Raw genomic sequence first — 57,671 nt, forward strand, 5'->3', positions numbered from 1 at the left:
AACACAGTAGTTAAGCTCGTAAACGCCGAAAGTACTTGGCTGGAAACGGCCTGGGAGGATAGGAAGTCGCTGATTAAGAAAATAAAGAAGACGCCGAAAGGCGTCTTTTTTATTTTCTCATTCAATATATTATTTTGGTCTGGCCGTTTCCAGCCAGATTGATCAAGTAGCAACTAAGTTATATATGATAAGGCTTGGGATAAGCAGGGCTCATGATTTAAAGGAGCAAAGCGACGCATAAATCATAGAGCATCGCTTAGTTCCTGGCGTAAGATTTTGAAGTCCTAAAGGGGCGCACAAAATCCACAGTCAGGAACAAAAGGGTAACGCATAAAAGCATTTGCGTAAGATTTTGAAGCCCCAAAGGGGCGTATAAAACCCACAGCTAGGAACACATAGGAAGTCGTACCTAATATGACTATATCTGTAATTTTTTTATCTTAATATACCTAAACTCTATAATTGTATAACATATATATGCTATCTCATAATGAGGTAGTTTTTTTGTATTTTTTTGTCCCATTCTATACAAAAACGTCCCACTTTGTAGTATAATATAAATAATATAAATAATATAAATAATATAAATAATAGGAGGGAATGGTAATGAAGAAAAGGAATATACTTAATTTAATAAAATACCATGTAGAGAAGAATGATAGTGCATTTAGAAATGAGAGTATTTCTATTGCTAGATATTTTGATAGTATTGGGGATCAGGATTTAGCTGAATATATCTTAGGTTTACTATCTGAATTACCTCAATTTAGCCCTCAGAGTATAGAAGTTAATAGTGAATTTTTAGAACAATTAGATACGACAAAATTGGAGGCCTTACATTTACCAATAGAGATTATGAATGATATAAAAGGTATCATTAATGCAGTAGGGCATAATGTAGGGATAAATAAATTCCTTTTTGAAGGGTATCCAGGTAGTGGTAAAACTGAGGCAGCCAAACAAGTAGCAAGATTATTAAATCGAAACTTATATAGAGTAGATTTGGAAAGTCTGATTGATAGTAAATTAGGTAAAACAAATAAAAATATTATTCAAGTATTTGATGAAATACATTCTCTTCCTAATGCTAGACAAGCTGTGATACTATTTGATGAAATTGATATCATTGCACTTGACCGAGTAAACTCTAACGATGTTAGAGAAATGGGGCGAGTTACGTCAACTATATTACGAGAATTAGATAGATTATCCGAAAATAATAAGGATATTATTTTAATTGCCACAACAAATCTATTTAATAATTTTGATAAAGCTTTACTTAGACGCTTTGATGCTACTATAAACTTTAATCGATATACAAAGGAAGATTTAATTGAAATAAGTGAATTTTATTTCTCGTCTTTTATTAAAAATTTTAAAGGGATCACTAAAGATATTCGACTATTACGTAAAATTTTAAAAGTAAGTGAAACATTACCATATCCGGGTGAACTTAAAAACATTATAAAAACATCTATTGCATTTAGTGATGTATCATCAGAATATGATTATTTAAAGCGATTATATAATGCCTTAATAGGAAATCTAGATTATAAAGATGTTTCAGACTTATATCTGGAAGGATTTACTGTACGTGAAATTGAAAAACTGAAAGGAGAGTCTAAAAGCACTGTATCTAGGAAACTACAAAAGGAGGTAGTATAGTGTGAATTATGTTCTGGAGTTAAAGAATAAACGATTTATACAAGCAGATAAGAAAAATATAGGTGGCGGAATTACTATGAATAGTAAAGTAGATGTTACCGTCATACAGTTAGATACTTTGATAAAGCAATTAAGTTCTATTCAAGAATTTTGGAAGAAAGAACATAAACTATTTGCAGGTCTTTTGGTAAGTGTTCATTATAATAAAATTGCGGCAAAAAGTAATCGTATTTCTGGATTATTTAAAGGTACAGATTCTAATAATGCCGTAGTAGGAGCTAAGTTTAGTGATGATAAGTCTAAACATATCATCACGTATTTTTTAGAAGATAAGGATCTTACAAGTAGTATTGAATTACTTTTACAAGTAAAAGTAATTTTAAATGAAGTATATACTGGAAGAATGAATAAAAATATATTAGAGAATGCTGAAAAAGTACATTCAAATATTTTTAAAAATTATCCGATTAGTATGTCTGTATTTAAAAGCGTGATTGCTGATGTTTCCTATATTGAATCGTTTGAAGTCGACCAACCAAAGTTAGTCAAAAGTCAAAGTATTGTTACTTTATATGATGTAAAAAAAGATATCAAAGTATTGTTAGATGAAATAGGAATAGACCCTTTACATGTGACTATGTTAGATGATCAAACTATATATTTAACGGATACGCAAGTGCAAGTTTTATTTGAAAATGCAGCGTATTTAGTTGCAATGGCTACTGTTGATATATCTCAATTGCCACCAGATGAATTTATAGATACATATGAAAGTTATAGGGTTACTATTCCAGAACCAACAATTGAGCCAACAATAGGAGTCATCGATACATTATTTGATGAAAGGGTATATTTTTCTGAGTGGGTAGAATATCATGATATGGTTTCTAGCGATATAGAGAAATCATCACATGATTATAATCATGGAACAGCGGTATCATCTATTATTGTAGATGGGCCCAGATTAAATCCGTGGTTAGATGATGGTTGTGGTCGGTTTAGAGTTCGTCATTTTGGCGTGGCTGTAGGAAAAAGTTTTTCATCATATACTATTATTAAAAATATAAAGAAAATTATAGCTAACAATAAAGATATAAAGGTGTGGAACATATCTTTAGGGAGTAGTTATGAAATTAATGACAACTTTATATCAGTGGAAGCAGCTACATTAGATAGGATTCAATTTGAAGAAGATGTTATCTTTGTAGTAGCGGGCACAAATAAGTCTAGTGAAGATATTGTAAAAATAGGGGCACCAGCCGACTCTATTAATAGTGTTGTTGTAAATGCAGTTACCAAGGAGGGCTTATCTACACCTTATACAAGAAAAGGGCCAGTGTTATCTTTCTTTGCTAAACCTGATGTAAGTTACTATGGTGGTAGTAAAGGTGAGTATATCCAAGTATGTGAACCAAATGGAGTTCATGGGGTTGCGGGTACATCCTATGCATCGCCTTGGATAGCTAGAAAACTTTCTTATTTAATCGATATACTAGGGTTACAGAAAGAAGTAGCGAAAGCATTACTTATCGATTCTGCGCGCGGGTGGAACGAAAATCTCGATCCTAATGTATTAGCTACTTATGGACATGGGATTGTACCAATTCATATTAACGATATTATTCAAACTAAAGACGATGAGATTAAATTTTTGGTATCTGATATAAGTGAAAAGTGGAATACCTATAATTATCACTTTCCAGTCCCTCTTGAAGATGATAAATATCCGTACATTGCGAAAGCGACTATGTGCTATTTCCCACTATGTGATAGATTGCAGGGTGTTGATTATACTAATACAGAGCTTAACTTACATTTTGGAAGAATAGGCAATAATAAAAAAATTATAGATATAAAAGGTGATAAACAAAACTCAGATATTGTATTTGATGAGGGTATATCCTATCTGAATGAAAAAGAAGCTAGAAAACAGTTTAGAAAATGGGATAATGTTAAATATATTTCTGAAAGCATCACAAAACGCATGAGAGCAAAGACTTCCTATGAGTATAAAAACTGGGGCATGGAAGTTAAGACGAACAATCGATTAGACCCTAAAGATGGAATTGGAGTACGATTTGGTGTTGTAGTAACATTAAAAGAAATGAATGGAGTCAATCGTATGGATGAGTTTATTCGAAATTGTGATCTAAGCGGCTGGGATGTAAATGTAATAGATGTGAAGAATCGAGTTACGATACATCAGAAGATGAATGAAGAGATTGAGTTTGAGTGATTGAATAGTGAGGTATAGGGATGAATACGATTGAAATATTCAAAAAGCAAATACAAGATATGATGAATACTGACTACCGTTCATTTGTAGAAGCTCTTGTTAGCATCGAAATAGGAGAGACTAATAAAGATGAATTAAGGGCTTTATATGATTCATATATGGAGACTGATAATGTAATTTTGTTAAATGAGTTTTTCTATGAATAATATCAGAACATCTATAATTTCATAAATACAAATATTAAAAGCTATACTTGATGAATTGGTTTCAAGTATAGCTCTCTTATCGTAAGCCACTGGAGCCTTGAATTTTATTTATAGATATGATCTAATAGAATATATAGGATACTTAGTAGGAGATAGGATATGGCACATCAAATTACTTCTGAATTAAAACGAGTAAAAGACTTATTAGATAATAAAGATCAATTTATTATTCCTGACTTTCAAAGGGGATTTGTTTGGGCAAAAAATGAGATTGATATATTATTTAATGACTTTAGGGAAGACTCGGATAATTTTACAATTGATCTTAACAAACTACCAGGATATTTGTTAGGAAATATAGTGTTTATTAATGATGAACAAGATATGAATCTTGCTTCTCAATATGAAGTTATTGATGGTCAGCAACGATTAACGACATTAACGTTAATTTTTTGTGTATTGTACGAGAAGTTTAATGAATTATATAATGCAACAAAAGATGAGCGTTGGATGTTGCAGTCTTCTAAATTTAGCGAATACTTTAGGGTTCTAAATACATACTCTCAGTTTAATGATTATAGAATTAAGCATGAAGAGGAATCTTTAAATAAAAATATCTATCAATCGATCATTAGAAATACTGGTTCAAATTACGGTGGTAAGGATCTAGATGAAGAATCTAATATCAATAAGGTCTATCAAGCCATAGATGAGCAAATAGATACTATTATAGCCGACGATGTGAATAAGCTATTTTACCTAAAGGAATATTTAGAAGTAAAGGTATATCTTATTGTAACTAAAGCACCTGATGTTGATCGTGCGTACCAATTGTTTGAAGTACTTAATAATCGTGGACTTATGCTTGAGCCCATTGATTTATTAAAAAATCATCTATTGCGAAATTTAAAAAAATGTGACAAAAGTGATATAGATTACTTTATGCTAAATTGGAAACAGTTTAGTGATCATTTAAAAGAAAGTGAAAAGAAAGTAGATACGACAACCTTTGTGAAGCACTTTTTACTGGGAACTCTTGGTAAAAAGGTAACGGGAAAAAATATTTTTAAATATTTTAAAGAAAAAGGTACAATGGAAAGCACTGAGATTTTATCATTGGCAATGCAATTAAATGAAGTAAGTAAAATTTATAGTAGTATAGAGGCTTCAGCTGTCAAAAATAGCTTTATTAATGATAGCTCTAACATGTATATTATTTTTAACTTACTAAAAACGAAGCAAAGTCACGCATTACTTATTCCGTTCTATCATGCAACGCTAGAGCAGAAAGAACGAGTATTAGATGTGTTAGTAAAATACGTAGCATCAGTCATTTTTTCTTTTACACATCCTAATAATATAGAAAAAGACCTACCAGCTTTAATGGAAAAAATATTAGTTAAGGATACAATTGAAGAAAAGGTAGCTGTTTTTGAATCTGAGTTGCAAATGATGACTAAAAAATATATTACCACTTTAAAAGCTATTTTACCGACAAAAAATTTAGCTGGACGCAACAAGAGAAAGCCTGATAAGGGAGGAAGAATCTTAAAGTTTATTGAGCTATACTTCAATCAGAATGAAAATATTAAAACATTGAAGAAAATCGAAGTTGAACATATTATGCCTTTAGAATCGGATATAGAAGATTATGGGTTCAAAAATACTGATGACTTTGATGAGTATTTGAATCGTTTAGGAAATTTAACCTTGCTTACTAAAAAGTACAATATTTCAGCCACGAATAAACAGTTTTCAGATAAGATAGAACATTATCGAGCATCAGAATTTTTAATTACAAAAGGCATAGTAGAAAAACTTTCTACACCGATAAAGAAAGAGGAAGCACGAGTAGAATTACAAAATCAGTATTTCAATGTAGAACGGGTTAATACAATTGATATTTGGAGTAAGGCACAGATAGAAAAAAGAAGTCAGCTATTAACAGATTTATTAGTAGAGATTTTAAGTAATAGCAATGAGAAATAACAGATAATGTAGGTAGAGTGTTTGGAGTAAAATATATGAATAAATGGAATTTTCCTGGTGGCTATGGCTTAATGCCACGAGGAGCAAATGAAGCTGGTATTGAGGCATTTTTAGATGATATTCCTATGTCTTTGGCAAGGGAAGTAATACAAAATTCTATGGATGCACATGATCCAGAAAATCCTAATCCTGTACGTGTCGTTTTTAGCATTTCAGATGAAGAAACTAATAAGATTATCGGAAAAACTGACTTATTAGAACGAGTACTTCCGAAAGCAATTAACTTTTGGCATGAAAAAAATGCTAGTGATACACATAAGTATTTGAAAGCGTTTAAAGCTGTATTTCAAGAACCATATATGAAGGTATTAAAAATTAGTGATTATAATACTATCGGTTTAAGACAGGCTAACTTTGATTCTCTTATTGAAGGCAGTGGTTATTCAGAAAAAGCAGATACCTCAGCAAGTGGTAGTAAAGGAATTGGTAAGGCAGCTCCTTTCGCAGCATCGAAGTTGCGGATGGTTTTATATAATAGTTTAGCTACAGAAAAAGGAGATATGGATCCTACAGAAAAGTTTGCAGGTGCTATTAACTTTGTATCCTACGCGGATGATACCGTTGATAATCATGTGAATGATTATGGAAAAGAGTTTATCACACAATCTAGAGGTTTATTAGAGAATGCACATTATTCTGAGTGTGAATTTATTGACCAACGAACCGAACATGGAACGGATTTATATATTTTAGGTTTAAAAAATATTGAATTTTGGGAAGAACAAATAGTTCTAGCTGTATTAAATAACTTCTTAGTATCTTTATATAAGGGACTTTTAGAAGTAGGAATTGGAAAGTATATAATTAAAAGAGATACATTAGGAGAGCTATTTAATTCCATTTATGAATCTAAGAGAGTAGGTCAATTTGAATTAAAAGGAAAATATAAGCAACAATTTTTCAAAAGCTACTCTTACTATAATACGTTACAACCAGAAAACCATATTAGCATCCAACTACCAAAAACGTGGATAGAAAAGTATGCATTTATTGATGCTAGTGATGACGGGCAGCTAGTTCTGTATAAAGATGATGAAGATGCAACTCGATGTATATTACAAACTCGTCGAAGTGGCATGAAGATTTTTGAGCAAAATAGAATTAGTGGAACTATTCCTTTTACAGGTGTCTTTATGGCAACGGGGAATAAACTGAATGAATTTTTGCGTAAATTAGAGAATGCTAACCATGATAAATGGAGTTTAGATAGAGCTAGTGATTCAGAACGTGTTCTAACAGATGAATTTTTTACCGATTTAAGAAAGTGGTATAAATCTTCTGTGGAGGAGTTTTTTGGAGCTCAATCTGATGAAAGTATCAATGCTTTTGGATTAAATGATTTATTGCCAGTTGTGGGAAAAGAAGATGAGAATGAACAAGGCCGAGAAGGCGGTATTAATCGCAGAGTAAAATCGGTTAAAAACAGCCATATTAGCTCAAAATCTACGAGGGTTGATGGTGATAGTGATGAAAAAATAATAGATGAGTTAGCTAGTGAAATGGAAGTTGGTCAGGGAAATACTAGTGGCGGTGGAAGTAGTAAAACAGGTGCTCCAGGAGGAGTAAAGGAAGATGCAACCTACGGTGCGGGTAATGAGCCAGGAGATAAAGGGGAAGAACTTGGAGGAGAAAAAGTCATTGGACACACATATCGAGAAATTGATAGCCCTAAGTTCCTTAAGTTAAAACTAATGGAATTAAATTCAAGAAATGGAGAGTATCGTTTTATTGCACTATCCAGTATTCCTAAGAATAAATTAGCCTTTGAATGGCAGATTGTAGGAGAAAATGGTTCTTCATATAAAACAGATATAGAAGTCAGCACATCCTCAACACATCAAATACTTAAAGATAAACGAAAAATTGTTGTTAGTGATATTCAAAAAAATGACCGTATTCAAGTAGACTTTAAGGTGAATACAAAAGGTAGAGTAAAAATGAAAGGCGTAATCTATGAAGTTAAATGCTGATTTATTTCCTTATCCAGTGCTTACCCCAGAGTTAGATGATTATATTGATAATACAAGTTTTGAAGTTAATAATTTGGAAGCACATATAGAAGGCTCTGATCTTGTATCTATACGTTGCATGTTTGTAGTACATAATAAGCAGTTGCAAGGATTATTGGAAAATAAAGAACTTGTGTATGCCATACATTTAGAAGGAGAAGTAAGTAGTTATAGAAAGTTAATTACTACTTCTGCAGAGAACCCATTTCTCAATATAAGTATAAAAAATGATGTATTACCCAAAAAGCTATTTGTAAACTGCTTAATTCTTGCTAATACAACTGTAAAAAACTATAGAAACGAAACATTTAATTCTTTATATTACGATGATACTTACGTAGTAGATACGCTATATAAAGGTGATATAGTAGCTTTTTTGCCAACTCAAACTTTTGAATTTGAAGTATACAATACAGCATTAGGACAAGACAGTATCTTTACTGTTTCAAAGCATAATGAACCATATATGGGTTTGGAATTAACGGGTGATAAAATAGAGGTTATATTACCCAAAGATATGTTTGATATATATAATACGTGTGGAAATGAAAGAGATAATAAGTCACTATTCATATCGGCTATTATCATGCCAGCTTTGATAGAGGCTTTGGGAGAGATAAGGAATGAAACAGTAAGCAGTGACTTACAATGGGTTTCATCAATATGTGATATTTTAGAACGTGAGAATATAGATTTGGGCAATAATTCATTGTTTGTTGTTGCTCAAAAATTATTGCAGCAACCATTTGATGATGTGATTAAAAATGAATTTAATACAGGGTATAAAGATGAGTGAAACTAGACTTAAAAAGCTTACATATTTGAAAGATAGTGCTTTAGAAGATTTCAAACAGAACTTTCAAATGCGTTATTATCCATTATACAAATTAGGAAAAGCTGAAGAATTAACTAAATCTGTATGTAGTAACAATAATGTTGTAGAAACAGATATAGAGTATGAATATATTCCACTTAAATTAGAGAGTGCAGAATATGATGCAGAAATTGTTAAATATAATATGAGAGCTATTTGGAATAGCCTGCATATACTAACTAGAACACAGGCGGAATTAGAAAAGATTTGGGTTGCATTAGCACATACAGACTATGTGGAGTATTCCATTGGATGTTATAATGCATTTGTTAAAAATGACGATGTAGAAAAGGAAGTTAAGAATCTAAAGTCCAGAACATATTTTACTAATGGATCAAAACGGTCATTAGCCATTCATAATTTGGCAAGTTATTGGTGGTTAGCTTATTATTTTATTGATGAGAAGCACAGTAATCCATTTCATTTATTAGATTTTTTAGTGAGTAAACAGTATCGTGGTAATGCGGTAGTATTATTATCAAGTAATATTGTTTCCACAAAAAGTATTGCTTTAGGTGTTTTGGAAGCGATACGTGAACTGGTAGAGGAAAAAGGCGTTACTAATAACCGTGATGTATATGCAAAAGCTACGGCTCTGCTTAATAAAATAGGCGGTATTCGTATTTTAGATACATTATCTCGTGAAGAAATTAAAGAGATTGTTCTTGAAAACTATCCCTACTAGTTAGATGAGAAAGGACTTCTTATGGAAACACCTTGAACAAAACACTCCACCCAACATCATACTAAGTCAGATCAAGACGTAATTCACACTCCTCATCCTACTATTATAGGCAAAAGTGATAATATAATTTTTCCACGTCCAGAGATATATCTAGCAGAGGTTCAGTTTGGCAACTCCAGAGAAGTAGGTACGTTCATTTGTGAAAAAATGGATATATGGGATGGAGACTTGGTCTATGTAACGGGTCCTATGCAAGACAAGATTGGCACGGCACGGGATTTAGACTATTTTTGTAAGATCCGACCTTCTAAATATGAACGTGTGTAGCAAAGATTGACACATCCTTATATGGTGAATTTTCTCCTATAGAACACCTATGGGTGACTTTTCAACGTAACAGTATTGAAAAGGATAAAATGCGCCTTTGGTTTCTATCGCCTTTGTCTGATGGTCCTTGTGTAAGTAATAGTGATATGGTTCCGCTTTCATGATTCAATTTAGATGGTTTCTCTATATCTTCTATTCGAGCAGAGCGTGGAGAAGGTTATTATGAAGAAGATCGTGTGGTTTATCTCTCTATCGATAAGGGAGAGGGGTATGCCATTGTACAAGGTTCTGAGTACTATGAGGTTACTTTCATCTATGAAGATGAGGAAATCAAAGCGAGCGTATGTAATTGCTATTGTGAGGGCCATTGCAAACATGAATATGCTGTATTACTACAGTTGCAGGACTTAGTGGCTGATTGGGCAGTAAACTTTGACGAGAATTACCCTAAAAAGGAATACTTTGCAGCGATTGATAAAACGGTAGCTTGGAATATGAATGTTAGCCGTAGACAGAAAGAAATCATTAGATTAACAGAAGATTCCTATGAGGGACTTATTATATATGAAGATTAAGGAGGACCCATGCGAGAACATAAACTTTCATCGGAAATGAAATTCGATGGTAAATTGATTAAGGTAACTTATGATGTAGCAGAGGTCAATGGCAAGGAAGCTTGGCGTGAGGTGGTACATCATCCAGGGGCAAGTGCAGTGGTAGCCATTGATGAAGACAATCGCATTATTATGGAAAAACAGTTCCGCTATGCATTGAACGATTATTTATTGGAAATTCCTGCCGGTAAATTAGATGCTGGTGAAGATCCTTTGGTATGTGCGAAACGTGAGCTAGAAGAAGAAACTGGCATTATCGCATCGGAATGGATTAGTCTTGGTACTATTGCAACATCTCCTGGCTTTTGTAATGAAGTCATTCATTTGTATGTGGCAAAAGGGCTTTCCAAAGGGGAAATCCATTGGGATGAAGATGAATATGTGGAAGTTGAGCGATATAGGTTCGACGAATTGCTACAACGCATTAAGGAAGAGAAAATCAAAGATAGTAAATCTTTATCCGCGTTGTTATTAGCTATGCCGTATTTGAAATAACGAAAGAATGCCTAGGAGTCTAACTTCCTAGGCATAGATTGTTTACGAGTGTTTAACAAAGAGGAGGTCTCTATGTTTAAACGAATTATAACTATCGTTACAGATAGTGTAGGAATAGGTCACAGCCCAGATGCAGAACGTTTTGGAGATACGGATGCTAATACCTTGGGCCATATTGAAGAGGCCGTAGGGCCTTTGCAGATTCCGAATTTACGAAAATTAGGTATCGGTAGGATTGCAGATATTACACCGCAACAAGATACAGTGGTGGGTGCCTTTGGTCGCATGCATGAACAAAGTACAGGGAAAGATACCACCAGTGGTCATTGGGAAATGATGGGTCATCCTGTGAAAGTTCCTTTCCCAACGTTTTATGATGGATTTCCACAGGCGTTAATGGATACTTTCACGAAAGAAACTGGCTATGGATTCCTAGGCAATGAAGCGGCATCGGGGACGGAAATCATTGAGCGCCTAGGGGAAGAGCATATGAGAACGGGGAAACCCATTGTGTATACATCTGCCGACTCGGTGTTTCAAATCGCCGCTCATGAAAGCATCATTCCTTTAGAGGACCTATACAAGATGTGCCAAATTACACGGGAACGAGTATGTATTGGGGATTACTATGTTGGGCGCATCATTGCTCGTCCCTTTGTAGGGGAGCCAGGTCGTTTTGTGCGTACCTCAAATCGTCATGACTATAGTCGATTGCCAGAAGGACGTTTCGTGTTGCAAGCCTTACAAGATGCGAAAGTGCCGACTATCGGAGTAGGAAAGATTGGAGATATATACGCTCATATCGGTTTGGATCAATCCTTTCCAACAAAATCTAATTCTCATGGCATGAACCTAGTAGCTGCCTTGTTGGGGCATAGTGCAGATGGTATACATAGTATACATGATAGATCTGATACTACGTTAGAAGGTAGATTTACTCATGGCTATCTAATGGTGAACTTAGTGGAGTTCGATAGCTTGTATGGACATCGTCGTGATGTACAAGGCTATGGTCGTGAGCTAGAAATGTTCGATTATCAACTAGGGGGACTGCTAGAACTATTGACGAAAGATGACTTGCTACTTATTACGGCAGACCATGGTAATGATCCGACTTGGAAGGGAACGGACCATACACGGGAACTTGTGCCAATCTTAGCGTACTCACCAGCTTTCACAGGCCCTATTGATCTAGGGGATAGATGTAGCTTTGCAGATATTGGACAAACTATATTGGAAAACTTTGGAGTTAAGGAATCATTTGTGGGGGAAAGTTTTTTACAATTATTAGCAAAATAAAGGATAGGCTTACTTTTTATATAGTTAGGCCTTATACTGAGCCCTGTGTTTTACCGGTGTAAGAATAGAGTGAAATAATAAAGCTAGACATAGCAAAAGAGGCTATCAGTACTGAAGAAATTTCTTCCTGACTGATAGCCTCTTTTTTGAGTACATGTACCTTCAAAATCTTACGCGCGTGTAATTTTATCAGAACGAAGGCAGCGTGTGCAAACGTTAACTCGTTTAGTTTCGCCGTCTACAATTGCTCGTACTCTTTGGATGTTTGGTTTCCAAGTTCGTTTGGAACGGATATGGGAATGAGAAACATTCATACCCGTAGTAGTGGATTTACCACATACTTCGCAAAGGTTTGCCATTTGTTTCCACCTCCAAAGTGTTTACTACTAATATAACATATGTATTTTATCATAAAAGGGCATAACAATGCAAGTGCATTTGTTCCTTTTAGATAAGATTATACTAGCTTATTAACTATATACTAAAATAGTAAACACTGTCAAATTTTATTAAAATATGACTTGCGTTTAATTTAAACAAGATGTATAATTTAATCATAGAAGGACACTTTGTTATATAACCTAACTCACGTAACTCTTTTACAAAGTGCCCTTCTTTTTTTGCACCTATTTTTAGGCAGAGTTCATATTGTATTGTCTCTCTATGGTATAATATAAAATATCAAGTAGCTGCTACGTATGATAGTGTGTCATAGGATAGATACACACATAGATGCATACCATACATAGATACAGTGAGGCTGGTTATGACAGAGTATTAGCGAGTGTTTACAGCATGGCGATTCTTATGTATTAAGCAACCAATACAAATTAGTCATGTAGCAGGCTTTCAGAGTTGATAGAGTAGAGGGTACTTTTAGAAAAAAGGAAAGAGTACAGATAGAATATGAACGAACAATTGCAATCTATAAAGAGTGTGGGACCGCAACGAGTGAAACAATTGAATAAATTAGGAATCTATACGGTAACAGGTTTGTTGCATTATTTTCCACGTACTTTTGAAGATAGACGGCAAGTGTATACGATCTGTGAAGCTCCTATAGGAGAGATGGTAGGTGTGACAGGGCAGGTATTACGGGTCAGTGAAAAACGCCCAAGACCACGTATGCATATTTTAACGGTTACTCTATCTGATGGAATACGTCAATTAAACTTGACATTTTTTAACCAAGCCTATAAGAAAAACTTTTATAAACTAGGTCAACAAATATATGCCTATGGGAAGATAGAACATACTTATGGTGCGTACCAAATGAATACACCACAAGTGGAAATGATAGAAGAAGGACAAGTCATAGACCGTGGTATTGTACCTGTCTACGGTTTGACGGAAGGTATGAAACAGTGGGGGATTCGCGTAGCCATTAAAAATTGGTTTGACCATAATGGCACTTTAGAAGACGTGGTCCCTCAAGATGTGATGGGAGACAAGTTTACCATGAGCCGTTATGATGCCTTTCGAGAAATGCATTTTCCTACATCGTGGGAACGCTACCAAGAGGCACGTGCACAATTAGCCTATGAAGAACTATGGATTATGCAAATGGGATTGTTACTTCTAAGAGCTCACGAGCAAGGTCAAGGAGGCTTTCCTATGACAAAGAATGGATCTTTGGTGGAACGAGTTAGGCAAGGCTTACCATTTACTTTGACAGGGGATCAAGAAAAAGCATTAGGGGAAATTGCTAAGGATATGGAGCAGCCTCAAGCTATGCAGCGGTTAGTACAAGGTGATGTAGGTTCTGGTAAAACGGTAGTAGCAGCTTTGGCGTTAGCTAAAGCAGTAGAAAATGGATTTCAAGGGGCAATTATGGCGCCGACGGAAATTTTAGCCACACAACATTTTGAAAGTTTTCAGGAACTCTTTCAAGATGCTTTGATACGAATGGCATTGTTAACGGGTTCAACGAAAAAAAAGAAAGATCTCTATGAAGCTTTAGAACGAGGAGATATCGATGTCTTAGTAGGTACCCATGCATTGATTCAAGATAGGGTTATATTTCATCAATTAGGTTTGATTGTAGTGGATGAACAACATCGATTTGGTGTAGAGCAGCGTGCGAAACTACAACGAAAAGGAGACCATCCTCATGTGCTAATTATGACGGCAACCCCTATACCACGGACTATGACCTTATCCATTTATGGAGATTTAGAAGTTTCTTTGATTAAGGAAATGCCTCCTGGTCGTAAACCAGTGAAGACCTATGCTGTGGATTCTTCCTATAAAGAGCGATTGTTACATTTTTTTGAAAAAGAAATGCAAGCGGGTCGTCAGGTCTATGCCGTGTGCCCATTAGTGGAAGAGTCTGAAAAAATGGATTTGCAAGCTGCGGAACAGATTGCTTATGAATATAAAGAATACTTTGAGCCACACTATCGTGTAGGTTTGGTGCATGGTCGCATGCGTCCAAAGGAAAAAGAAGAAATTATGGATGCGTTCTATCGTCGAGAGATTCATTTGTTAGTATCGACTACGGTGATTGAAGTAGGCGTGAATGTGCCGAATGCGACGATTATGTGTATCCATAATGCGGAGCGGTTTGGTTTATCCCAGTTGCATCAATTGCGAGGTCGTGTAGGTCGTGGATCAGCACAGGCCTATTGTATTCTGATTAGTGATAGTAAAAATCCTGATAGCAAAACTCGACTTTCACTGATGGAACAAACGCAAGACGGATTTGAACTAGCAGAACAAGACTTGCTTATCCGTGGCACAGGGGAATTATTTGGCTTGGCTCAGTCAGGTCTGCCAGATTTGAAAGTTGCGAACATTATCAAAGATATACCGATTCTTGTAGAGGCACGTGAAGATGCGAAGGCTTATTTGCAAGCTCATGGCTTTGATGAAGTGCAAGAAATATTACGACATCAAATGGAATCTCGTTTTGGTCCACAATATATGCGTATTTTGTATAGCTAAAGTTGTTTATTAAGGGCTATCTATGATACAATAAGGTGAGATTTTATCTGTAGCATGGTGCTATAGATATCTAGTGGTGAGGGAGGAAAGACTCATGCCTATTATTCATGTAGAACTTGTTGAAGGTCGTACTTTTGAACAAAAGAAAGCTCTTGGCGAAGCGATTACAAAAGCAACTGTAGAAACTGTAAAAGTACCGGCAGAAGCAGTAAAAGTAATTTTCGTGGACATGAAAGCTGATAACTATATGGAAGCTGGCGTTATGCGCTGCGAAAAGAAATAATTAGGAAAATTACCTACCAGAAGGATAGGTCTATGACAGGGTATAGTCTCTTTCATATGTCCTGTCCTTCTTGTTTACATACTAGAGTAGATGAGGTGAATGGTGCAGAATCAAATACATGTGCTATCCGTCCCAATTGATGTGGTAACGATGACGGAAGCCGTAGATAGAGTGCTTTCATTAGTGGGACAGCCAAAATTACATATGGTGGCAACGGCCAATGCAGAAATGATTATGATGGCACAGGATGATCAAAGATTGTTAGAGGTTCTGCAACAAGCGGATCTCGTTGTACCGGATGGAGCAGGTGCTTTATGGGCAGCTGAGCAACAGGGACAGCGTTTTCCAGAACGAGTGACAGGTTGTGACCTATTGCAACAGTTATTGAAGGCAGCTAAAGCACATAATATAAAGATATATTGCTTAGGTGGAGCTGAGGGAGTTGTCAAAAAAGCCTTAGAAAATATGACAGCAGAACTTGGAGAATTGCCGGTAGTGGGATATCATTCTGGATATTTCACAGCGGAGAAAGAAGTAGACATTCTTGATGAGATTCAACGTAGTGGCGCTCAATTAGTGTTTGTTGCCTTTGGGGTGCCGAAACAAGAGTTTTGGATTCAAGAAAAATTAGCCCGATTAGATGGTGTAGTCGCCATGGGAGTGGGCGGTTCTTTCGATGTATTAGCGGGCATGTTGAAACGAGCTCCTGTATGGATGCAAGAAAACCGCTTAGAGTGGTTATATCGATTGGCATTGCAACCGAAACGTATCATTCGTATGTTAGCATTGCCTAAATTTATGTGGACTGTATGGCGCCATAAACATTGATACAGTATAGTTGTATCTTGTTGGAGCTATCACTAGTTAAGAGAGGTTTAGTATGGGTTTGATTGTTAAAGAAGGATATCCTTTAATCGGTGCTTGTCTTGTTGTGACAGCACTGGTAGGCTACTTTCTATCATGGTGGTTAGGAATTATACCATTTGTACTGGCATTATTCTTTACTTATTTTTTCAGAAATCCTAATCGCCGTATTCCTCATGATCCAAAGGTGTTAGTATCACCTGCAGATGGGAAAGTAATGGAAGTAGTAGAGGTGTTTGAGGACACATATTTACATCAACAATGTAAAAAAGTAACGATTTTTTTATCTGTTTTTGATGTCCATGTGAATCGGGCTCCAATGGCAGGTGAAATTACGTTTCGACAATATACAGAAGGTCGTTTCTTACCTGCCTATAAAGATTCAGTAGGATATGAAAATGAACGTCATACAATTAGCATTAAAAATGACAAGATGGAAATTGTGGTGACACAGATTGCGGGCTTGTTGGCTAGACGTATCGTGTCTTGGACAGATGTAGGAGATACCTTGGAGCAAGGTACCTTGTATGGTATGATTAAATTCGGTTCTTGCACAGAGCTATTTGTTCCATTAGACGTAGAGATTTGCGTCACAAAAGGGCAACATGTAGTTGGTGGAGAAACGATTATTGGGAGGGTGAAAGATGAATAAGTCTATATTTCCCAATCTTTGCACAGCAGCAAATTTAGCCTTCGGTGTGATAGGCATTAGTTTATCTGCTACAGGTAATTTTACTTGGGCAGCCATATGTGTGCTTTTGTCCTTATTAGCCGATGGTTTAGATGGACGTATTGCTCGTGCTTTGGGTGTTTCTGGAGATTTTGGCCGTGAATTAGATTCTTTAGCCGATGTAGTTGGCTTTGGCGTATCTCCAGCTTTTATGCTGTATATGATGAGCTTGGATCACTATGGTTGGTTAGGCTATGTGCCATTGTTGGTATTCTCTGTATTAGGGGCTTTCAGATTGGCACGATTTAATATTATGACGGAAGAAGTACACGGTTACTTCCAAGGGTTACCAATTCCTGCAGCAGGTTGTATGGCCGCTACCTATGTGTTAAGTGGTGTTCGTATTCCTGATGTGGCGTTGATGATAGCTATGATATTCGTAGGTTACTTGATGGTCAGCAATGTGCATCATCCAGATTTCAAAGGGAAAGGTAGCGATCCAGTGCAACCCATTGCCGTAGGTATTACCGTAGGCTGCGGCGTATTTTGCTTATTAATGGATTATCGCTCCTGGCCGGTATTGATTTTTGTATTATATGCTGTATATGGTATTAGTAATACTATCATCAACAACATTCGTAAATAGGAAGGAACTAGGATGAATTACGTTTGGTTTGACCTAATTATGATTCCCATACAGGTAATTATCGTATTTTATACCTTGTATTACTTTGTGTTGATGGTCTGTGGCATGTGGCATAAAAGTGATAAAACAGAATGTCCGCCGAAACATTCCTTTGCTATTATTGTCTGTGCCCATAATGAAAGTGCCGTGATAGGTCAATTGGTGAATAATCTACAGGTCTTAGATTATCCTCGCCACTTATATGATATCTTTGTGGTGGCAGATAATTGTAAAGATGACACTGCCAAGATTGCCCGTGAAGCTGGTGCTGAAGTGTATGAACGTTTTAACACAGAAGAAGTGGGTAAAGGATATGCCATGGGCTGGATGTTTGACAAAGTATTCGCCATGGAACGCAAGTATGATGCATTCGTAATTTTTGATGCGGATAATCTAGTGCATCCTCATTTCCTCTATGAAATGAATCGTCATTTGGAAAAAGGGGAGCCAGTGATTCAAGGGTACTTGAATGCGAAGAATCCAACCGATACATGGGTAGCTGGTACCTTTGCCATTGCCTTTTGGATGGTCAATCATATGTGGCACTTGGCGAAATATAACTTGGGACTTTCCACAGCCTTGGGTGGTACAGGTATGTGTATTCGTACAGATATTATCCGCGACTATGGTTGGTCATGTAATAGCTTGACGGAAGATATGGAATTTTCCTTGAAACTGTTAATCCATGGAGTGAAAACAACATGGGCGCATAATGCTATCGTCTATGATGAAAAGCCATTGACCTTTATGCAGTCTTGGAATCAGCGAAAACGTTGGGCTCAAGGGCATTTTGATACAGGAGAACGGTATATTCCGAAACTCTTTGTGCAAGGTATTAAGAAAGGAAAATGGACGATTCTAGATGGGATTGTGCAGATTACACAGCCCTATTTCTTGTTATTGTCAGCCTTTTATATTATTATGACCTATATCAATGGTATTGTACCGTTGTATACGAATATTATTTACCAAATTTTGCCAGTACAAGTATGGCAGATTATTGGTATTGGACAATATTTATTTCCACTTATTGTGTTAGCACAAATTAAAGTGCCACCAAAAGTTTGGATCTATTATCTATTGTATCCACTATTCATCTATTCTTGGGTACCCGTTACCTTCTTAGGATATTTGAATCGCCACGATAAAGTATGGTCTCATACACAACATACTCGTGGGGTAGAACTAGGGGAAGTGAAACTAACCCGTATGGGCGATACCAGTCGAAAAACAAAAGAATAAGATATGATAAGAGCAACAGGATGTGAAAATTCTGTTGCTTTTTTTGTAATAAGAAAGTGCTTACTATTCTTAAAATTTACTCTACGCAGTGCCCATTCTCTATGCTATAATGTATATTACGTATCAAATAATGTAGTATATATTATTCATAATGGAAGGGAAGACAAATGATGCCACCAGAGTTAGAAGAACCGCATCAAGGGCTCGGTTCAAGACAGAAAAAACGTATTATAGGAGTCAAACCAGGTCAGTTTGTGAAAGGCCTTGATGGGCTAAAAGGATTAGCCATTCTAGGGGTCACGATCTTTCATTTATTTCCCCATGCAGCCAGTGGCGGGTTCATGGGGGTTTCCCTTTTCTTTGTATTGTCGGGATATTTATTAGCTTTCACCACGAATCAACAATGGAAGTTGGGGAATTACAGCGTTTCAAAATTCTTTCAACGTAGGGCAGAGAGGATTCTCATCCCTTTAGTGTTGATGGTGTCAGTAGTGCTAGGATTGTGGCATTTGCTGTTACCCGACAAATTAGCGGGCATACGCCCAGAAGTATTTTCCATTTTGCTAGGCTATAATAACTGGTGGCAAATCGCACAAAATGCAGATTATTTTACACGGCTAGTGAACACATCGCCATTCACCCATATGTGGTTTATGGGGGTAGAAATTCAATACATTGTCATTTGGCCAATTCTATATTGGATCTATACAGCACTGAAAAGACAATGGAGTTATAGCATCGGTCTAGTATGGATGTTGGTGTTAGCATTAGGTTCCTCTGTCATTATGCCTCTACTATATACAGAGGGTATGGACGTATCTCGTTTTTATTACGGCACAGACACACGGCTATTCGCATTGCTATTGGGTGCCTTTTTGGGATTGCACCGGAGTGAACAAAAACTATATCCTTTGGGCACTATGAAAGGAAATGTTATCAGCAGTGTACTCCTACTGGTAGGTATCATTGTAACAGTGCTAGGGTACATCTATTTAGATGGGCAAAGCCCTTCTCTTTACACCTATGGCATGGTAGCATTTATTTGTCTATTTGGGTTCATGGTGTGGTTAGTAGAACGTCCTAACACGCCACTTGGAAAACTGGTTGATGTGCCACTCCTTGCATGGTTTGGTAAACATAGTTATGGATTATTTTTATGGCAATATCCAATGATTTATCTCTTTGAACATATGGGTTTCATGGAATATTTTGCATCACCCATAGCCTACTATATCGTCTTAGTATCGGCTATCATAGGCCTTACACTTTGGTCTGAAGCGGTGACGAATTGGTGTGTCCGTCAACATAGTGTCCGTGCCATTGTGGATGTCGTTCGTTCCTACTATGTGAAAGTTGTTTCTATCGTGGGGGCTGTTTGTATTGTCCTAGGCATGTATGCATTTGCCACAGCATCAGAAGAGAAGCAACAAGACGTGACTGAATTGCAAGTGCGATTGGCGAAGAATGCAGAATCCCAAGCTGAAGAAAATGCGAAGGTCATCGACCTTTCTACTGTCAGCGATCCACAAGATATGGTGCATATGGCAGCCATTGGTGATTCCGTTATGCTGGGTTCCGCTCATGCGTTGCGGCAGGACTTTGCAGGTATCCAAATTGATGCCAAAGTATCTCGCTATGTAGGGGCAGGTTTAGGGATTGCAAAACAAATGGATGCGAATCAGCAACTAGGCAATGCGGTACTCATTGGTCTTGGTACCAATGGTCCTATCACAGGGTACTATGAAGATGAAACAAAAGCATTGGTGCAGTATTTAGGGTCCAATCGTCAGATTTTCTGGATCAACAATTATGCGCCAGGCATCCAATGGATTGAAGCCAATAATACATATTTAACTAAGCTTGCCAAAGAACATCCGAATGTGCATATCATCGACTGGGCTAGCCTAGCAGCAAAACATCGTAACTGGCTTGGAGATGACGGTATCCATCCTAATGATACAGGAGTGAAAGAATACTCTAAATTTATCCATGATGAAGTAAAAAAAGTATTGCTCCAACAAGCAGAAACAAATAAAAAACAGAAAAAGCGCTAAGCACTTATCTTACGATAAGGGGAATTAGCTAGACATGCCAATATATAAGGGTTGTAACAATATGTAGATTCTACATCTTTGTTATGGCCCTTTTTTGATTAATTACTTCTAAAATAGCACTACTAGTCAACGTTGACTGGTAGGAGTGTTTTCTAGGGTTTTAGAGGGTGCATAGAGAAATCCTAAGTACGCAAGTAAAGGAGGTGAAAATATGTACCATGTGGAGATTGAGCTGGATCATTTCTTTCAGCGTGCTTATGAAAGTGGAGCCAGTGATATGCATTTTGATGCCTTAGAAAAAGAGGTGCAAGTTCGATTCCGCTTGGATGGCCGTTTGCAAGAGATAAATCGGATTCCCATGCCAGAAGGTGAGCAGCTGATGAATCGTTTGAAAGTGTTAGGGTCTTTAGATATTAGTGAAAAAAGATTACCTCAAGATGGGCGGTATGTGTGGACTCATGGAAATCACTCAGGAACGATACGTATGTCTTCCTTGCCGTCTGTGTATGGTGAAAGTCTTGTATGCCGACTCTTTTGGCATGATGAACAAATAAAATCCTTAGAAGAATTAGGGATGCCTGCTCATATCAGTGCAGAGGTGCGCAGGTTATTGGCACGCCCACATGGATTACTGCTTGTGTGTGGGCCTACAGGGTCTGGTAAAAGTTCTACCTTGTATGCATTATTACAAGAACTTAATGGAGAAGAGGAGCAAATCATCACCTTGGAGCATCCAGTGGAACGTATCGTAGAAAAAGCTGTTCAAATTGGTGTACAGCCACAGATTGGTATGACTTTCAGTAAGGGATTACGTGCTATTTTACGGCATGACCCAGATACCATAGTAGTTGGTGAAATTCGTGACCAAGAAACGGCGCAGCTAGCGGTACAGGCTGCACTTACAGGGCATCGTGTGCTCTCCACAATTCATACGAACCATGCCCTAGGTGTGGTGGAACGATTGGTGGATATGGGTGTAGAAGACTATCTTGTACGTGCCACCTTGACCGGTGTTATCTCGCAACGATTGGTACGAACGCTAGTAGATGGAGCGTATCATGGTCGTTGTGGATTGTATGAGTTACTAGCTATTCCGAACCATGATTGTCATTGGCAACAGCTAGATTCCTATCTGCTTTGTTCTTTGGAAGAGTCAGCTCGCCGAGCGATCGAGGAAGGTTTGACTACGGAAGAAGAGGTACTTCGTGTGGGGGTAGTACTATGATTTGGTCACAGGTATTACACGAAGCTATCAAGCGAGGGGCTACAGATATTCATGTACAAAGTGGCACGGTCTTTTGGCGCTTGGGTATGGATGTAATACCTACAGAGTACCACTTATCTGATGAAGACATGCTAACGTTTCTAACCGACCAAGTACATACCATATCGGATACTATGATGTCCTATGATGGAGCCATGACCTTTGAAGGCTTACGCATTCGGGTTCATCTATTCCGTTGGCGTTCTGGTTGGGGCGGTACCTTACGTATTTTGTATCCCCCTAAAACAGGTCTCGATACATCGGAGGAGGGCAATTTATTGCGCCGTATATCTTCTTTCAAAGAAGGTTTAGTCATTATCGCTGGTGCTACTGGTTCAGGAAAATCTTACACTCTTACCTCTTGTTTAATGCACATCAATGAAAGTATGCGACGCCATATTATTACACTAGAAGACCCCATAGAATATGTATTGGAACATCAACAGTCCTTAATACATCAACGGGAATTGCATACACACTTTCATCATATGGCAGACGGTATTCGAGATGCATTGCGAGAAGATCCAGATGTGATTTTAATCGGTGAGGTACGGGATAAGGAAACATTGGAAGCGGCACTACATGCGGCGGAAACGGGGCATCTCGTATTTGCTACCTTGCATACGCAACGTGCTACTATGTCCATTAATCGGATGATTTCCATGTTTCCAGCACACCAACAAGAGGAAGTGCGGACACAACTTTCACAGATATTACGAGCCGTCATCTGCCAACGACTGGTTGTTATCGACGATAGATTTATACCGGTACGAGACATTTTAATTAATACCCCTGCAGTGGCTAATTTGATACGGCAACGAAAGGAGCCACAAATCGTATCCATACAAGAAACGCAAAGGCCGATGAAAACACTGGAAATGGCAGTTGCCGAGTTAAGGTCTATCTATGGTTCATCGCCAGTGTTAGAGTCTGTATTACAGGTAAATTAGTGGAGAACATCTATGAGTTGGTATACGTATGAAGGATTTACGACGGATAAAAAAATAATGTCAGGCAAAGTATGGGGCGACTCTGAAGAGGAAGTGCAGGCAAAGCTAGCCTATCAATCCATAACACCAATTCACTTGGAATGTATTGTTGTGAAGGAAAGAAAGCAGCGCTGGAAAACAGCTCATATGATTCACTTTGCCTATCAATTACATATGTTGTTGGGTGCAGGTATATCTTTACGAAAAGCCTTAGATATGATGGTCAATACCAAAGGAGCTACCATCCCTTATGAAGATATTCGTGAAGATGTAGGACGTGGCATGGCACTATCAAAGAGTTTATCCAAGTACCAGTGTCCTATCATTGTCACCACTATACTGGAGGCGGGGGAAGCATCAGGAACCTTAGTTGAATCGTTAGGCATGATTCAAAGTATGTACGAAGAAGAGCATCGTTTACGCCAACAATTAGTATCAGCCATTACATACCCATCGTTTTTGGTGGTACTTATGATAATATTTGTAGGTGTTGCAGTAGGTTTTATTTTACCGCAATTTAAAGCTGTCTTTGAGAGCATGCAAATCGAATTGCCACCGCTTACAGCAGCCCTTTTTGCAGGAGGCACATGGTTACAAGATAAAGGAGTATATCTCCTGATTACCTTGCTAGTATTCGGTATGGTTTTCTGGAAATCGTACGAACGAGAATCTGTGAAATTCAGTGTGCATCGTAAGGTTTGGCTATGTATGGCACAAAGGGAATGGCTTATGGCGTATACGATGGTACGCATGTGTCAGATTTGGAAGCTACTTTTAAAAAGCGGTATACCTTTGTTACAACTGTTGGATATGACAGAATCGCTGTGGGGCAACCGCTGGGCAAGTGCGCTACAAAAAGAGGTGAAAACTCGTATTTCCCAAGGGCATGGATTTACGGATTCATTAGAAAAGGTGCAATTAGGAACTTCTTTTTTATGGGATTTGCTTCGTATCGGAGAAGAAACGGGTGACCTAGAAAGTATGTTAGACCAAGGGCATGCGTATTATAAGGGGATTTTGGACCGGACTGTGAAACGAGGAGAACAATTATTAGAACCTATTATGCTCAGCATTATGGGCAGTATAATCGCTTTACTTGTGGTAGCAGTAATGTTACCGATGTTTAATTCAATTTCAGCCATTCAATAGGAGGAATTATGGAAGCATTTCGACAACGTTTGTCTTTACGACAACGGAAGCAACAAGATGGATTTACCTTAGTGGAATTAATGGTTGTGGTAGCAGTCATTGCTATTTTAGCATCCTTGGCAATGCCACAGTTTTTAAATGCCTCAAACAAGGCGAAGGAAGCAAAAATTAAATCAGATGTTACAACGATTTCTAATGCAGCACAGTTGTATATGATGGAACAATCTACCGATACAGTACCTACGGTAGAGACATTGTACAAAGAAGGCTATTTAACAGAACATGTGAAAACTCCTAAGGGTGGAGAATATACAGTCACCAGTGTACAAAATGAAGGCGGTAAAGGTAAACATATTGCTGTCACTGCACCTGATGTGGCTAATTAATTAGTTAAAGGAAGAGGGAAATATGGAGTATGTATTAGGAGGTATTGCTGGTATCACAGGAGTTGCGAGCCTCTATCTCATTGTTTCTTGGACCTATATGAAAACACATAGTATGTGGTGCCTTATGTCCATTTTTGTTCATGTCATAGGGACAGTAGGGCTTTGTTATGCCTATCAAGTTGGATACATTACGAATATCTATGAACTGGCACTTCTTTATACGCTGGAGGTAACGCTCTTTTGGGGATCAACCATCGATAAGCTATATTACATTCTTCCCGATGAGGGAGCTATTCTAATTTGTATATGTGGATTTGTTTACCAGTGGATAGGTAATGGTGATGTATTGATGATAGTAGTCAATGCCCTCTGTATGGGTGGATTATGGTGGTCATTGCGGTGGTTTAGCCGTGGTGGTGTGGGATTAGGTGACATCAAATGGTTGATTGCCATTAGTTGTTGGCTCACATCAGTGGAATGTTTGGCATTATGCGGACTTTCCTCTGTCATTGGCATCTTGTACAGTTGTGTGTGGCGTGTTACATCTCCGAATCATACCTATATTCCCTTTGGACCTTCTTTCAGTATGGCAACCATATTACTATTCATATGCCCTGTAGGGAGGTGGCTTTAGTGAAAAGCCAAGAGAATATAGAAGGGTCCTTATTAGTGGAAGTTTTACTATATATGACTATTTTTTCTCTTGTTATAGGCATGGTTTTATTATTACATAATGAAGAGCAACGAGAGTATCATGTATTTGATCGAGAAGGTCGTATCTTATTTGCGCATGTGAAACGTATGCAACTTGCTACTTTGTATGGAAACTTACAGAATAATAATGGTGCCAATCGTGTTGTCCTAGAGCGTATGCGATATGGATATATTAATACAAATAACTCTTTAGTGTACCGTAATTTACCAGAATCTATGCATATCGAATTTACTGGAACTTACCCCAGTATTCGATTTACAGCTCATAAAGGAGTTGGGAAAGTATTTACTGTTACATTAGTAGATGATCTAATTCGCTATAAACGTACATTCATTTTTGCCCGTCAATCAGGGCGTATACGTTGGGAGGAATCAAAATTTTGAAACTTAAAGAGGAAGGATTTCTCTATATGGATGTATTAGCTTCGCTGTTTGTAATGAGTCTATTATGTTCAACTTTATTCGTACTCATGATGAGCAGTATCCAACAATATGGAAAAATGATGGAAGAAGATAGAATATTACAAGCTATGATTTTGTATATGGAAGAGGGGAAGGCTAGTTGGGCACATGGACAGATTCCGGAGTCTGGTGAACCACCAATTGTGGGAACGACTAATTTTCAGCGCAAGACAGAAATAAATCAAGAAGGAGTACATGTATTAACGGTAATAGCCTATCGTCATGGTGAAGAAATACATCGGTTTACTACTTATTTATTACCTTCTAGCCAATGAGATACATCATCAAGATGACGAAAGATGTAAACTGAAAATATAGTGCAGTTATCTGATATAGATTAAAAAACGAATTGTTATGATTTCGAGATAAGTATATAAAATTGTGATGTGCCATGGAGAGGTAAAATACATGGGTATGGTATTAAGCTTGAAAAAGACGAGGCCTTTTTGTTGGATACCCAAGGGTAAGCAGGGAACAGCAGGATTTTTACTGGTAGAAGCAGTATTAGGAAGTCTGTTATTAATGACCATCATAACAGGATTTTTCTTAATCACATCACATAGTGTGAAGTGGATACATATGTTGCATCATCGTCATGAGTTGCTGTTAGATGCTAGGTTTAGTCGTATACAGATTATGAATCGCCTTCGCTATAGTGAGAAAAGACCGATAGTTAGTAAAGATGGGTCATGGTTAGTATCTCCATCAAACTGGAGGATACGCGTCTATCAAGATGCCTTTGTGACCATGTTATCTGATGGACAATTGCAGGATATTACAGAAAATGAAATTAGTCCCAAGATTGGAAAAATACATGTGTTTCCGCAAGGGTCTACATTTTTTCAGGAACGATCAGATGGTCTCGTTGACTTACATTGGTATTCAGAGGTACGTCCCTATTGGCGGCGAGATCATATTCAACTTATGGAAGGTGGACAGAACCGATATCATGTACAGACAGGCATTCTGCCGTATGCCACCTATCTTCAGAGATTACAACATATAGCAAAGTAAGTTGGTACTTTGTCATAATAGATAGAAATACCGCATATGAGCAGAAATACTAAGGATACATGTTAATATACATAATCTATCTATAGGGTTATGAATTATGTCAGAAGCCGTAAAAATATATACAAAAAAACAGTTAGTTAGAAATAGATGCTTGTAGAGCACTTATATTAGGTAATGTATGTGAGGTTAACTATTATGTTGCGCTGGAAAGGGCAAAAGAAAAATGGCTTTGTATCATACATGATATTACTAATAGCGATGATAACCATTGGTACTTGGGTGGCTTGGCTACATACGATGCAGATTACTTATCAAAGCATGATGGATGAATATCGTTTTGCTCGATGTCAATATGGCATAGAGCGAGGCATAGTATTAGGTACAAATAAAAAATTCTTTTTGGCTCATCAAAAGGAAATAACTGGGAGTGGTTCACCGAAATATGTACTAGAAGAAACGGATACGGAACGGATTGAGGCTATTTTATATAAAGAAAAAGAAGAGCAACTTTATTGTTTACGGCTCTTATGTACTGATGTAGAAACAGAAACGAATATAAAAAAAGATGTATACATTAAGACCATATATAAAAATGACATATTAGAGACGATACAAATAGAATGGGTCAGAGAGTAAGGAGGTTTGTAGTGAAAAGTAAACGAGTGATGGGTATTGCCATTGGACATGATGAAATTGTTGGGATAAAAGCCTACAAAATTGAAGGTACTATTGTGCTAGAAGATGTAATCGTTCAAAAACGACACAGTAATAAGGGAACTGATGTGAAAGAATTTTTTGAATATTATGGAGAAGTTGGTATATCTATTGGTTGTGTTTTTGAATCGTCACTTCAATCAGTATACATGGAAACACCAATGATGCATAAAATAGATCAGTACTTATTTGCCCACCGTGAGGGAAAACGAATCTTTCAGAATGAAGATTTCCCTAATGCTATCGATTTTGCCTCTAGACCAGGTACAACGGAGGAGCTAATGTGTATGCTCATCGTAGCCTTAGAACGAAAACAAGTGAAACAGGTGGCGCAAGGGATTCAACAAGGCGGAGGAGATCTTCGTGTTATCGATTACTGGCCAGCACCTCTTGCGTTCAGCCGTGGTCGAGAATCGTCTATGCTTTGTATCACCCCAGAGGAAGATAAGGTGCAAGTATCTTTATGGAATGATAAATTCTGTACGGCGCATACCTTAGTGTCATTAGATGTGAACGAAGTATTGGAAGCCTGTAAAACGGTCTATGAAGATAGTAAACAATTTCAGGTGCCCTATCCTAAGGGAGCTATTGTAGTTGGTTTTGATGAAACAAGATCTAAAGCCTTTGAGACTATTTTAGAAACCTATGGAACAATCGATCAGGTACCCCTTCATATAGTAGATAAAGGAGAAGGTTATAACCCACAGAATATAAATCATGAAATGGCATATGGTTTAGCAATTAGGTTACTTGTCGATGGAAAATAAAGAAAATCTTAATTTTATAGAACCGGATATACAGTGGGTGTGTTGGTATATTCGGTACAAAAATATATGGTGGGCCCTATTAGCTCTAGTGATCATTATATTAGTGGGTTCTGTGGCGATAGGCACAAAAGCATATATACAGTATCAGGACATTGTAGAGAAACAGAAAGAGATAATATCTCGCCATATTGATGCTAAAGAGGCTCATAGTGTATATGATTCTATGATTCATGAGAATACAAAAGAAGAACCATTGCCACAGGGGACGTTGAAGGAATGTATATATGTATTAGATACATCGAATACATATCACATTCAATTGGTCGAGTGGTCTACTATGAACCAATGGTATATAGAAGCTAAAGGAAGCAGTGAAACTGAATTGCATCAGTTTAGTTCAGTGTTGAGTCGATTAGGAGGTCACCGTCATTATGATGAAGTGGTGGAAAAAGAATCCGGAACTGCACTATACCGTAGTCGTATTACAGCCACTATGGAAAGCCTTACCAATTCCCAAAAAAAGTCTGCTTCTAGTCGTTAGTGTGTACTGTTGTGTAGTGGTTACGGGTATTAGTATGATGGTGTACTTTCAAGGAGAAACGAAACGAATCTCTGCAGAGATTGATGAAGAGATACTATCACAGGAGGCAGAAACAACATTTTTAAACAGTGAAAGCTATCAATTTATAAAACAATTAGATGACAATGTGTTAGACCTAGAAGGCTTGTATCATTTAGTATTGTCCTCTATAGGAGACACACCTTTAGTGGTGGTCAGTACGCACAAAGAAGCAGAATCCCTAGATGTGGTAGTACAAGGGTCTACCCTAGATATGGTGCAGTGGTTGGTAGGGATGCAAAAGGTACATCCTACCTTGCGTTTTAGGATAGAGAAAATTATTCACTCACAAAGTGTGACTACTTTACAATGTAAGATTTATGAAAATACCAAAAATTAGTCCTAATGGTTTGTCAAAGTATAGTCGAGTATAGTAAAATAAAGTTAAAATTTACTACTAGATGGAAGAATGAGATATTATAAAACATGAAAACGACTATCAAGAGAAACATTATCCTCATTGGTTCTATGGGGAGCGGAAAAAGTCACTTAGGTCGAAATTTAGCGGATGCCAAAGGCTGGCAGTTTGTTGACACGGATCGAATATTAGAAAAACGATATAATATGCCTATTGCTGATATTTTTAAGACAATAGGTGAAAAGGCATTTCGTCGTGCAGAATTTGAAGTAATTAAAAAGGTGGCCATGTATCATGAAGCGGTGATTTCTGTAGGTGGAAACTTCCCTATTGACATGCGTACATTACGATATATGCAAAAATACTCTTTTATTGTAGGTATACGCGCTTCACATTATCGGATTGTAAATCGTGTCAATCGGTGGATTGGTAAGCGGCCGACTATGAATTATGATGATGTATCTGGGTATGTAGCATGGATGATGCGACGGTGGAAACCCTTATATCGCAAATGTGACCATGTGTTAGATACTACATACAGTCATACTGATGAATTGGTGACGAGTATTGACGGATCCATAAAGTCTAAGGGCATATATTTTAAACGGCGAAAAGTACACCAAGGTGAATAATATGAAACGTATAGCTATTTTAACAAGTGGTGGAGATGCACCAGGAATGAATGCAGTCATTCGTTCTATCACAAGAAGTGCAATATATGAAGGCCTCGATGTAGTAGGAATACAACGAGGCTTTTTGGGCGTTTTAGAAGAAGACTTTATTTCTTTGACTCGGCGTAGTGTAGGGAATATTGTGAACAAGGGAGGGACGATTTTAAAATCTTCCCGTTGTCTTGAATTTAAAGAACCTGAACATCAACAAAGAGGCTATGATAATTTACGTCGTCATGGTATTGACGGATTAGTCGTTGTTGGTGGAGATGGTTCTATGTGTGGTGCTAAGGTGTTGTCTGACCTAGGATTACCTACGGTGACAATTCCAGGCACTATTGATAAAGATATGAATGGTACCGATTATACAATCGGCTTTGATACAGCTCTTAATACCATCATTGATGGGGTGAGCAAAATTCGTGATACCTCTACGGCTCATGATCGTGTAGCCATTGTAGAAGTGATGGGACGACATGCAGGTCATATTGCTGTGTATGCTGGCGTCGCATGCGGTGCTGAGGTGGTACTGACACCAGAGGTGCCAATGACATTAGAAGAGGTAAAAGAATCATTAGAAAATACTACTCGTAATGGTAAAAAGAATAGTATTATTATCGTTGCGGAAGGAGCCTATAGCGCTTTTGAAGTGGCTCAATATATTAAAGCACATACATCCTATGCACCTTCTGTGACAGTGTTAGGTTATTTACAACGTGGTGGATCACCGTCTGCTTATGACGCATTAATGGCTGCTCGCTTAGGAGAGGCAGGAGTACGTGCCTTGCTAGAGGGACATACTCATCATCTAATAGGGGTTCATTGCAATCATATTGATGCGATAGCCTATGAGGAAGCAGTTACATGTGAGTATCCTTTAGATACTTCTTTATACCAATTAATACGAGTATTAGGACAATAATTTCATAGTTGTTTTGCTATTGTATTGTATAAGATAAAGAAAACTAACTTTAGTTTTCTTTTCTTTTTATCCTCTATCTATGGTATGTTTTGTTTTATACTATAGTAAAGGGCTACTTATAAAAGGAAGCTATCAGCAGGCGTAAACCAGTTTAAGGAGATAAAAGTCTATACTATATGTTGGGGCTTGGGCCTATTAGAGTAAGGAAACACCATTTTGGTGGTATTCTATATATAATCGATGGACGAAAGGAGATATTTTATGTGGAAAAATAAAAAATTATGGATTGCCATTGTGGCTATCTTAGTGGTAGCTATTGGTGGATGGCAATGGTATAGCAGTAGCCAAACAAAAGAGGCACCTACCTATACGACGGGAAAAGTAGGAAAAGGTAGTATTTCATCTACTATTAATGCAACGGGAACGATTAATCCTGTTCGCTATGTAGATGTATCTACCAATATTCCTGGCAAATTAGAATCTGTTTTGGTGAAAGCCAATCAGCATGTAACAGCAGGTCAGGTCATCGCTACTATTGATTCTCGTCAATTACAGGCTTCTGTAGATAATGCAAGGGCCACACTTAACCAAACAGCCACAGATTTGGATCGATACCGTACGTTAGTGTCACAAGGTGCAATTTCACAGCAAACCTATGATAATGCCTTAGCAGCCTATGAAAAAGCAAAAGCTAGTTATGATCAAGTAGCAGCAAACTTAACAGATAGTACTATTACAGCGCCTATGGATGGGACGATTATTGGAGAACCTTTGAAAGCGGGACAAACCATTGCTACTGGTATTTCTACACAAATGATCATTGCTACTATCGCTGATTTATCTGATTTAGAAATTTATTTAACAGTTGACGAAACAGATATTGGAAATGTAAAAGAAGGTGCCAAAGTAGATTTCACGGTCGATGCGCATCCTGGTAAGACTTTCACAGGTACTGTTAAAAGTATTTCTTTAGGTACAAAAGGTAGTATGGGAACGACCAGTTCATCTGTAGTGTATTATACAGTGCGCGTAGCAATTCCTGCTGGTGATGTAAGTCATTTCTTTCCTAGTATGACCGCACGTGCTACGATTCATGGAGAAGAACGACAAAATGTATTGATAGTTCCATTGGCTGCTGTTCGTTCTGATAAAGTGGGAGAATTTGTGTATGTCATCAAAAATGGTAAACCTCTTAGAACCAGTGTAAAAACTGGTATGACTGGTGATTCTACAATTGAAATTATTTCTGGAGTAGAAGAAGGTGATGAAATCATTATCAGTGGTGATGTAAGTGCGACGAAAAAACAACAACAGAGGGGGCCATTCTAATGGAAACTCCAAAAAAAGCAGTCATTACCTTGGAGGGGATTACGAAAACCTATGTGAATGGAAAGTTAACGGTACCAGTATTACATGGTATTGACTTGTCCATTTATGAAGGGGAGTTTACCTCTATCATGGGACCTTCTGGTTCTGGAAAGTCTACGTTTATGAATATCTTAGGGTGTCTTGACAGACCTACCAGTGGTTCCTATCGATTAGATGGAGAAGAAGTAGCTCATCTGGGGGATGATGAATTGGCCTATGTGCGGAATAAACGAATTGGGTTTGTGTTCCAAAGTTTTAATTTATTACCGAAGTTAACAGCCTTAGATAATGTAGCATTACCTATGGTCTATGCAGGAGTGTCTAAAGCAGAACGTAAAGCTAGGGCTGGTCAATTATTGACAGATTTGGGGCTCGGTACTCGGTTGGATCATATGCCAGCAGAATTATCAGGGGGACAACGGCAACGTGTAGCCATTGCCAGGGCATTGGCCAATGACCCAGCGATTATTATGGCGGATGAACCTACAGGTAACCTTGATTCAAAAGCGAGTTTAGATGTGATGCATATCTTTACGGAATTATACCAAGAAGGACGTACGATTATTCTAGTCACCCACGAACCAGATATTGCAGAATATGCAGGTCGCAATGTGGTTTTAAAAGATGGTCTTATTGTAGAAGATAGAATAAATCCTCATCTGAAAGGATTGCAGGTAGGAGGTGAAAGCCATGTATAAGGAAGGTTTCTTAATGGCTTGGTCATCTCTAATAGCCAATAAGATGCGGTCATTATTGACGATGCTAGGTATCATCATTGGTGTAGCGGCTGTGATTGCATTGGTATCTATTGGATATGGGGTTCGTCAACAAATCACAGAATCTATTTCCAGTTTGGGTAGTAATCTATTAATGGTCTATCCAGGGGCTCCTAGAACACCAGGGGTACGCCCTGTATCTGGTGCTAATAAAACGATAAAAATGGGCGACTATGAAGCTATTTCGAAGATGGATAGCGTGCAAGCAGCTTCACCAGTAGCAGCTAATTCGTATTTAACTGTGTACATGAGCAAGAATTGGACCACAACTGTGAATGGTGCTAATGCTGACTTTCAGTATGTAAACAATTGGACTATGAAATCAGGTCGTTTTATTACAGATAGTCAAATTGAACGCCGTGAACGGGTGGCAGTTATAGGTGCCACAGTGGCAAAAAACTTGTTTGGTAATGAAGATCCCATTGGTAAGGATATTCGGATTCATAAAAATTCGTTTAAAGTAGTAGGTGTCCTTGATGAAAAGGGTTCTGGTACTATGGGGAATGATCAAGATGATGTCATTGTAGTACCGTATACAACTATGATGGAACGTGTGATGGGTGTTGATTATTTGCGTATGATCTACATTCAAGCAAAAGAGGGCGAAGACTTAGAACGGGTGCAAGCAGATATAGAAAATATTTTGCGTGTCCGTCATGGCATTAAAAATCCTGATCTCGATGATTTTAATGTGAACAATATGGCGTCCATTATGAAGGCGGTAGAAGAAAATACGGCTACCATGACCTTATTCCTAGGTGCTGTGGCAGCGATTTCTTTATTAGTTGGGGGCATTGGTATTATGAATATCATGCTTGTGTCTGTCACAGAACGTACTCGAGAAATTGGTGTTCGTAAAGCCTTAGGAGCGACGTATCGAACGATTATTACACAGTTTTTAATTGAAGCCATCGTCATCTCTCTCGTAGGAGGTGCTATTGGTATTGTGGTAGGAATAGGGGCTTCACAACTGATTGCTACAGTAGCTAAGTTAAAAACTGTAGTGACCACAGGCCCTATTTTATTATCCTTTGGATTCTCTATGACGATAGGTCTTGTATTTGGTTTATATCCAGCTAGAAAAGCAGCTAAGTTAAATCCTATTGATGCCTTACATTATGAATAGCTGATTAAATACCAATATATATAGGAAACTAGGCCTATTATATATTGGTATTTTTCTTTTTCCCGAGAGAATATGATATAATATATAAATTGAAAGGATGTGTGTCTATGAAAATTAGTCAAGAGGAAATTAAGAATATTGCCTTATTATCCCGATTAGAAATTAAAGATTTAGAGGCTGCTGAAAAAGCCCTCAGTAATATCCTTACCTATGTGGAGGAATTAGAAGAATTAGATTTAACAGATGTAGAGCCAATGGCTCATGCGGTGCCATTACAAAATGTGTATCGTCCAGATGAGATGAAACAATCATTGCCACGTGAAGCGGCGTTACAAAATGCACCTGAAGAAGAGAATGGGTATTTCAGAGTACCTCGTGTTGTACAGAACTAGGAGAAGATACATGACTCTTTTTGAATTACATCAAAAATTAGTAAATAAAGAAATTTCTGCCCTAGAGCTTACAAAAGCTGTATTGGCACATAAAGGTAATGTAGAGCCAACAGTACATGCGTACTTGTCTGACTCTCATGAAGCGGCGTTAGCACAAGCAGAGGCTGTAGATGCAAAAATCGCCAAGGGAGAAACTATTTCGCCATTAGCAGGGATTCCTGGGGCGATTAAAGATAATATTTGTACAAAAGGTGTGGCCACTACATGTGGATCCCATATGTTGGAAAACTTTGTGCCTCCGTACAATGCTACTGTTATCGAAAAATTACAAGCTCAAGATGCTGTTATTTTGGGTAAATTAAACATGGACGAGTTTGCTATGGGTAGTTCCACAGAGAATTCTGCTTTAGGCAAAACGACAAACCCATGGAATCCAGATTATGTTCCAGGCGGATCTTCCGGTGGTAGTGCAGCGGCGGTTGCCAGTGGTAGCGCTATTTGGGCATTAGGCTCCGATACAGGTGGATCCATTCGTCAACCAGCATCCTACTGTGGCGTGGTTGGTTTGAAACCAACCTATGGCAATGTATCTCGCTATGGATTAATTGCTTATGCATCTTCGTTGGACCAAATTGGCCCTGTGACAAGAGATGTACGTGATGCAGCCATCGTGTTGAATGCTATTACAGGCCATGATTTCCATGATTCTACATCCATCCCAGGAGATCGTGTCGATTATACAAAAGCTCTTGTGAAAGATGTAAAAGGCTTGCGCATCGGTGTGCCTAAAGAATATTTTGGTGAAGGTTTACATCCAGAAGTGCGTGCAGCTCTGGAAAAAGCTATTGAAACGTATCGCAATATGGGTGCCACTATTGTAGATATTTCCTTGCCAACTACAAAATATGCCTTGTCTGCGTACTATATCATCGCTTTAGCAGAAGCTAGTTCTAACCTAGCTCGTTATGATGGAGTTAGCTACGGCCTTCGCGTGCCAGCAGATAATTTAGTGGAAATGTCCACTAAAACTCGTACGGCAGGCTTTGGTGAAGAAGTACAACGCCGTATCTTGTTAGGTACCTATGTATTGAGTTCTGGTTATTATGATGCATACTATTTAAAAGCTCTAAAAGCTCGTCGGTTGATTAAAAATGAGTTTGATGCAGCATTCCAAGAATGTGATGTATTATTAACACCAACCGCTCCGAATACAGCTTTTAAATTTGGTGAAAAAATCAACGATCCATTGACTATGTATTTAGAGGATGTATGTACAGTGCCAGTTAACTTGGCAGGTATCCCAGGTATCAGTATTCCTGCTGGATTTGGTTCTAATGGTATGCCAATCGGTATGCAATTATTGGCGCCTGCTATGGGTGAAAGTACATTGTTGCAAGCAGCCTATAGCTTTGAACAAGAATGTCCTGAATTTACAAAATTGCCAACTATGGGAGAATTGAAACTATGAAATATGAAACAGTCGTAGGCCTTGAAGTTCATACTGAACTGAAAACAAATTCAAAAATTTTCTGCTCCTGTACAACGGCCTTCGGGGGCGACCATAATACACATGTATGTCCAACTTGCTTAGGTTTACCAGGAACAATGCCTGTATTTAACCAAAAAGTGTTGGAATATGCTATCAAAGTCGGTTTAGCATTAAACTGTGAAATCGTACTATTCAATAAATTTGACCGCAAAAACTATTATTACCCAGATTTGCCTAAAAACTGGCAAACTTCTCAATTTGACTTGCCTATTTGCGTAAACGGTCATCTTGATGTAGAGGTGAATGGTGAAACTCGTCGCATTCGTATCAACCGTATCCATATGGAAGAAGATGCTGGTAAATTAGTGCATAGTGGTGCTACTATTTCTAGCTCTGATAGCTCCAATGTAGACTACAATCGTACAGGTGTACCATTGTTAGAAATCGTATCAGAACCTGATCTTCGTTCTGGTGAAGAAGCGCGCCAATATGTGGATAAAATTCGTGCTATTGTACAATACTTAGGCGTATCTGACGGACGTATGGAAGAAGGTAGTTTGCGTTGTGATGCGAACATTTCTATTCGACCAGTAGGGGAAACTAAATTAGGCACAAAAACTGAAATCAAGAATATGAACTCTTTAACAGGTATCCAAAAAGGCATTGAATACGAAGCACTTCGTCAAGCAGAAGCATTGGAAGACGGAGAAACGATTGTTCAAGAAACTCGTACTTGGGACGATAGTAAAGGTATCACTCTTTCCATGCGTAAGAAAGAGAAGGAAAATGACTACCGTTTCTTCCCAGAACCAGATTTGGTACCTATTGTAGTAGACCCTAACTATGTAGAAGAAATTCGTCAATCCTTACCAGAATTGCCAGAAGCGAAACAACAACGCTTCATGGAATCCTATGGATTGTCTAGTGAAGATGCGCGTACATTGACGAGCCAACGCGGTACAGCGGACTATTTTGATGCTGTCGTAGAGGCTGGAGCAGATGCAAAAACGGCATCTAACTGGATCATCGGTGATTTGGCAAAACTTGTGAACGATGCTGGTATTTCTTATACGGATAGCAAAGTACAACCAAAACAATTGGCTGATATGATTAGCCTAATTGAAAAAGGCACGATTTCTGGTAAAATTGCAAAACAAGTCATTGTCAAAATGTTTGAAACTGGTAAAAATCCAGACAAAATTGTAGAAGAAGAAGGCTTAGTTCAAATTACCGATACAGGAGCTATTGAAGAAATTGTAAAACAAGTCATCGCGGATAATCCAAAATCTGTGGAAGATTTCAAATCTGGTAAAGGTAAAGCTATCGGATTCTTGGTGGGCCAAGTGATGCGTGCCTCTAAAGGTAAAGCCAATCCTGGCGTAGTGAATGAATTGTTGGAAAAACACTTGCAGGCTCTATAGGAGTGACTATGAGTGAAGAACAAAAGTATGATGGAGGGACACGTGTTATTTCAGAAGAGGAATTGCGTGACTTTGATGGTACAACAATAGATGAAGAGGGGCGTACATATGACGCTCCTCGTTATCAATCTTCTCAACAGGAACAAGACCAATTTCAAACCATTCCTAATATGAAGATATTTTTGTGGAATGCTCTTAGCTGGAAGTGGAAACTAGGCATAGCAGTAGGCGTCATGATGCTTATTATAGTGTTATTTACACTAGCTAAATTTATCATTGCTGGTGCCTTTGTGATTATTTTAGCTTGGCTAGTAATGCGTTTGTTGGGAAAGTTATTTTTTTAAATGTAAATACAGAGGTTGTATTACTATGGAACAAACATTTTCATGGAAGCGGTTTGCGTGGCTAGGGATAGGAACGTTTTTGTTCTATCTGTTTATGGCATGGGCGCTGCCTATGACGGATACAGTGGAATCAAACTACGCTTTGTCTGCCGTAACCATGATGAAACATGGAGAGTTTTTGTCTCCTATGATTTATGACATGTATTGGTATGATAAACCAATTATGGCATATTGGGGGCTTATACTGTCCTACTCTTTGTTTGGTATCTCTGATTTGGCTGCTCGATTGCCATCCATTGTCGTTTCTACTTGTACAGTATTAGCGATGTATCGGATGGCTTTCAGTATATATCAAGTAGAACGGATTGCTATGTGGAGTGCCATTGCCCTAGGAACAGCGTTAGAATTTTGGTATATCGGTCATGCTGTCGTGACGGATGGATATTTATTTCTCTTTTCTATGGGTATTTTTTACTATTTATATCGTGGTATCACTGGTGAAAGTCATCGCCATATGGTCTATGCGTATATGTTTGCTGGGTTAGCGGTGCTTACCAAAGGCCCTGTAGGGATCGTGCTACCAGGGATTATTTTAATTCTATATGTGGCCTTGAATCGTCGTATGGATTGGTTCAAATATGTCTTTTCTTGGAAAGGTATTCTTGCCTTTATCCTAGTTGTAGCACCGTGGTATGGATATATGTACCATGTTCATGGAGATACATTTATCCAAGGATTTTTAGGCCTACATAATATAACGAGGGCTACTGTACCAGAACATCCTGAACATAATTGGTGGTATTTATATTTTGCCTTGTTGCCAGTATGCATGATGCCATGGACTAGCTTTGTAGTTCGTGGTATCAATGAACAGAAACACGCCTATATTTGGTATTGGTCTATTTTTTGGTTTGTAGGAACTATTCTGTTCTACACGTGTATGGCCACTAAATATGTTACCTACACATTTATTATGCTGATTCCTTTGGCATTATGGGCAGGCATGGGCATTCATGCTTGTATAGAAGGATACAAAGAGTGTAAGATGACATGGAGGGTGTTTACCCTATATGCACTGGGTGGATTTCCATTTTTACTAGGATTAGTCATAGTGGGATTGAGTATATCTTTGTCACATAGTGCGTATCTTTGGATTAGTTTGGCAGTGACTGTGTTGACGTTTATTTATGCCGCTAGTAAACGAACAGGGTCTGTCTTCGTGTGCAGTATGGCAACGAGTACGATCATTTTTTATTTAGCATTAGTTCCTAACTTAGTGCCAGTTATGGAAGACCAATCTGGAAAAGTATTAGCCAATGAAGTGATGACATTGGAAGGCACTACGCCATTAGAGGTGTATCAATATGGCAATTATCGTACGTCTTTATCTTATTATTTGGGACGGACTACTTCCTTCATACATTACAAAGAATACGAAAGTGTTTGGGAAAATGGGAAAAATATCATGCCTATGGTGAAACCTACTGACTTGGCAAAAGATACAGAGAAACTATCACGTGCTTTGATTTATGTGCCAAATAAATACGCAACGTATTTTAAAGAAACAAATTTATATGACCAGGTTCAACCTGTAGAAAGAAATTCTCTAGGAGTCTTTTACAAAGCGAAATAATGGTAATTATAGTATTGGGGATGCTCCTAGGGAGTATCCCCAATAAGTTTCTGTTACTATAGGACAGGCGGCATGAGACCTACATTCAAGGAATATTGTATGACTCGATAATAAATGAAGGAGGACAGAGAAAGCGATTCTAAAAGGCTTATGTTTATATACAAAAAATAGATATGAAACAGGCACCAACTCAATAGCTGGTGCCTGTTTTGTGCTTGTAGTAGTTTATTTCGCCTCAGGATCTAAGGACAACGGTTGTGTACCTAACATTGTAGTTAAGTTATTGATATTAAAGCGATAGGCTTTATTGGAGAAATCTCGTGTTACATCATAGTTACCAGATGGAGCATGTATGATGCCCACTAGCATATCATACAATAAGTCATTGGTGAAATATTGTTGTTCATGATTGCGTAGGGTAATTGCTGTTTCTGGATACGCATTACGATATGTAGGAGATAAGTACACCCACATTGGTATCCGTGTCATTCCAAAGTTGAAAATGTCTGGATTGTGAGATGTTTTAATATTTTCTCCGTGGTCAGAGAAATAGACCATGGCTTGTAAGTTTAAGTTATCCTTAGCATAGGTGTAAATTTCTTGTAACAGCCAATCAGTATATAGTTGGCTATTTGCATAAGCTTCAATTCCTTCAGGGTTTGGACCTTGTTTCCATTTGCTGAACTCGTGAGGATATCTATCGTTGTAGTAGATATGACTACCCATAATATGGATGACGATGAAATTATTTTGGTTCTTTGGTACGTCTTTTAAAAGTGGTAACAAAGCGCCATCATATTGATCAGAGAAGGCATAGGATTCATGAGCCCAACGGGGCGTATCACTTGCTTTTGCAATGAGAGAGATAGCTGTATCGTATTCACCATATACACCTTGGTTAGATAACCAAGAGGTGTGATATCCAGCTTTTTTTGCTACATCGATAATGGTTGTGGCATCAAAGAATGGTTTGTCGTCATATTGATTGCGCTCTGTTAAGGCTCTTTCCAAGGTTGGTACAGTCTGCACATAGGAAGAGTAAGCGTGTTTAAAGACATTGAAGTTTGGATTTTGATACAGGGAACCTTGCCATGGAGTATCATCGTAAGGGAAGCCAGGAGTATACATTTTCATGTAATCTCTAGAAGAAGATTCTCCAATGACTAAGATGACAGTACCTGGAGTTTTTTGCGCCGCTGTTTCGGTAGTGCTTAATTGTAAATTGTTAAATACACTAACATGCTTATCATTATAAGATTGCAACTCTTTCATATAGGCTCGAACTTCTAGCCAATTGCTGACAATATCTGTACGAGGGAAAAGGTAATATCCACCATACACGATGAGGGCGATGGATAGAATCCATTTTATATCATCTTGATATCGCTGAAAGAAAGAGGAATAGAACACAGTAGGCTCATCGTTCGTTTGAGCTTTTACATTGGCAAAGTATAAAAGACCAAGTATGATAGCGATACCTATGATAGCCCCTCCGATGCCACCTACGCCGATAATATTTTTTACAAATCCTAAGGCTTCCTCGGGGTTGGTTTGATACAATGCCATCATAGTGGCAGGAGTAATACAATGCCAAGTGGATAGATAGTACCCGATTTGACCAACTGGTATAAGGAGCAATGCTACGTCAAGGATGCTGTATAGAGCAGACCAAATACGTTTTGCCTTTCCCCATTGTAGTAGCCAATAGTGGGTGACACTAAGACCACAGAATAAGACTAGACCAAATAAAAAATCGTTGGCGAATTCGTAGAAGTAAAAAGGCTTTTCATAAGACCAGTGAAATAAGAGCGGGAATGTTAATGCCCAACTGATACCTACGATGCCATGACCAATGATATATCCCTTTGTAAAGGAACTACGAATGATCGATTGTAAGACTGTTAAGCCTACAATAGTAGGAACGAATAAGGTAAGGATATCTTCTATGTCAAACCCTAAAGTAATTGGTTCGTAGATGTAAAATAGTGCCACTGCGATGATAGTGGACACGATGGTATACAGTCCCAACTGTTTCCATCTTTGACGATGCATAGTGTCGCCTCTCTTTCTGGGTGTAGCAATTTTCGCCCATTTCATTTATAATACTTATTAGATACATACGTTGGTATGTCTATGTATTATTCTAACTGTTTCTAATAGGAAATGCAATTTTTTCATACAAGGTGTGGTGAAAGCCATACCTTTATTTTTGGTAGAAAGGAGTTTTCATGAATACCTACGATTTTAAACTGGATATTTTTGAAGGCCCTTTGGATCTTTTGTTGCATTTGATTGAAAAGAATCAGATTGATATATACGATATTCCCATTGTGCATATCACCTCACAATATATGGATATACTCAAAACTTGGAATCAATTTGATATTGCCTATAGTAGTGAGTTTTTAGTGATGGCAGCTACGTTGTTGCAGATTAAGTCACGCCTTTTATTGCCTAAGATAAATCATAAGGATGAAAGTGATACAGAAGATCCACGAGACGAATTGGTGAATCGATTGGTGGAGTTTAAACGCATCAAAGAATTGACGGAGCTCCTAGAAGAACGTGTATCCGATGGATCCTATGTATTTAATAGACCGGAAGAGCTTAGCCAAGTGGGATTAGATCTTGTTTGTACTGTGGAGTGGGATGCATTAGTGGCATGCTTTCAGAAAGTGCAGGAACGATATGATCGACCTGAGGTAGAAGCTCCCAAAGTTATGATGGAACGTGAAGAATATACATTGGAACAAGGGATTGAAGATGTATTACTAGCGACGAGGAATCAACAAGTGCCCTGTGTAAATTTATTTGCTTCGGTACAGACGAAGGAAGAAAGTGTGGTTACATTTTTGGCATTATTAGAGTTAATGAAACGTCAACTATTGCGAATTATAGTGGGCAATCACGATATATATAACGTGATTGTAGAAGGTATAGAAGAAGGAGATGCGCTGTGAATAGCATTGAATTTCAGCAGTTAGAGGCTGTCTTATTTGCAGCAGCTACCCCTTTAACGATAGATACATTAGCGGATATTTTTGAAGTCTATGCGCCAGAAGTTGAAAAAGCTATCAAAGGTTACGAAGACAGCTTAATACAGGAACGGCGAGGAATTAGGATTCGTAAAAGTGCATCCGGTATAGAACTAGTGAGTGCTCAAGAATGCAGTGAATTTGTTACTAAAATTCGCCACAGAGATGAAAAGCTATCTGGAGCGGCTATGGAAACGTTGGCGGTTATTGCTTTTAAACAGCCTATCACAAAAGGTGAAGTAGAAGAATTTCGTGGTGTGAACTGTGAAAAAGTATTAAAACAATTATTGGCCCGTGACATGATTGTAGAGTTAGGACGAAAGGAAACTATCGGACGTCCTGTGATTTACGGAACATCGGATAACTTTTTAAGGACTGTAGGTGCCAATTCTATTGAAGAATTGCAACAGTCTATGCCTCTTTCAGCGGGGTTATCCATAGATATAGAAGGAGATTAATATGGAACTAGAACGTTTGCAAAAATATATTGCCCGTTGTGGTGTGGCATCACGACGAAAAGCAGAAGAATTGATTACTTCTGGCAAAGTACTTGTGAATGGTAAATATGTAAAAGAACTGGGTGCAAAGGTAAATCCTACACGGGACCGCGTTAAAGTGGATGGACAACTATTGGAGCCAGAGGCATTGGAATATTATATTTTTAACAAGCCAAAAGGGGTGATTACATCCATTACAGATCCTGAAGGACGCAAAACTGTTATGGATTATATTAACTCTGTAAAAGTTCGTATTTATCCTGTAGGCCGATTAGACTACCATACAGAAGGATTATTACTATTGACGAATGATGGAACTATGGCGCAAAACTTAGCCCATCCATCAAAAGGTGTGACGAAAACCTACGAAGTAAAAGTAAAAGATCGTGTGCTTGATGAACATTTAGAACAGTTAGCAGTAGGTGTCAAACTAGAAGACGGTGTAACTGCACCTTGCGAAATTACAGACTACGGATTTAATGGAAAAACAGGTCTTACCACTGTAGAAATTACCATCCATGAAGGGCGTAATCGTCAAGTCCGTCGTATGTTTGAACACTTTGGGTACTCTATTCATAATTTGAAACGTATTAATTATGCAGGATTGAATTTGAAAGGGTTGAAACGTGGGGCTTTCCGTAAATTAACCCGTGAAGAAGTGAAACAATTACAAGCTATAAAATAAGGATACATATGAAAAAAATTATTGTCATCGGTGGCGGCGCTGCAGGTCTTATGGCTGGCGTTCGAGCTGCACAATTAGGTGCCTCTGTGCGCATCATTGAAAAAATGAAGATGGTGGGCCTTAAAATGGGGATTACAGGAAAAGGGCGTTGTAATGTGACCAATGCAGCTCCTATAGAAGATTTTATTAAGCAAACGCCTGGAAATGGTAAATTTCTATATAGTGCGTACCAACAATGGACAAATGAAGATATGATTCATTTGCTCAATAGTTGGGGTGTCCCTACTAAGGTTGAGCGCGGTGGCCGTGTGTTTCCAGAGTCTGATAAAGCAACGGATGTGCGCAATGCTTTTATAGACACGTATCGTAAATTAGGTGGACAACTTCACTTAGAAGAAACTGTTAAGGATTTAATCCTACGAGATGGCGCTATTACAGGTGTGATTACAGATAAAGGAACCTATGAGTGCGATGCAGCTATCATCGCTACGGGAGGGATGTCCTATCCATTGACTGGCTCCACTGGAGATGGCTATGAATTAGCCTCTTCTGTGGGACATTCTATCGTGGAATTGAGACCATCTTTAATTCCTTTAGAAACAAAAGAACATTGGGTGAAAGACTTAATGGGGCTGAGCCTTAAAAATGTAGAAGTCTCTATTATTGCGAAAAATAAAGTGCAGACAAAACAATTTGGAGAAATGCTATTTGCCCATTTTGGGGTCACAGGACCGATTATTTTATCAGCTTCTCATACAGTGACCAAATTATTGAAGAAAAAGGTAGATCCCATTACTATTGAAATTAATCTAAAACCAGCATTAATTAAAGAGGTTTTAGATAAGAGGGTACAACGTGATTTCAGTGAGTCTCAAAATAAGCAATTAGTGAACGTATTGAAAGGTTTATTGCCATCCAAGTTAATTCCAGTTATATGTCAATTAGCAGAATTAGAAGGAACCAAGGCGATTCACGATATTACCAAAGAGGAGCGCTTGCGACTAGTGGATGCCATACAACATATGCGACTCACCGTACATAAACCTCGCCCTATAGCGGAGGCCATTGTGACAGCTGGTGGCATTTCTGTAAAAGAAGTAGATCCAAAAACGATGCAATCTAAATTGGTGCATGGTTTATATATGGCAGGAGAAGTCTTGGATGTGGATGCGTTCACAGGGGGCTATAATCTGCAAGTTGCGTTTTCTACAGCCTACGTAGCTGCTACTCATGCAGCAGAAGGAGGAGTCTAATATGAATCGACGAATTTCCGTAGCCATTGATGGTCCTGCTGGTGCAGGTAAAAGTAGTATTTCTAAAGTAGTAGCCAAGAAATTAGGGTATTTATATATTGATACAGGAGCTATGTATCGTGGCATTACCTGGGCACTACTGAATGCGGGTATATCTATTGATGATGTAGATGCAGTAGAAGCTGCTTTGTCTAAGATTCAATTAGAACTACGTGTAGAAGAAACGGGTTTATCTGTATGGGTAAATGGAACAGATGTATCCCAAGATATCCGTACGCAATATGTGACAAGTCACGTGTCTCAAGTGGCTGCACAAAAAGCAGTGCGCACTAAGTTGGTAGAAATGCAACGTCACATGGCATCAGCGGGCGGTGTGATTCTTGATGGTAGGGATATTGGTTCCGTTGTGTTACCTAATGCGGAATTAAAAGTCTATCTAACAGCATCTGTGGAGACTCGTGGGCATCGACGTTGGTTGGAGCTGAAAGATTCCGAGAATATCTCTTTGGAAGAAGTATGTCGTACTGTAGCAGAGCGAGATGCCATGGATATGAATCGAAAGGAATCTCCTCTTGTATGCGTAGATGATGCAGTGGTTGTAGAAACGGATCATCTTAGTATAGAAGAAACTGTTCAAACTCTTGTTGACTTAATTCGTAAAGCGGAACTAGGAGGGCATCATGGATAAATTTTCTGAATGCTTATGGAGATCTGCGTTTACCATCGTTTATGGATGGTGGTATGGCACAAAGGTATATGGGAAAGAAAATGTACCTAAAGAAGGGCCGGTCATTATTTCTCCAAACCATAAGAGTAATAATGACCCTCCTTTATGTGGCTTTGCATTACCACGTCATGTGAACTTCATGGCAAAAGAAGAGCTATTTAGAAATCCAATTTCTAAATTAGTTTGTACTTGGCTAGGAGCCTTTCCGGTGCGACGAGGTGGAGTCGATAAATTAGCTATTCGTCATGCTATGAATTTATTGAAGGATAATTTAATGCTTGGTATTTTTCCAGAAGGGACACGACAAAAGGGTGATTCTTTAGGGCGCTTTCACGATGGCGTAGCTTCGATGGCGTTGCGTACAGGGGTGCCAGTAGTACCGATAGCCATTGTAGGAAGCGATAAAATGATTCGTGGAGAAGTAGCTGTTATTATTGGAAAACCGATTGTAGTAGCAAAAGCAAAAGCAACTGTAGAGGCTATTGCAGACGTGAATGATGTGGTAAAAACAGCTATCCAAACTATGATTGATGAATATAAAGCAGGTAAGTATAAATAGGGGAATGCTATGTTTACAATACGATTAGCAGAAAATTGTGGGTTTTGCTACGGCGTAAAGCGTGCTGTTACTATGGCAGAAAAAGCAGCAGACTCACAAGATTTGAGTTATACATTGGGACCAATTATTCATAACCCTCAAGTAGTAGGTCGGTTAGAAGATAATGGTGTCTATGCCATTAATGAATTGAGTGATGTAGAAGAAGGTACTATTATCATTCGCTCCCATGGGGTTGGTCCAGAAGTATATGAAGAGGCAGAAACAAGAGGTTTACCAGTTATAGATGCCACCTGTCCTCATGTGCAAAAAGCACAAAGAGATGCGAAGTCAGTTGTTGATGAAGGGCTTACGCTCATTATCTTGGGTGAAAAGAAACATCCAGAAGTAAAGAGTATTAATCTATGGGCAGGTAATAAAGGTATTATAGTAGAAACAGAAGAGGATGCTAGAAATATTCAATTCGTGGAAAAAATTGGAGTTGTAGTACAAACTACCTTTTCACAATTTAAGTTTCAAAGTATAATAAAAATATTAGAACAAAAATCTAATGATCAAAAGATCTTCAAGACAATTTGTCAGGCTACTGAGGAACGTCAAAATTCTGCTGTAGCTTTGGCGAAAGAAGTGGATCTTATGATCGTGGTAGGTGGGAAGAACTCCGGCAACACGACTAGATTAGCAGAAGTATGTCGTGATGTAGGGTGTACTACATACCACATCGAAACTGCTACTGAAATACAAATGACGTGGTTGAAAGACGTCACAACAGTAGGAGTCACGGCTGGTGCATCGACACCAGACTGGATAATTAAGGAGGTCATTCAGACGATGGAAAATTTTGCAGAATTATTTGCAGCATCAGAAGCGCAAGCAGAAGAATTTAAGAAAGGTAATGTGATTGAAGGGGAAGTTGTACAAATCGATGACGAACGTGCATATGTATCCTTTGGCTACAAAACAGAAGCACAACTAGAGAGAAAAGAAATGGCATACCCTACACCAGCTTCTGCTAAAGATGTATTAAAGGAAGGCGATAAAATCAAAGCTGTTATCCTTAACCACATCAAAGAAGATAGCCCAATTTATCTTTCTATCACTCGTTTGGCTAAAGATGAAGATTGGCAATATGTTATTGAAGCACAAGAAAAAGATGAACCAATCATCTGTAAAGGTGTGGATGCAATTCCTGCAGGTTTAGTCGTAACTGTTAAGTCTTTACGTGGTTTTATTCCACTTTCCCAAGGTGACATTCACTTCGTGAAATCCCTTGATAACTTAGTAGGTACAGAATTCGAAGCTAAAGTACTTGAAGTTGAAGAAAAGAAAAACCGTTTAGTTCTTTCTCGTCGTGAAGTACTTGAAGTGGAACGCCAAGCTAAATTAAAAGAAGCGTTAGCAAATGTAGAAGTTGGCGGTACTTACAAAGGTACTGTTCGTAAAATCATGCCTTATGGCGCATTTGTTGATATCGGAGGAATCGAAGGTTTACTTCACATTTCCGACATTTCTTGGCAAAAAATTAAACGCGTTGAAGACGTGTTAGCGGTAGGTCAAGAAATCGATGTTAAATTACAATCCTTTGATGAAGAAAACAGCAAAATCTCTTTATCTTTAAAAGCATTATCCAAAAGCCCATGGGACGTTGCAGAAGAAACTATCCATGTAGGTGATGTAGTAACTGGTAAAGTAGTTCGCACAGTACAATACGGTGCATTTGTTGCTATCAACGATGATATCCAAGGTTTACTTCACATCTCTCAAGTGACTAAACAACGTAATGCAAAAGTAGAAGACTACTTGAGCCGCGGTCAAGAAGTAGAAGTAGAAGTAATTTCTTTCAACAAAGATGAAAAGAAATTAGGTTTAAAATTAACTGAGTTAATGGAACCAGTAGCAACTGAAGAAGAAGCTGAATAATTTCTAGATAATAGAAGAACAGTAGGTCCAATGGACCTACTGTTCTTTTTTTGCTTTCGTTTATGTGATACAATATAAGTTGATAAACTATGTGTTCTTACTCTTCCTTTGAGGAAGTTGAAATATGAGGTGAAAGCATGTCAAAACCATTAGTTGCGGTCGTAGGAAGACCGAATGTAGGAAAGTCTACATTATTTAATGCCATTGTTAATAAACGAATTTCGATCGTAGAAGATATTCCAGGTGTTACACGGGATAGAATTTATTTTGATGCAGAATGGCTACAACGTGAATTTACTATGATTGACACTGGTGGGATTGAGTTTATTACTGCAGAAAGTCATGAAATTCCTAAAATGATGCGTTTTCAGGCACAACTAGCGATTGAAGAAGCTGATGTGATTCTCTTTGTTGTAGATGGTAAGCAAGGGATTACCATTGCTGATGAAGAAGTGGCCAACTTGTTGCGTGCTAGTGGTAAGCCTGTGATTTTAGTAGTTAACAAAATCGATAGTGTAAATCAAGAGGCTAATATTTATGAGTTCTATAATTTAGGTATTGGTGATCCAATTGGTATTTCTGCTAAAAATTTGATGAATTTAGGTGATTTACTTGATGATGTAGTGAAACATTTTCCTCCACAAAGTGCTAGTGAGGAAGATGAAGATACAATCCATGTAGCCTTGATTGGGCGTCCTAATGTGGGTAAATCATCTCTAACAAATGCCTTATTAGGTCAAGAACGTGTTATTGTTAGTGATGTGGCTGGTACAACACGTGATTCTATCGACACCCATTGGAGTCATGATGGACAGGATTTTGTATTAATCGATACAGCAGGTATGCGACGTAAATCTCGTATTGATGCACCTGTAGAAAGATATAGTATTGTTCGTTCTCTCCGTGCTATTGATCGCTCTGATATTGTTGTTTTAGTATTAGATGCTACAGATGGAGTAACTGAACAAGATAAAAAAATTGTTGGCTATGCTCATGAATCTGGAAAAGGTTTAGTCATCGTTGTCAATAAATGGGATCTGATTGAAAAAGACGATAAAACTACATTGCGATTCACAGAAGATATATATGATGAAATGGGATTTTTGCGTTATGCTCCGATCTTGTTTGCTTCAGCTTTAACGAAACAACGTGTTCATCGCTTAGCAGAATTAATTAAATATGTATCTGAGCAACAACATATGCGTATTTCTACAAGTGTGTTGAATCAATTGTTATCGGATGCACAAACAGTTAATCCAGTGCCATCTCGTGGTGGACGTATTCCTAAAATTTATTATATGACACAGGCTAGTGTAAAACCGCCAACATTTATATTATTTGTGAATGAACCTGAATTGATTCATTTTTCCTATATGCGTTTCTTAGAAAATCGACTTCGAGAATCCTTTGGATTTGAGGGAACTCCAATTCGCTTAGTACTTCGTGGTAAGAAGGGATCTGATGAAGAATGATAACGGTGGAAATTGTTGTATTAGTTTTACTTGCATACGTAATAGGTTCTATTCCTACAGGTTTAATTATTGGAAAGCTATGTTTTCATACAGATGTACGTCAATATGGTAGTAAAAATATTGGTGCTACCAATACGTATCGTGTACTAGGGATGAAAGCTGCTTTGCCTGTTTTCCTAGGGGATGCTGGAAAGGGTGCCATAGGAGTTCTCTTATTTTCGCCGAATCCAGAATGGATGATTGTAGGTGGCTTATGTGCTATGATTGGTCATAATTGGTCTATTTTTCTTGGCTTTTCTGGCGGTAGAGGGGTTGCGACAGGATTGGGGGTACTCATTGCATTATCTTCTATAGCGGCTATAATTTGCTTTGCTGTATGGGGCATTATTGTCAAGTTTACTTCCTATGTGTCCTTAGGATCTATCGTAGCAGCTACTCTTGTGCCTATTGTGATGTATTGTTTATCTGAACCTTTACCATACATCATCTTTGGCGCTATAGCGGCATTATTTGTCGTATTCCGTCATAGAGAAAATATTGTACGTCTTTTGCAAGGAAAAGAATTAGCTGTTAAACGTATTACAAAGGATAAGTAATTATGAAAATTGCAGTCATTGGATCAGGTAGCTGGGGCACTGCATTAGCTCTAAAAGGGCTAGAGGCGGGGCATCAAGTGACGATGTATTGTCGCACGGAAGAAAAAGCAAATTATTTGCGTGAATATCGTATTAACCCTTATTTGCCAGATGTAGTTTTACCACTTACTTTAGAGTTTCAACATTCTTATAGCAAAGCTTTACAAGATGCAGAAGTGGTATTGATGGTTACTCCATCAACTTATGTGAGGCGTACTCTACAAGAATTAAAGCCCTATCTAGGACCTTCTATGATTATAGTAGGTTGCTCTAAAGGATTGGAAAAAGATAGTGAAAAGCGATTATCTCAGGTTATTGAAGAAGAGGTACAGGGCTTAGTGAAAGCAACGGCTATTTTATCTGGGCCTAATCATGCAGAAGAAGTAGGCCGTGGTTTGCCGGCTGCCACAGTTGTAGCAAGTCAAAATGAAGATGCTATATGTAGTTTGCAACGTGCTTTGGGAGGTCCTAGTTTTCGAGTGTATGGGAATACAGATGTAATCGGCGTAGAACTAGGAGGAGCCACAAAAAATATTATTGCTTTAGCAGCGGGAATTGCACATGGCATGCAATTAGGAGATAATTTGTTAGCAGCCTTATTAACTCGTGGTCTTCATGAAATGACAAAGTTTGGTGTTGCCATGGGAGCAAAATCAGAAACCTATGCAGGGCTTTCAGGAATGGGAGATTTAATCGCTACTTGTATGAGTCCCCATAGTCGGAATCGGCGAGCTGGACAAAAGTTGGCAAATGGAGAAACTATGGAGGATATCATTAATCGATCCCAAATGGTGGTAGAAGGTTTTTTTGCAGTACGTATTATATATGACATAGCTAAAGTAAAAGGGATTGATATGCCTATTACTAATGCTTTGTATGAGGTATTATATCATCAAGTTTCTCCTGCTGAGGTGTTGATGCAGTTAATGATGCGAGATGTAAAACAAGAAGTTTGTAATAAGTAACAGATTATGAGGAAGATTTTATAAAAAATCTATTGTACCCCATAGTAAAATCATGTAGAATATACAAGTATAGGTAGTAAATTATATGAGAATTATTTCAGGAACAGCCAAAGGGCATACTATACAGGCTCCGAAGGGGATGGATACAAGACCTACACAAGATCGAGTGCGTGAGAGTATTTGTAATGTTATACAAAGTCGAAGAGGATTTTTTGAAGCTCAGGTGCTAGATTTGTTTTCGGGTACTGGCGCATTAGCCATAGAGTCCTTAAGTCGAGGTGCTAGTCATGCCATCGCAGTAGATACACGCACTGTTGATTGTATCCAAAGTAATAGCCGACACTGTAAAGTAGATGATCGATTAGAAATTATGAAATGTACTATGGAATCAGCACTTACACGGTTACAAGGAAAGCAGTTTCAGTTAATATTTTCAGATCCCCCTTATGAAAAAGGGTATGTTCAAAAAACTTTGGACTTAGTGGACGAGTTACAATTACTTACCGAAGATGGCTTTTTAATTATAGAACGCCATAAGAATGAAACTCTAGAATTATTGCCTAAGTGGGTGGTTGTGAAAGCTTTATCCTTTGGGTATACTCGCGTTGACATTCTTTGTCGAGAACCATAGAAAGGGGCTTATACTGTGAGAATTGGAGTTTGTCCAGGTAGTTTTGATCCTGTTACAAATGGACATATAGATATATTTGAGCGCGCTAGTAAATTAGTGGATAAGTTAATAGTAGTAATTTTAGAAAATCCAAATAAGAAGTATTTATTCACTTTGGATGAGAGGGCAGAGTTAATTCGTCAATCTGTATCACATATTTCTAACATTGAAGTTGATTTTGGAAGCGGTTTGTTGAATGAGTATGTGAAATCACGAGATAGTCATATCATCATCCGTGGACTTCGAGCTTTAAGTGACTTTGAATATGAATTTCAACGTGCTTTGTTTTCAAAATATTTGGATGATGAGATTGAAACTGTTTTTATTATGACCAATAATAAATATGCCTTTGTAAGCTCTACAGGTATACGGGAATTGGCTAGGTATGGTGGTAAGTTAGATGGCTTAGTACCTACAGTTGTGAAACAAGCATTGGAAGATAAATTTCATAGAAAACAAGATAAATAGGAGGACATCATGAGAACAGAAAAATTATTAGAAGAGTTGGAAAATTTAATTGTTACTAGTAACAATATGATTATGACAAATAAAAAATTAATTGAAGAAGAAGAAATTATGCGTATTGTAGATGCATTAACAGAATCTTTGCCTCTTGAATTAGAAGAATCTCGTCGTATTGTAGCAGAGCGTGATCGTATTGTAGCGGAAGGTCAAAAACAAGCGGATGCATTAATTGAACAAGCGAAAGAATACATTCAAAAATTAACAGAAGAAAGTGAATTGGTAAAACAAGCACAAGAACATGCTAATCATATTATTGCAGAGGCTAATAAATCTTCGGAAGAACTCAAAAATAGTTCTATTCAATATGCTAGTGATGTATTCAAATATGTAGAATCTAATTTAGAGCGTACATTAGAAGCATTGCAAGAAAATCGTCAAACATTGCACAAATAACATTAATTAAGCACTTTTTGAGAGGTACTCTTAAAAGGTGCTTTTTATTAAAATTAGAGATTTTTATATTTGCTAGTCATACAAAATTAAAAAAATAAAAGGAGTTTTTATAATTTCGTCGAATACTAACAATATCAGTTTCATGTAATACTATGAGGAGGTATACTATGAATTTTGAAATTCGTAATGGCCACGATTATATTGATGAAGTAAAAGATTTGTTTGTAGAGTATGTACGATCATTAGGAGTATCTGCTAATTTAAGAGAGTTTCATGGACTGGAAGAAAAATATAAAGGTGAAGGTGAAGCCTTATATATTGCCTTTATCGATAACAAACCAGCAGGCTGTGTTGCGTTGCGTTATGTAGATAGTAAAACAGCGGCTATGAAACGGTTGTATGTTCGTCCAGCATTTAGACACAGTTCTTTAGGTACAAATATGGCTAAAATGGTAGTAGAAGATGCTCGTGAATTTGGATATAAAACATTGCTACTAGATAGCTTGCCAAGTATGGAAAATGCAAAAGAATTATATACAAGCTTAGGATTTAAAAAATTAGATGGTACCAAGAAGCCGGTAAAGACAGTAGTTCATTTATCATTACCTCTGTAGAGGTCAATCATTGATGGATTTTATATTCATCATATAAATATGTAAAAAGCTGTAACAAATTATGCTCCTTTTAATTTGTATACAGCTTTTTTCGTGGATAAAGATGTTTTGAGTTTTTATGGATAAAAATATTGATGTATTACTTATCCAGATACTGTATAATAGGGTGAGTATAGAAAGTCTATTAATTGAATTAGTTCTATAGGAAGGTGAGACCTTTGAAGGGTAAGCATATTGTAGTAGGTGTAACAGCAGGAATAGCAGCCTATAAAGCAGTAGAGTTAGTAAGCCGTTTATATAAAGCGGGAGCAGAAGTAAAAGTGGTAATGACGAGAAATGCCACTAAATTTGTGAGTCCCCTTGTGTTTGGTGAAATTAGTAAACACAAAGTGGCTGTGGAAATGTTTGAAAATGTACAGGATTGGAATGTAGAGCATATTGCCTATGCAACTTGGGCAGATGCTTATGTGATAGCACCTGCAACGGCTAATATGATTGCTAAAATGGCGTATGGAATTGCAGATGATATGTTATCTACCCAATTATTGGCGACTACGGCCCCTGTATTTGTATGTCCAGCTATGAATAGTAACATGTATGCCCATCCAACTGTGCAAGAAAATTTATCTATCTTACGTGGTAGAGGTGTTCATGTGCTAGAACCTGACAGTGGACTCCTAGCATGTGGGGTAGAAGGAAAAGGGCGTTTGCCAGATCCGCAAAAAATTATGGACTGGGTGGACTTTCATTTAGGGAAAACAGAACTACTGCAAGGTAAAACGGTTATCGTCAGTGCCGGTGGTACGCAAGAAGCAATTGATCCGGTTCGATATATTACGAATCGATCTAGTGGAAAGATGGGATACGCGGTAGCATTAAAAGCAGCCCAAGCCGGTGCTAAGACAATTTTGGTATCTGCTCCCACAGATCTTGCTGTGCCAATTGGTGTAGAGCGTATTATAGTTTGTTCTGCTACAGAGATGAAAGAGGCTATAGATAGTCACTATGACTCTGCAGATGCTGTGATCATGGCTGCAGCTGTGGCGGACTATCGTGTAGCTGAGGTAGCGGACAATAAAATAAAAAAACAAGAAACTATGACATTAGAGCTAGTAAAAAATCCAGATATATTAGCAAGCTTAGGAGAGCGTAAACAGCAACAAAAATTAATTGGTTTTGCGGCGGAAACACAAGATGTTATTACCTATGGAAAAGAAAAAGTGCGCAAAAAGAATTTGGACATGTTAGTGGCTAACGATGTGAGTAAATCAAATGCAGGATTTGATGTAGATACAAACGAAGTGACATTTATTTATCCTGGAGATCAAATTGTAAGTTTACCTAATATGTCGAAACTTGATGTGGCAGAACGCATCATTCAAGCCTTGGCAGACCTATAAATCTATGCTATAATACATGTTAGTGATTTTAAACTAAGTATTATATGTATGATACAAGTCTCATCAAGAGTAGTGGAGGGAAAGGCCCTGTGAAGCTACAGCAACCATTCCTGATGGAAGAGGTGCTAAATCCAACGATATTTGATCGGAAGATGGGGATATAATTCCTCATCTTGGGATGAGGAATTTTTTTATTGGAGGTTTATTCATGGCAGAAAAACATGTATTTTTCACTTCTGAATCTGTAACAGAAGGTCATCCAGACAAAATTGCTGACCAAATTTCAGATGCTGTATTGGATGCTATTTTAGAAAAAGATCCAACAGCGCACGTTGCCTGTGAAACATTAGTAACAACAGGCCAAGTTCATGTAGTAGGCGAAATTACTACCAATACATATGTAGATATTCCTCACATTGTTCGCGATACAATTCGTGAAATCGGCTATACTCGTGCAAAATTCGGTTTTGATGCTGATACTTGTGGCGTTAACGTAGCGATTGACGAACAATCTGCAGACATTGCGATGGGTGTTGATGAAGCATTAGAATCTCGTGAAGGTGGTAGTGATGCCTTTGATAAAATCGGTGCTGGTGACCAAGGTATGATGTTTGGTTTCGCATCTAATGAAACAGAAGAATTAATGCCTATGCCTATTAGCTTGGCGCACCGTTTATCTCGTCAATTAACAAAAGTTCGTAAAGATAATACTTTGGATTACCTTCGTCCAGATGGTAAAACACAAGTAACTGTAGAATATGTTGATGGTAAACCAAAACGTATTGAAACTATCGTTATTTCTACACAACATGGTCCAGAAGTAACATTGGAACAAATCCAAGCAGATATTAAAAAATATGTTATCGATCCAGTACTTCCAGAAGGATTCATCGATGAAAATACTAAATATTTTATCAATCCAACTGGTCGTTTCGTAATCGGTGGTCCACAAGGCGATGCTGGTTTGACAGGTCGTAAAATTATTGTAGATACTTATGGCGGTATGGCTCGTCATGGCGGTGGAGCTTTCTCCGGTAAAGATCCTACAAAAGTTGACCGTTCCGCAGCATATGCAGCTCGTTATGTAGCTAAAAATATCGTAGCAGCTGGTCTTGCTGATAAATGTGAAGTACAAGTAGCTTACGCAATTGGTGTAGCGAAACCTGTATCTATCATGGTGGAAACATTTGGTACTGCAAAAATCGAAGAAGAAAAAATCTCTGCATTAGTAAGTAAACATTTTGATCTTCGTCCAGCAGGTATCATTGAAATGTTAGACTTGTTGAAACCACATTATAAAAAAACTGCTGCCTATGGACACTTTGGTCGTACAGATGTAGACCTTCCATGGGAACGCACAAACAAAGCAGAAGTACTTCGTAAAGAAGCAGGCTTATAATAGATTAATTTGCCCTTCGCTTTTGAATGATACATATATAGAGGATAAAGACGTATGTCTTTGTCCTCTATTTTTGTTACCCCAGTTGTCATGTATATAAATTATAAGAGTCTAGGTTGTCATGTGTTTACATCTTATAAGAAGATGGAATTAGACTACCAAGTGATTTTGTCCTATCATCTTACTCCTAAAAGAAATTTCATCATATGCAAATGTGTAGAAGTAGGGTATGAAATAGTATGAATCGAAGGTACAAACGTGGTATAATGAAGAGTGTTTAGTCAGGAGGTTATGATGCGTTTAGGTGAAATTATTATTAATCGTCCTGCGAAACAATTGAATAAACCTTTAACCTATGAAATCCCTGATTCATTAGGGAATGTACCTATTGGAACTCGCGTAGCAGTTCCCTTAGGAGCCTCTAAAGAAGAGGGAATCCTTATAGGTTATTGTGACATAGAAAATCCATCATTTGTGATAAAACCCATATTAGCTGTATTAGATCCAACACCTTGGTTTTCATCAGAAATGCTGAGAACAGCTCGTAAGCTTAGCGAGTATTATCTATGTACCCTTGCAGAAGCATTAAGCTTATTTACTGTCGATAAAAGTAAATTAAAATCTTATGACAGACCTAAAATTGAATGGCTTGTGCCTAAGGATTCCTTTCATGTAGAACTATTTGGAGTGAGGAAACAAAAGCAACGTTTGTTGGCGGAATACTTATTAGAACATGGAGCAACCTCAGTAAGTGCCTTACGATTGGCAGGCTTTAGTTTGCCTGTCATTAAGCAAGTAAAAGAATCTTCTCATATCGACATAGATTGGCGGTATGAAATGACGAAAACACGATATGAGGAAGTTGTGGATAGGATAGACATTCCTTTAACTGAGTCGCAGCAGGCTGTATACGAACCTATTCAGAAGTGTATTGCTAACCAGAAAAGTAAAGCGTTTTTACTCCATGGTGTGACGGGTAGTGGAAAAACACAAGTATATCTAAAAGCTGCACAAGAGACGATTCAACAAGATAAGATTGCTATTATTCTTGTTCCAGAAATTGCCTTAACTACGCAAATAGTGCGACGATTTGTAGAGAAGTTTGGTCAAGAAGTGGTCGTTTTTCATAGTCAGTTAACAAAAGCGG

The 57,671-nt window shown here is 37.9% G+C and carries 58 protein-coding genes and 1 riboswitch (1 of these 59 running past the window's edge); of the genes, 56 read left to right on the forward strand and 2 right to left on the reverse strand.

Features of this window, described 5'->3' with window-relative positions:
- Window positions 1-606 precede the first annotated feature (606 nt).
- The 10 genes from EO113_RS00005 (at window position 607) to EO113_RS00050 (ending at window position 12,459) form a co-directional block, all read left to right on the forward strand.
- A complete protein-coding gene (locus EO113_RS00005) occupies window positions 607-1,665 on the forward strand; it encodes an ATP-binding protein (protein WP_127135150.1) in 1,059 nt (352 codons plus the stop codon).
- Window position 1,666: 1 nt separating this feature from the next.
- A complete protein-coding gene (locus tag EO113_RS00010) occupies window positions 1,667-3,901 on the forward strand; it encodes a S8 family peptidase (protein ID WP_127135151.1) in 2,235 nt (744 codons plus the stop codon).
- Window positions 3,902-3,921: 20 nt separating this feature from the next.
- Window positions 3,922-4,107, forward strand: a complete 186-nt coding sequence (locus tag EO113_RS00015; protein ID WP_127135152.1) for a hypothetical protein — start codon at window positions 3,922-3,924, stop codon at window positions 4,105-4,107.
- Between the two features lie 159 nt (window positions 4,108-4,266).
- Window positions 4,267-6,096 carry a DUF262 domain-containing protein gene (locus EO113_RS00020; protein WP_127135153.1) on the forward strand — a complete coding sequence of 610 codons (1,830 nt, stop codon included), beginning with the start codon at window positions 4,267-4,269 and terminating at the stop codon, window positions 6,094-6,096.
- Window positions 6,097-6,131: 35 nt separating this feature from the next.
- On the forward strand, window positions 6,132-8,126 hold the full coding sequence (locus EO113_RS00025) for a hypothetical protein (protein ID WP_127135154.1): 1,995 nt from the start codon (window positions 6,132-6,134) through the stop codon (window positions 8,124-8,126).
- Window positions 8,110-8,961, forward strand: a complete 852-nt coding sequence (locus EO113_RS00030) for a hypothetical protein (protein ID WP_127135155.1) — start codon at window positions 8,110-8,112, stop codon at window positions 8,959-8,961. Before EO113_RS00025 ends, EO113_RS00030 begins: the two co-directional genes overlap by 17 nt.
- Complete coding sequence (locus EO113_RS00035; protein WP_127135156.1) at window positions 8,954-9,724, forward strand: DUF6339 family protein; 771 nt, start codon at window positions 8,954-8,956, stop codon at window positions 9,722-9,724. The genes EO113_RS00030 and EO113_RS00035 overlap by 8 nt, the downstream gene beginning before the upstream one ends.
- A 563-nt stretch (window positions 9,725-10,287) precedes the next feature.
- Window positions 10,288-10,626 carry an SWIM zinc finger domain-containing protein gene (locus EO113_RS00040; protein WP_127135157.1) on the forward strand — a complete coding sequence of 113 codons (339 nt, stop codon included), beginning with the start codon at window positions 10,288-10,290 and terminating at the stop codon, window positions 10,624-10,626.
- A gap of 9 nt (window positions 10,627-10,635) precedes the next feature.
- Window positions 10,636-11,160, forward strand: a complete 525-nt coding sequence (locus tag EO113_RS00045) for an NUDIX domain-containing protein (protein WP_127135158.1) — start codon at window positions 10,636-10,638, stop codon at window positions 11,158-11,160.
- Between the two features lie 72 nt (window positions 11,161-11,232).
- On the forward strand, window positions 11,233-12,459 hold the full coding sequence (locus EO113_RS00050) for a phosphopentomutase (RefSeq protein WP_127135159.1): 1,227 nt from the start codon (window positions 11,233-11,235) through the stop codon (window positions 12,457-12,459).
- A 170-nt stretch (window positions 12,460-12,629) separates the two neighbouring features.
- On the opposite strand, the gene rpmB is transcribed toward EO113_RS00050, so the two are convergent.
- Window positions 12,630-12,818 (reverse strand): 50S ribosomal protein L28, encoded by a 189-nt coding sequence (rpmB, locus tag EO113_RS00055; RefSeq protein WP_038144954.1) that lies wholly within the window; start codon window positions 12,816-12,818, stop codon window positions 12,630-12,632.
- A 547-nt stretch (window positions 12,819-13,365) separates the two neighbouring features.
- Between rpmB and recG the strand changes: the two genes are divergently transcribed.
- The 29 genes from recG to EO113_RS00200 all read left to right on the forward strand — a co-directional run bounded on the left by recG (window position 13,366) and on the right by EO113_RS00200 (window position 39,778).
- On the forward strand, window positions 13,366-15,402 hold the full coding sequence (gene recG / locus EO113_RS00060; RefSeq protein ID WP_127135160.1) for an ATP-dependent DNA helicase RecG: 2,037 nt from the start codon (window positions 13,366-13,368) through the stop codon (window positions 15,400-15,402).
- A 94-nt stretch (window positions 15,403-15,496) separates the two neighbouring features.
- Entirely contained in the window at window positions 15,497-15,685 is a 189-nt protein-coding gene (locus EO113_RS00065; protein ID WP_009353866.1) for a 4-oxalocrotonate tautomerase, read from the forward strand.
- 102 nt (window positions 15,686-15,787) lie between these two features.
- Window positions 15,788-16,513 carry a WecB/TagA/CpsF family glycosyltransferase gene (locus tag EO113_RS00070; RefSeq protein WP_127135532.1) on the forward strand — a complete coding sequence of 242 codons (726 nt, stop codon included), beginning with the start codon at window positions 15,788-15,790 and terminating at the stop codon, window positions 16,511-16,513.
- A gap of 52 nt (window positions 16,514-16,565) precedes the next feature.
- Window positions 16,566-17,201, forward strand: a complete 636-nt coding sequence (locus tag EO113_RS00075; RefSeq protein WP_127135161.1) for a phosphatidylserine decarboxylase family protein — start codon at window positions 16,566-16,568, stop codon at window positions 17,199-17,201.
- A complete protein-coding gene (gene pssA, locus EO113_RS00080) occupies window positions 17,194-17,865 on the forward strand; it encodes a CDP-diacylglycerol--serine O-phosphatidyltransferase (protein ID WP_127135162.1) in 672 nt (223 codons plus the stop codon). The genes EO113_RS00075 and pssA overlap by 8 nt, the downstream gene beginning before the upstream one ends.
- Before the next feature lie 12 nt (window positions 17,866-17,877).
- Window positions 17,878-19,146 carry a glycosyltransferase family 2 protein gene (locus EO113_RS00085; RefSeq protein ID WP_009353839.1) on the forward strand — a complete coding sequence of 423 codons (1,269 nt, stop codon included), beginning with the start codon at window positions 17,878-17,880 and terminating at the stop codon, window positions 19,144-19,146.
- Window positions 19,147-19,313: 167 nt separating this feature from the next.
- Window positions 19,314-21,200 (forward strand): acyltransferase family protein, encoded by a 1,887-nt coding sequence (locus EO113_RS00090; RefSeq protein WP_127135163.1) that lies wholly within the window; start codon window positions 19,314-19,316, stop codon window positions 21,198-21,200.
- A gap of 211 nt (window positions 21,201-21,411) precedes the next feature.
- Window positions 21,412-22,425 carry a GspE/PulE family protein gene (locus EO113_RS00095; protein ID WP_127135164.1) on the forward strand — a complete coding sequence of 338 codons (1,014 nt, stop codon included), beginning with the start codon at window positions 21,412-21,414 and terminating at the stop codon, window positions 22,423-22,425.
- The gene (locus EO113_RS00100) at window positions 22,422-23,414 is read left to right on the forward strand and encodes a type IV pilus twitching motility protein PilT (protein ID WP_127135165.1); all 993 of its coding nucleotides are present in this window, start codon (window positions 22,422-22,424) and stop codon (window positions 23,412-23,414) included. Before EO113_RS00095 ends, EO113_RS00100 begins: the two co-directional genes overlap by 4 nt.
- 12 nt (window positions 23,415-23,426) lie before the next feature.
- Entirely contained in the window at window positions 23,427-24,602 is a 1,176-nt protein-coding gene (locus tag EO113_RS00105; protein ID WP_127135166.1) for a type II secretion system F family protein, read from the forward strand.
- Between the two features lie 8 nt (window positions 24,603-24,610).
- Window positions 24,611-24,988: a competence type IV pilus major pilin ComGC gene (locus EO113_RS00110; RefSeq protein WP_127135167.1), complete on the forward strand. Its 378-nt coding sequence runs from the start codon at window positions 24,611-24,613 to the stop codon at window positions 24,986-24,988.
- A 22-nt stretch (window positions 24,989-25,010) separates the two neighbouring features.
- A complete protein-coding gene (locus EO113_RS00115) occupies window positions 25,011-25,622 on the forward strand; it encodes a prepilin peptidase (RefSeq protein WP_127135168.1) in 612 nt (203 codons plus the stop codon).
- The gene (locus EO113_RS00120) at window positions 25,622-26,086 is read left to right on the forward strand and encodes a hypothetical protein (RefSeq protein ID WP_062402349.1); all 465 of its coding nucleotides are present in this window, start codon (window positions 25,622-25,624) and stop codon (window positions 26,084-26,086) included. Before EO113_RS00115 ends, EO113_RS00120 begins: the two co-directional genes overlap by 1 nt.
- A gap of 86 nt (window positions 26,087-26,172) precedes the next feature.
- Entirely contained in the window at window positions 26,173-26,439 is a 267-nt protein-coding gene (locus tag EO113_RS00125) for a hypothetical protein (RefSeq protein WP_206168635.1), read from the forward strand.
- Between the two features lie 133 nt (window positions 26,440-26,572).
- Complete coding sequence (locus tag EO113_RS00130; protein ID WP_127135170.1) at window positions 26,573-27,178, forward strand: hypothetical protein; 606 nt, start codon at window positions 26,573-26,575, stop codon at window positions 27,176-27,178.
- Window positions 27,179-27,373: 195 nt separating this feature from the next.
- Entirely contained in the window at window positions 27,374-27,814 is a 441-nt protein-coding gene (locus tag EO113_RS00135; RefSeq protein WP_127135171.1) for a hypothetical protein, read from the forward strand.
- 11 nt (window positions 27,815-27,825) lie between these two features.
- Window positions 27,826-28,659: a hypothetical protein gene (locus EO113_RS00140; RefSeq protein ID WP_127135172.1), complete on the forward strand. Its 834-nt coding sequence runs from the start codon at window positions 27,826-27,828 to the stop codon at window positions 28,657-28,659.
- The gene (locus tag EO113_RS00145; RefSeq protein WP_127062258.1) at window positions 28,649-29,200 is read left to right on the forward strand and encodes a hypothetical protein; all 552 of its coding nucleotides are present in this window, start codon (window positions 28,649-28,651) and stop codon (window positions 29,198-29,200) included. Before EO113_RS00140 ends, EO113_RS00145 begins: the two co-directional genes overlap by 11 nt.
- Before the next feature lie 34 nt (window positions 29,201-29,234).
- Complete coding sequence (locus tag EO113_RS00150; protein ID WP_127062256.1) at window positions 29,235-29,618, forward strand: hypothetical protein; 384 nt, start codon at window positions 29,235-29,237, stop codon at window positions 29,616-29,618.
- 86 nt (window positions 29,619-29,704) lie between these two features.
- A complete protein-coding gene (locus EO113_RS00155) occupies window positions 29,705-30,268 on the forward strand; it encodes a shikimate kinase (RefSeq protein WP_009353844.1) in 564 nt (187 codons plus the stop codon).
- A 1-nt stretch (window position 30,269) separates the two neighbouring features.
- Window positions 30,270-31,229 (forward strand): 6-phosphofructokinase, encoded by a 960-nt coding sequence (gene pfkA / locus EO113_RS00160; RefSeq protein ID WP_009353853.1) that lies wholly within the window; start codon window positions 30,270-30,272, stop codon window positions 31,227-31,229.
- A 261-nt stretch (window positions 31,230-31,490) separates the two neighbouring features.
- Entirely contained in the window at window positions 31,491-32,558 is a 1,068-nt protein-coding gene (locus tag EO113_RS00165) for an efflux RND transporter periplasmic adaptor subunit (RefSeq protein WP_127135173.1), read from the forward strand.
- A complete protein-coding gene (locus tag EO113_RS00170; protein ID WP_127135174.1) occupies window positions 32,558-33,295 on the forward strand; it encodes an ABC transporter ATP-binding protein in 738 nt (245 codons plus the stop codon). Before EO113_RS00165 ends, EO113_RS00170 begins: the two co-directional genes overlap by 1 nt.
- Window positions 33,288-34,499 carry an ABC transporter permease gene (locus EO113_RS00175; RefSeq protein ID WP_009353865.1) on the forward strand — a complete coding sequence of 404 codons (1,212 nt, stop codon included), beginning with the start codon at window positions 33,288-33,290 and terminating at the stop codon, window positions 34,497-34,499. Before EO113_RS00170 ends, EO113_RS00175 begins: the two co-directional genes overlap by 8 nt.
- Before the next feature lie 107 nt (window positions 34,500-34,606).
- Window positions 34,607-34,891 (forward strand): Asp-tRNA(Asn)/Glu-tRNA(Gln) amidotransferase subunit GatC, encoded by a 285-nt coding sequence (gene gatC, locus EO113_RS00180; protein ID WP_009353857.1) that lies wholly within the window; start codon window positions 34,607-34,609, stop codon window positions 34,889-34,891.
- Between the two features lie 10 nt (window positions 34,892-34,901).
- On the forward strand, window positions 34,902-36,359 hold the full coding sequence (gene gatA, locus EO113_RS00185; protein WP_127135175.1) for an Asp-tRNA(Asn)/Glu-tRNA(Gln) amidotransferase subunit GatA: 1,458 nt from the start codon (window positions 34,902-34,904) through the stop codon (window positions 36,357-36,359).
- Window positions 36,356-37,801: an Asp-tRNA(Asn)/Glu-tRNA(Gln) amidotransferase subunit GatB gene (gene gatB / locus EO113_RS00190; RefSeq protein WP_127135176.1), complete on the forward strand. Its 1,446-nt coding sequence runs from the start codon at window positions 36,356-36,358 to the stop codon at window positions 37,799-37,801. The genes gatA and gatB overlap by 4 nt, the downstream gene beginning before the upstream one ends.
- Window positions 37,802-37,809: 8 nt before the next feature.
- Window positions 37,810-38,145, forward strand: a complete 336-nt coding sequence (locus tag EO113_RS00195; protein WP_127135177.1) for a hypothetical protein — start codon at window positions 37,810-37,812, stop codon at window positions 38,143-38,145.
- A 25-nt stretch (window positions 38,146-38,170) separates the two neighbouring features.
- Window positions 38,171-39,778: a glycosyltransferase family 39 protein gene (locus EO113_RS00200; RefSeq protein WP_127135178.1), complete on the forward strand. Its 1,608-nt coding sequence runs from the start codon at window positions 38,171-38,173 to the stop codon at window positions 39,776-39,778.
- A 225-nt stretch (window positions 39,779-40,003) separates the two neighbouring features.
- On the opposite strand, the gene EO113_RS00205 is transcribed toward EO113_RS00200, so the two are convergent.
- Window positions 40,004-41,830 (reverse strand): phosphoethanolamine transferase, encoded by a 1,827-nt coding sequence (locus EO113_RS00205; protein WP_009353854.1) that lies wholly within the window; start codon window positions 41,828-41,830, stop codon window positions 40,004-40,006.
- Window positions 41,831-42,006: 176 nt separating this feature from the next.
- On the opposite strand from EO113_RS00205, the gene EO113_RS00210 reads away from it, so the two are divergent.
- The 17 genes from EO113_RS00210 to priA all read left to right on the forward strand — a co-directional run.
- Window positions 42,007-42,738 carry a ScpA family protein gene (locus tag EO113_RS00210; protein ID WP_009353860.1) on the forward strand — a complete coding sequence of 244 codons (732 nt, stop codon included), beginning with the start codon at window positions 42,007-42,009 and terminating at the stop codon, window positions 42,736-42,738.
- Window positions 42,735-43,271 carry an SMC-Scp complex subunit ScpB gene (gene scpB, locus EO113_RS00215; protein ID WP_127135179.1) on the forward strand — a complete coding sequence of 179 codons (537 nt, stop codon included), beginning with the start codon at window positions 42,735-42,737 and terminating at the stop codon, window positions 43,269-43,271. Before EO113_RS00210 ends, scpB begins: the two co-directional genes overlap by 4 nt.
- A 1-nt stretch (window position 43,272) precedes the next feature.
- On the forward strand, window positions 43,273-43,995 hold the full coding sequence (locus EO113_RS00220) for a pseudouridine synthase (RefSeq protein WP_127135180.1): 723 nt from the start codon (window positions 43,273-43,275) through the stop codon (window positions 43,993-43,995).
- Window positions 43,996-44,003: 8 nt separating this feature from the next.
- Window positions 44,004-45,248 (forward strand): NAD(P)/FAD-dependent oxidoreductase, encoded by a 1,245-nt coding sequence (locus EO113_RS00225; RefSeq protein WP_127135181.1) that lies wholly within the window; start codon window positions 44,004-44,006, stop codon window positions 45,246-45,248.
- A 1-nt stretch (window position 45,249) separates the two neighbouring features.
- Window positions 45,250-45,936 carry a (d)CMP kinase gene (gene cmk / locus EO113_RS00230; RefSeq protein WP_009353847.1) on the forward strand — a complete coding sequence of 229 codons (687 nt, stop codon included), beginning with the start codon at window positions 45,250-45,252 and terminating at the stop codon, window positions 45,934-45,936.
- Window positions 45,929-46,534: a 1-acyl-sn-glycerol-3-phosphate acyltransferase gene (locus tag EO113_RS00235; RefSeq protein ID WP_126940761.1), complete on the forward strand. Its 606-nt coding sequence runs from the start codon at window positions 45,929-45,931 to the stop codon at window positions 46,532-46,534. The genes cmk and EO113_RS00235 overlap by 8 nt, the downstream gene beginning before the upstream one ends.
- Before the next feature lie 9 nt (window positions 46,535-46,543).
- Window positions 46,544-48,451, forward strand: coding sequence for a bifunctional 4-hydroxy-3-methylbut-2-enyl diphosphate reductase/30S ribosomal protein S1 (locus tag EO113_RS00240; RefSeq protein ID WP_009353850.1), 1,908 nt, complete (start codon window positions 46,544-46,546; stop codon window positions 48,449-48,451).
- Window positions 48,452-48,588: 137 nt separating this feature from the next.
- Complete coding sequence (gene der, locus EO113_RS00245) at window positions 48,589-49,923, forward strand: ribosome biogenesis GTPase Der (protein WP_009353825.1); 1,335 nt, start codon at window positions 48,589-48,591, stop codon at window positions 49,921-49,923.
- Window positions 49,920-50,519 carry a glycerol-3-phosphate 1-O-acyltransferase PlsY gene (plsY, locus tag EO113_RS00250; protein ID WP_370466793.1) on the forward strand — a complete coding sequence of 200 codons (600 nt, stop codon included), beginning with the start codon at window positions 49,920-49,922 and terminating at the stop codon, window positions 50,517-50,519. Before der ends, plsY begins: the two co-directional genes overlap by 4 nt.
- Window positions 50,520-50,521: 2 nt before the next feature.
- On the forward strand, window positions 50,522-51,523 hold the full coding sequence (locus EO113_RS00255; protein ID WP_062402402.1) for an NAD(P)H-dependent glycerol-3-phosphate dehydrogenase: 1,002 nt from the start codon (window positions 50,522-50,524) through the stop codon (window positions 51,521-51,523).
- Window positions 51,524-51,608: 85 nt separating this feature from the next.
- Window positions 51,609-52,154, forward strand: a complete 546-nt coding sequence (gene rsmD / locus EO113_RS00260; RefSeq protein ID WP_009353851.1) for a 16S rRNA (guanine(966)-N(2))-methyltransferase RsmD — start codon at window positions 51,609-51,611, stop codon at window positions 52,152-52,154.
- Between the two features lie 15 nt (window positions 52,155-52,169).
- The gene (gene coaD / locus EO113_RS00265; protein ID WP_062402407.1) at window positions 52,170-52,661 is read left to right on the forward strand and encodes a pantetheine-phosphate adenylyltransferase; all 492 of its coding nucleotides are present in this window, start codon (window positions 52,170-52,172) and stop codon (window positions 52,659-52,661) included.
- Window positions 52,662-52,670: 9 nt separating this feature from the next.
- Window positions 52,671-53,111 (forward strand): hypothetical protein, encoded by a 441-nt coding sequence (locus EO113_RS00270; RefSeq protein ID WP_009353256.1) that lies wholly within the window; start codon window positions 52,671-52,673, stop codon window positions 53,109-53,111.
- Window positions 53,112-53,278: 167 nt separating this feature from the next.
- A complete protein-coding gene (locus tag EO113_RS00275; protein WP_009353257.1) occupies window positions 53,279-53,725 on the forward strand; it encodes a GNAT family N-acetyltransferase in 447 nt (148 codons plus the stop codon).
- A gap of 218 nt (window positions 53,726-53,943) precedes the next feature.
- Window positions 53,944-55,125 (forward strand): bifunctional phosphopantothenoylcysteine decarboxylase/phosphopantothenate--cysteine ligase CoaBC, encoded by a 1,182-nt coding sequence (gene coaBC / locus EO113_RS00280; RefSeq protein ID WP_127135182.1) that lies wholly within the window; start codon window positions 53,944-53,946, stop codon window positions 55,123-55,125.
- Window positions 55,126-55,182: 57 nt separating this feature from the next.
- Window positions 55,183-55,284: riboswitch (SAM riboswitch) on the forward strand.
- 49 nt (window positions 55,285-55,333) lie between these two features.
- The gene (metK, locus tag EO113_RS00285) at window positions 55,334-56,524 is read left to right on the forward strand and encodes a methionine adenosyltransferase (RefSeq protein ID WP_127135183.1); all 1,191 of its coding nucleotides are present in this window, start codon (window positions 55,334-55,336) and stop codon (window positions 56,522-56,524) included.
- 294 nt (window positions 56,525-56,818) lie between these two features.
- Window positions 56,819-57,671: the beginning of a primosomal protein N' gene (gene priA / locus EO113_RS00290; protein ID WP_127135533.1), read on the forward strand. The gene runs 1,328 nt beyond the window's last position; only the first 853 of its 2,181 coding nucleotides appear in the window; its start codon is at window positions 56,819-56,821; the stop codon falls past the right edge of the window.

Source organism: Veillonella sp. 3913 (assembly GCF_003992235.1).
GTDB lineage: Bacteria > Bacillota > Negativicutes > Veillonellales > Veillonellaceae > F0422.

What these genes read in the sequence shown, in the direction of transcription:
- EO113_RS00005 (WP_127135150.1), top strand. Translation starts at nt 607, where the DNA reads ATGAAGAAAAGGAATATACTTAATTTAATAAAATACCATGTAGAGAAG.
- EO113_RS00015 (WP_127135152.1), top strand. Translation starts at nt 3,922, where the DNA reads ATGAATACGATTGAAATATTCAAAAAGCAAATACAAGATATGATGAAT.
- EO113_RS00020 (WP_127135153.1), top strand. Translation starts at nt 4,267, where the DNA reads ATGGCACATCAAATTACTTCTGAATTAAAACGAGTAAAAGACTTATTA.
- EO113_RS00025 (WP_127135154.1), top strand. Translation starts at nt 6,132, where the DNA reads ATGAATAAATGGAATTTTCCTGGTGGCTATGGCTTAATGCCACGAGGA.
- EO113_RS00030 (WP_127135155.1), top strand. Translation starts at nt 8,110, where the DNA reads ATGAAGTTAAATGCTGATTTATTTCCTTATCCAGTGCTTACCCCAGAG.
- EO113_RS00035 (WP_127135156.1), top strand. Translation starts at nt 8,954, where the DNA reads ATGAGTGAAACTAGACTTAAAAAGCTTACATATTTGAAAGATAGTGCT.
- EO113_RS00045 (WP_127135158.1), top strand. Translation starts at nt 10,636, where the DNA reads ATGCGAGAACATAAACTTTCATCGGAAATGAAATTCGATGGTAAATTG.
- EO113_RS00050 (WP_127135159.1), top strand. Translation starts at nt 11,233, where the DNA reads ATGTTTAAACGAATTATAACTATCGTTACAGATAGTGTAGGAATAGGT.
- rpmB (WP_038144954.1), bottom strand. Translation starts at nt 12,818, where the DNA reads ATGGCAAACCTTTGCGAAGTATGTGGTAAATCCACTACTACGGGTATG.
- recG (WP_127135160.1), top strand. Translation starts at nt 13,366, where the DNA reads ATGAACGAACAATTGCAATCTATAAAGAGTGTGGGACCGCAACGAGTG.
- EO113_RS00065 (WP_009353866.1), top strand. Translation starts at nt 15,497, where the DNA reads ATGCCTATTATTCATGTAGAACTTGTTGAAGGTCGTACTTTTGAACAA.
- EO113_RS00075 (WP_127135161.1), top strand. Translation starts at nt 16,566, where the DNA reads ATGGGTTTGATTGTTAAAGAAGGATATCCTTTAATCGGTGCTTGTCTT.
- pssA (WP_127135162.1), top strand. Translation starts at nt 17,194, where the DNA reads ATGAATAAGTCTATATTTCCCAATCTTTGCACAGCAGCAAATTTAGCC.
- EO113_RS00085 (WP_009353839.1), top strand. Translation starts at nt 17,878, where the DNA reads ATGAATTACGTTTGGTTTGACCTAATTATGATTCCCATACAGGTAATT.
- EO113_RS00090 (WP_127135163.1), top strand. Translation starts at nt 19,314, where the DNA reads ATGATGCCACCAGAGTTAGAAGAACCGCATCAAGGGCTCGGTTCAAGA.
- EO113_RS00095 (WP_127135164.1), top strand. Translation starts at nt 21,412, where the DNA reads ATGTACCATGTGGAGATTGAGCTGGATCATTTCTTTCAGCGTGCTTAT.
- EO113_RS00100 (WP_127135165.1), top strand. Translation starts at nt 22,422, where the DNA reads ATGATTTGGTCACAGGTATTACACGAAGCTATCAAGCGAGGGGCTACA.
- EO113_RS00105 (WP_127135166.1), top strand. Translation starts at nt 23,427, where the DNA reads ATGAGTTGGTATACGTATGAAGGATTTACGACGGATAAAAAAATAATG.
- EO113_RS00110 (WP_127135167.1), top strand. Translation starts at nt 24,611, where the DNA reads ATGGAAGCATTTCGACAACGTTTGTCTTTACGACAACGGAAGCAACAA.
- EO113_RS00115 (WP_127135168.1), top strand. Translation starts at nt 25,011, where the DNA reads ATGGAGTATGTATTAGGAGGTATTGCTGGTATCACAGGAGTTGCGAGC.
- EO113_RS00125 (WP_206168635.1), top strand. Translation starts at nt 26,173, where the DNA reads ATGATGAGCAGTATCCAACAATATGGAAAAATGATGGAAGAAGATAGA.
- EO113_RS00130 (WP_127135170.1), top strand. Translation starts at nt 26,573, where the DNA reads ATGGGTATGGTATTAAGCTTGAAAAAGACGAGGCCTTTTTGTTGGATA.
- EO113_RS00135 (WP_127135171.1), top strand. Translation starts at nt 27,374, where the DNA reads ATGTTGCGCTGGAAAGGGCAAAAGAAAAATGGCTTTGTATCATACATG.
- EO113_RS00145 (WP_127062258.1), top strand. Translation starts at nt 28,649, where the DNA reads ATGGAAAATAAAGAAAATCTTAATTTTATAGAACCGGATATACAGTGG.
- EO113_RS00150 (WP_127062256.1), top strand. Translation starts at nt 29,235, where the DNA reads ATGATGGTGTACTTTCAAGGAGAAACGAAACGAATCTCTGCAGAGATT.
- EO113_RS00155 (WP_009353844.1), top strand. Translation starts at nt 29,705, where the DNA reads ATGAAAACGACTATCAAGAGAAACATTATCCTCATTGGTTCTATGGGG.
- pfkA (WP_009353853.1), top strand. Translation starts at nt 30,270, where the DNA reads ATGAAACGTATAGCTATTTTAACAAGTGGTGGAGATGCACCAGGAATG.
- EO113_RS00165 (WP_127135173.1), top strand. Translation starts at nt 31,491, where the DNA reads ATGTGGAAAAATAAAAAATTATGGATTGCCATTGTGGCTATCTTAGTG.
- EO113_RS00170 (WP_127135174.1), top strand. Translation starts at nt 32,558, where the DNA reads ATGGAAACTCCAAAAAAAGCAGTCATTACCTTGGAGGGGATTACGAAA.
- EO113_RS00175 (WP_009353865.1), top strand. Translation starts at nt 33,288, where the DNA reads ATGTATAAGGAAGGTTTCTTAATGGCTTGGTCATCTCTAATAGCCAAT.
- gatC (WP_009353857.1), top strand. Translation starts at nt 34,607, where the DNA reads ATGAAAATTAGTCAAGAGGAAATTAAGAATATTGCCTTATTATCCCGA.
- gatA (WP_127135175.1), top strand. Translation starts at nt 34,902, where the DNA reads ATGACTCTTTTTGAATTACATCAAAAATTAGTAAATAAAGAAATTTCT.
- gatB (WP_127135176.1), top strand. Translation starts at nt 36,356, where the DNA reads ATGAAATATGAAACAGTCGTAGGCCTTGAAGTTCATACTGAACTGAAA.
- EO113_RS00195 (WP_127135177.1), top strand. Translation starts at nt 37,810, where the DNA reads ATGAGTGAAGAACAAAAGTATGATGGAGGGACACGTGTTATTTCAGAA.
- EO113_RS00200 (WP_127135178.1), top strand. Translation starts at nt 38,171, where the DNA reads ATGGAACAAACATTTTCATGGAAGCGGTTTGCGTGGCTAGGGATAGGA.
- EO113_RS00205 (WP_009353854.1), bottom strand. Translation starts at nt 41,830, where the DNA reads ATGCATCGTCAAAGATGGAAACAGTTGGGACTGTATACCATCGTGTCC.
- EO113_RS00210 (WP_009353860.1), top strand. Translation starts at nt 42,007, where the DNA reads ATGAATACCTACGATTTTAAACTGGATATTTTTGAAGGCCCTTTGGAT.
- EO113_RS00220 (WP_127135180.1), top strand. Translation starts at nt 43,273, where the DNA reads ATGGAACTAGAACGTTTGCAAAAATATATTGCCCGTTGTGGTGTGGCA.
- EO113_RS00225 (WP_127135181.1), top strand. Translation starts at nt 44,004, where the DNA reads ATGAAAAAAATTATTGTCATCGGTGGCGGCGCTGCAGGTCTTATGGCT.
- cmk (WP_009353847.1), top strand. Translation starts at nt 45,250, where the DNA reads ATGAATCGACGAATTTCCGTAGCCATTGATGGTCCTGCTGGTGCAGGT.
- EO113_RS00235 (WP_126940761.1), top strand. Translation starts at nt 45,929, where the DNA reads ATGGATAAATTTTCTGAATGCTTATGGAGATCTGCGTTTACCATCGTT.
- EO113_RS00240 (WP_009353850.1), top strand. Translation starts at nt 46,544, where the DNA reads ATGTTTACAATACGATTAGCAGAAAATTGTGGGTTTTGCTACGGCGTA.
- der (WP_009353825.1), top strand. Translation starts at nt 48,589, where the DNA reads ATGTCAAAACCATTAGTTGCGGTCGTAGGAAGACCGAATGTAGGAAAG.
- plsY (WP_370466793.1), top strand. Translation starts at nt 49,920, where the DNA reads ATGATAACGGTGGAAATTGTTGTATTAGTTTTACTTGCATACGTAATA.
- EO113_RS00255 (WP_062402402.1), top strand. Translation starts at nt 50,522, where the DNA reads ATGAAAATTGCAGTCATTGGATCAGGTAGCTGGGGCACTGCATTAGCT.
- rsmD (WP_009353851.1), top strand. Translation starts at nt 51,609, where the DNA reads ATGAGAATTATTTCAGGAACAGCCAAAGGGCATACTATACAGGCTCCG.
- EO113_RS00270 (WP_009353256.1), top strand. Translation starts at nt 52,671, where the DNA reads ATGAGAACAGAAAAATTATTAGAAGAGTTGGAAAATTTAATTGTTACT.
- EO113_RS00275 (WP_009353257.1), top strand. Translation starts at nt 53,279, where the DNA reads ATGAATTTTGAAATTCGTAATGGCCACGATTATATTGATGAAGTAAAA.
- metK (WP_127135183.1), top strand. Translation starts at nt 55,334, where the DNA reads ATGGCAGAAAAACATGTATTTTTCACTTCTGAATCTGTAACAGAAGGT.